General features: G+C 69.1%; 54 protein-coding genes (1 of these 54 cut by a window edge). 23 read left to right on the forward strand and 31 right to left on the reverse strand.

The features are described from left to right. The 3 genes in view from AC07PA_RS02565 to AC07PA_RS02575 are tightly spaced (at most 26 nt apart) and all read left to right on the forward strand, a layout consistent with a single transcriptional unit that may run on beyond the window. Positions 1–653 carry the final stretch of a MacB family efflux pump subunit gene (locus AC07PA_RS02565; protein ID WP_494603418.1) on the forward strand. Its footprint begins 1339 nt before the window's first position, so 653 of the gene's 1992 nt are visible here — the last part of the coding sequence; its start codon lies beyond the left edge, outside the window; it ends in the stop codon at positions 651–653. Between the two features lie 26 nt (positions 654–679). After that, positions 680–2080 carry an efflux transporter outer membrane subunit gene (locus AC07PA_RS02570; RefSeq protein WP_494603416.1) on the forward strand — a complete coding sequence of 467 codons (1401 nt, stop codon included), beginning with the start codon at positions 680–682 and terminating at the stop codon, positions 2078–2080. Continuing rightward, positions 2077–2550, forward strand: a complete 474-nt coding sequence (locus AC07PA_RS02575) for a transcriptional repressor (RefSeq protein ID WP_186457736.1) — start codon at positions 2077–2079, stop codon at positions 2548–2550. The genes AC07PA_RS02570 and AC07PA_RS02575 overlap by 4 nt, the downstream gene beginning before the upstream one ends. A 53-nt stretch (positions 2551–2603) precedes the next feature. On the opposite strand, the gene AC07PA_RS02580 is transcribed toward AC07PA_RS02575, so the two are convergent. Beyond that, complete coding sequence (locus tag AC07PA_RS02580) at positions 2604–3611, reverse strand: LacI family DNA-binding transcriptional regulator (protein ID WP_494603414.1); 1008 nt, start codon at positions 3609–3611, stop codon at positions 2604–2606. Between the two features lie 293 nt (positions 3612–3904). Between AC07PA_RS02580 and AC07PA_RS02585 the strand changes: the two genes are divergently transcribed. The 4 genes from AC07PA_RS02585 (at position 3905) to AC07PA_RS02600 (ending at position 7465) form a co-directional block, all read left to right on the forward strand. Then, positions 3905–4912, forward strand: a complete 1008-nt coding sequence (locus tag AC07PA_RS02585) for a sugar ABC transporter substrate-binding protein (RefSeq protein ID WP_494603412.1) — start codon at positions 3905–3907, stop codon at positions 4910–4912. Positions 4913–5063: 151 nt separating this feature from the next. Next, a complete protein-coding gene (locus tag AC07PA_RS02590; protein ID WP_494603410.1) occupies positions 5064–6014 on the forward strand; it encodes an ABC transporter permease in 951 nt (316 codons plus the stop codon). Further along, positions 6014–6808: an ATP-binding cassette domain-containing protein gene (locus tag AC07PA_RS02595; protein WP_494603408.1), complete on the forward strand. Its 795-nt coding sequence runs from the start codon at positions 6014–6016 to the stop codon at positions 6806–6808. Before AC07PA_RS02590 ends, AC07PA_RS02595 begins: the two co-directional genes overlap by 1 nt. A gap of 15 nt (positions 6809–6823) precedes the next feature. Beyond that, positions 6824–7465, forward strand: coding sequence for a nucleoside/nucleotide kinase family protein (locus tag AC07PA_RS02600; protein WP_494603406.1), 642 nt, complete (start codon positions 6824–6826; stop codon positions 7463–7465). 23 nt (positions 7466–7488) lie between these two features. Here AC07PA_RS02600 and AC07PA_RS02605 read toward each other — a convergent pair whose 3' ends face one another. Then, complete coding sequence (locus tag AC07PA_RS02605) at positions 7489–8409, reverse strand: LysR substrate-binding domain-containing protein (protein WP_494603404.1); 921 nt, start codon at positions 8407–8409, stop codon at positions 7489–7491. A gap of 140 nt (positions 8410–8549) precedes the next feature. Here AC07PA_RS02605 and AC07PA_RS02610 point away from each other — a divergent pair, with 140 nt between their 5' ends. Further along, positions 8550–8957, forward strand: a complete 408-nt coding sequence (locus AC07PA_RS02610; RefSeq protein WP_007856728.1) for a tautomerase family protein — start codon at positions 8550–8552, stop codon at positions 8955–8957. Between the two features lie 15 nt (positions 8958–8972). Further along, positions 8973–9410 carry a hypothetical protein gene (locus AC07PA_RS02615; RefSeq protein WP_494603402.1) on the forward strand — a complete coding sequence of 146 codons (438 nt, stop codon included), beginning with the start codon at positions 8973–8975 and terminating at the stop codon, positions 9408–9410. Positions 9411–9441: 31 nt separating this feature from the next. Here AC07PA_RS02615 and AC07PA_RS02620 read toward each other — a convergent pair whose 3' ends face one another. Continuing rightward, on the reverse strand, positions 9442–10035 hold the full coding sequence (locus AC07PA_RS02620; protein ID WP_494603400.1) for a DUF4124 domain-containing protein: 594 nt from the start codon (positions 10033–10035) through the stop codon (positions 9442–9444). Between the two features lie 107 nt (positions 10036–10142). After that, a complete protein-coding gene (locus AC07PA_RS02625) occupies positions 10143–10982 on the reverse strand; it encodes an AraC family transcriptional regulator (RefSeq protein ID WP_494603398.1) in 840 nt (279 codons plus the stop codon). A gap of 100 nt (positions 10983–11082) precedes the next feature. Here AC07PA_RS02625 and AC07PA_RS02630 point away from each other — a divergent pair, with 100 nt between their 5' ends. After that, positions 11083–12333, forward strand: a complete 1251-nt coding sequence (locus AC07PA_RS02630) for an MFS transporter (protein ID WP_494603396.1) — start codon at positions 11083–11085, stop codon at positions 12331–12333. A gap of 34 nt (positions 12334–12367) precedes the next feature. Here AC07PA_RS02630 and AC07PA_RS02635 read toward each other — a convergent pair whose 3' ends face one another. The 5 genes from AC07PA_RS02635 to AC07PA_RS02655 all read right to left on the reverse strand — a co-directional run bounded on the left by AC07PA_RS02635 (position 12368) and on the right by AC07PA_RS02655 (position 17729). Beyond that, positions 12368–13246 carry a sugar phosphate isomerase/epimerase family protein gene (locus tag AC07PA_RS02635; protein WP_494603394.1) on the reverse strand — a complete coding sequence of 293 codons (879 nt, stop codon included), beginning with the start codon at positions 13244–13246 and terminating at the stop codon, positions 12368–12370. A gap of 5 nt (positions 13247–13251) precedes the next feature. Beyond that, the gene (locus tag AC07PA_RS02640; protein ID WP_494603392.1) at positions 13252–14463 is read right to left on the reverse strand and encodes a dihydrodipicolinate synthase family protein; all 1212 of its coding nucleotides are present in this window, start codon (positions 14461–14463) and stop codon (positions 13252–13254) included. Between the two features lie 37 nt (positions 14464–14500). Further along, positions 14501–15664: a Gfo/Idh/MocA family protein gene (locus AC07PA_RS02645; protein WP_494603390.1), complete on the reverse strand. Its 1164-nt coding sequence runs from the start codon at positions 15662–15664 to the stop codon at positions 14501–14503. 105 nt (positions 15665–15769) lie between these two features. Next, positions 15770–16762 (reverse strand): tripartite tricarboxylate transporter substrate binding protein, encoded by a 993-nt coding sequence (locus AC07PA_RS02650; protein ID WP_494603388.1) that lies wholly within the window; start codon positions 16760–16762, stop codon positions 15770–15772. Positions 16763–17081: 319 nt separating this feature from the next. After that, positions 17082–17729, reverse strand: coding sequence for a TetR/AcrR family transcriptional regulator (locus AC07PA_RS02655; RefSeq protein WP_494603386.1), 648 nt, complete (start codon positions 17727–17729; stop codon positions 17082–17084). Between the two features lie 327 nt (positions 17730–18056). Between AC07PA_RS02655 and AC07PA_RS02660 the strand changes: the two genes are divergently transcribed. After that, on the forward strand, positions 18057–19430 hold the full coding sequence (locus tag AC07PA_RS02660; protein WP_494603384.1) for a hypothetical protein: 1374 nt from the start codon (positions 18057–18059) through the stop codon (positions 19428–19430). A gap of 243 nt (positions 19431–19673) precedes the next feature. Here AC07PA_RS02660 and AC07PA_RS02665 read toward each other — a convergent pair whose 3' ends face one another. The 6 genes from AC07PA_RS02665 to AC07PA_RS02690 form a co-directional block, all read right to left on the reverse strand. Further along, a complete protein-coding gene (locus AC07PA_RS02665; RefSeq protein ID WP_007860196.1) occupies positions 19674–21908 on the reverse strand; it encodes an NADP-dependent isocitrate dehydrogenase in 2235 nt (744 codons plus the stop codon). A gap of 295 nt (positions 21909–22203) precedes the next feature. After that, a complete protein-coding gene (locus AC07PA_RS02670; protein ID WP_494603382.1) occupies positions 22204–22755 on the reverse strand; it encodes a tetratricopeptide repeat protein in 552 nt (183 codons plus the stop codon). A gap of 30 nt (positions 22756–22785) precedes the next feature. Then, on the reverse strand, positions 22786–23493 hold the full coding sequence (gene pdeM, locus AC07PA_RS02675; RefSeq protein WP_494603380.1) for a ligase-associated DNA damage response endonuclease PdeM: 708 nt from the start codon (positions 23491–23493) through the stop codon (positions 22786–22788). A 17-nt stretch (positions 23494–23510) separates the two neighbouring features. Further along, on the reverse strand, positions 23511–26228 hold the full coding sequence (locus AC07PA_RS02680) for a ligase-associated DNA damage response DEXH box helicase (protein ID WP_494603378.1): 2718 nt from the start codon (positions 26226–26228) through the stop codon (positions 23511–23513). Continuing rightward, a complete protein-coding gene (locus tag AC07PA_RS02685) occupies positions 26225–27934 on the reverse strand; it encodes an ATP-dependent DNA ligase (protein ID WP_494603376.1) in 1710 nt (569 codons plus the stop codon). Before AC07PA_RS02685 ends, AC07PA_RS02680 begins: the two co-directional genes overlap by 4 nt. Next, complete coding sequence (locus AC07PA_RS02690) at positions 27931–28998, reverse strand: ligase-associated DNA damage response exonuclease (RefSeq protein ID WP_494603374.1); 1068 nt, start codon at positions 28996–28998, stop codon at positions 27931–27933. Before AC07PA_RS02690 ends, AC07PA_RS02685 begins: the two co-directional genes overlap by 4 nt. Positions 28999–29161: 163 nt before the next feature. Between AC07PA_RS02690 and AC07PA_RS02695 the strand changes: the two genes are divergently transcribed. Together AC07PA_RS02695 and AC07PA_RS02700 are read left to right on the forward strand one after the other, a co-directional pair. Then, the gene (locus tag AC07PA_RS02695) at positions 29162–29671 is read left to right on the forward strand and encodes a BON domain-containing protein (protein WP_007853975.1); all 510 of its coding nucleotides are present in this window, start codon (positions 29162–29164) and stop codon (positions 29669–29671) included. Positions 29672–29829: 158 nt separating this feature from the next. Then, positions 29830–31416, forward strand: a complete 1587-nt coding sequence (locus tag AC07PA_RS02700; RefSeq protein WP_494603372.1) for an ABC transporter substrate-binding protein — start codon at positions 29830–29832, stop codon at positions 31414–31416. A gap of 255 nt (positions 31417–31671) precedes the next feature. On the opposite strand, the gene AC07PA_RS02705 is transcribed toward AC07PA_RS02700, so the two are convergent. The 7 genes from AC07PA_RS02705 to AC07PA_RS02735 all read right to left on the reverse strand — a co-directional run bounded on the left by AC07PA_RS02705 (position 31672) and on the right by AC07PA_RS02735 (position 39057). After that, the gene (locus AC07PA_RS02705; RefSeq protein ID WP_494603370.1) at positions 31672–33141 is read right to left on the reverse strand and encodes a M81 family metallopeptidase; all 1470 of its coding nucleotides are present in this window, start codon (positions 33139–33141) and stop codon (positions 31672–31674) included. Next, on the reverse strand, positions 33138–34397 hold the full coding sequence (locus tag AC07PA_RS02710; protein ID WP_494603368.1) for a Zn-dependent hydrolase: 1260 nt from the start codon (positions 34395–34397) through the stop codon (positions 33138–33140). Before AC07PA_RS02710 ends, AC07PA_RS02705 begins: the two co-directional genes overlap by 4 nt. Positions 34398–34422: 25 nt before the next feature. Further along, a complete protein-coding gene (locus AC07PA_RS02715) occupies positions 34423–35127 on the reverse strand; it encodes an ABC transporter ATP-binding protein (RefSeq protein ID WP_007853979.1) in 705 nt (234 codons plus the stop codon). Further along, positions 35124–35909 (reverse strand): ABC transporter ATP-binding protein, encoded by a 786-nt coding sequence (locus tag AC07PA_RS02720; RefSeq protein ID WP_007853982.1) that lies wholly within the window; start codon positions 35907–35909, stop codon positions 35124–35126. The genes AC07PA_RS02715 and AC07PA_RS02720 overlap by 4 nt, the downstream gene beginning before the upstream one ends. Then, a complete protein-coding gene (locus AC07PA_RS02725; RefSeq protein WP_494604122.1) occupies positions 35906–36904 on the reverse strand; it encodes a branched-chain amino acid ABC transporter permease in 999 nt (332 codons plus the stop codon). The genes AC07PA_RS02720 and AC07PA_RS02725 overlap by 4 nt, the downstream gene beginning before the upstream one ends. An 11-nt stretch (positions 36905–36915) precedes the next feature. Continuing rightward, a complete protein-coding gene (locus tag AC07PA_RS02730) occupies positions 36916–37776 on the reverse strand; it encodes a branched-chain amino acid ABC transporter permease (RefSeq protein ID WP_007853985.1) in 861 nt (286 codons plus the stop codon). Positions 37777–37851: 75 nt separating this feature from the next. Continuing rightward, a complete protein-coding gene (locus tag AC07PA_RS02735; RefSeq protein ID WP_494603365.1) occupies positions 37852–39057 on the reverse strand; it encodes an ABC transporter substrate-binding protein in 1206 nt (401 codons plus the stop codon). A gap of 249 nt (positions 39058–39306) precedes the next feature. Here AC07PA_RS02735 and AC07PA_RS02740 point away from each other — a divergent pair, with 249 nt between their 5' ends. After that, a complete protein-coding gene (locus tag AC07PA_RS02740; protein WP_494603363.1) occupies positions 39307–40152 on the forward strand; it encodes a FadR/GntR family transcriptional regulator in 846 nt (281 codons plus the stop codon). A 4-nt stretch (positions 40153–40156) separates the two neighbouring features. Here AC07PA_RS02740 and AC07PA_RS02745 read toward each other — a convergent pair whose 3' ends face one another. Next, positions 40157–40480: a YnfA family protein gene (locus AC07PA_RS02745; protein WP_494603361.1), complete on the reverse strand. Its 324-nt coding sequence runs from the start codon at positions 40478–40480 to the stop codon at positions 40157–40159. A 118-nt stretch (positions 40481–40598) separates the two neighbouring features. Between AC07PA_RS02745 and AC07PA_RS02750 the strand changes: the two genes are divergently transcribed. Both AC07PA_RS02750 and AC07PA_RS02755 read left to right on the forward strand, forming a co-directional pair. Continuing rightward, entirely contained in the window at positions 40599–40943 is a 345-nt protein-coding gene (locus AC07PA_RS02750; RefSeq protein ID WP_494603359.1) for an NIPSNAP family protein, read from the forward strand. Further along, entirely contained in the window at positions 40940–41284 is a 345-nt protein-coding gene (locus AC07PA_RS02755; protein WP_007862342.1) for an antibiotic biosynthesis monooxygenase family protein, read from the forward strand. Before AC07PA_RS02750 ends, AC07PA_RS02755 begins: the two co-directional genes overlap by 4 nt. 168 nt (positions 41285–41452) lie before the next feature. On the opposite strand, the gene AC07PA_RS02760 is transcribed toward AC07PA_RS02755, so the two are convergent. The 3 genes from AC07PA_RS02760 to AC07PA_RS02770 form a co-directional block, all read right to left on the reverse strand. Next, entirely contained in the window at positions 41453–42193 is a 741-nt protein-coding gene (locus tag AC07PA_RS02760; protein ID WP_494603357.1) for a metallophosphoesterase family protein, read from the reverse strand. 31 nt (positions 42194–42224) lie between these two features. Then, on the reverse strand, positions 42225–42974 hold the full coding sequence (locus tag AC07PA_RS02765) for a hypothetical protein (protein WP_494603355.1): 750 nt from the start codon (positions 42972–42974) through the stop codon (positions 42225–42227). Positions 42975–43109: 135 nt separating this feature from the next. Beyond that, positions 43110–44534: an FAD-binding oxidoreductase gene (locus AC07PA_RS02770; RefSeq protein WP_494603353.1), complete on the reverse strand. Its 1425-nt coding sequence runs from the start codon at positions 44532–44534 to the stop codon at positions 43110–43112. Between the two features lie 197 nt (positions 44535–44731). On the opposite strand from AC07PA_RS02770, the gene AC07PA_RS02775 reads away from it, so the two are divergent. The 5 genes from AC07PA_RS02775 (at position 44732) to AC07PA_RS02795 (ending at position 48535) form a co-directional block, all read left to right on the forward strand. Then, complete coding sequence (locus AC07PA_RS02775) at positions 44732–45532, forward strand: GntR family transcriptional regulator (protein ID WP_494603351.1); 801 nt, start codon at positions 44732–44734, stop codon at positions 45530–45532. Next, positions 45529–46341, forward strand: coding sequence for a transporter substrate-binding domain-containing protein (locus AC07PA_RS02780; RefSeq protein WP_494603349.1), 813 nt, complete (start codon positions 45529–45531; stop codon positions 46339–46341). Before AC07PA_RS02775 ends, AC07PA_RS02780 begins: the two co-directional genes overlap by 4 nt. 84 nt (positions 46342–46425) lie before the next feature. Then, complete coding sequence (locus AC07PA_RS02785) at positions 46426–47100, forward strand: amino acid ABC transporter permease (protein ID WP_145694237.1); 675 nt, start codon at positions 46426–46428, stop codon at positions 47098–47100. 6 nt (positions 47101–47106) lie between these two features. After that, the gene (locus AC07PA_RS02790; protein ID WP_145694238.1) at positions 47107–47760 is read left to right on the forward strand and encodes an amino acid ABC transporter permease; all 654 of its coding nucleotides are present in this window, start codon (positions 47107–47109) and stop codon (positions 47758–47760) included. Then, positions 47744–48535 (forward strand): amino acid ABC transporter ATP-binding protein, encoded by a 792-nt coding sequence (locus tag AC07PA_RS02795; RefSeq protein WP_007856628.1) that lies wholly within the window; start codon positions 47744–47746, stop codon positions 48533–48535. Before AC07PA_RS02790 ends, AC07PA_RS02795 begins: the two co-directional genes overlap by 17 nt. Before the next feature lie 68 nt (positions 48536–48603). Here the strand turns inward: AC07PA_RS02795 and AC07PA_RS02800 are convergent, their stop codons facing one another. Further along, positions 48604–49065 (reverse strand): hypothetical protein, encoded by a 462-nt coding sequence (locus AC07PA_RS02800; protein ID WP_494603346.1) that lies wholly within the window; start codon positions 49063–49065, stop codon positions 48604–48606. A gap of 271 nt (positions 49066–49336) precedes the next feature. On the opposite strand from AC07PA_RS02800, the gene AC07PA_RS02805 reads away from it, so the two are divergent. Both AC07PA_RS02805 and AC07PA_RS02810 read left to right on the forward strand, forming a co-directional pair. Continuing rightward, positions 49337–49783, forward strand: a complete 447-nt coding sequence (locus tag AC07PA_RS02805) for a hypothetical protein (RefSeq protein WP_007856625.1) — start codon at positions 49337–49339, stop codon at positions 49781–49783. A gap of 344 nt (positions 49784–50127) precedes the next feature. Further along, positions 50128–50700, forward strand: coding sequence for a cob(I)yrinic acid a,c-diamide adenosyltransferase (locus AC07PA_RS02810; protein ID WP_494603344.1), 573 nt, complete (start codon positions 50128–50130; stop codon positions 50698–50700). Positions 50701–50708: 8 nt separating this feature from the next. On the opposite strand, the gene AC07PA_RS02815 is transcribed toward AC07PA_RS02810, so the two are convergent. The 4 genes from AC07PA_RS02815 to AC07PA_RS02830 all read right to left on the reverse strand — a co-directional run bounded on the left by AC07PA_RS02815 (position 50709) and on the right by AC07PA_RS02830 (position 54189). Then, positions 50709–51518 carry a GntR family transcriptional regulator gene (locus AC07PA_RS02815; RefSeq protein WP_494603342.1) on the reverse strand — a complete coding sequence of 270 codons (810 nt, stop codon included), beginning with the start codon at positions 51516–51518 and terminating at the stop codon, positions 50709–50711. 73 nt (positions 51519–51591) lie between these two features. Continuing rightward, a complete protein-coding gene (locus AC07PA_RS02820; RefSeq protein WP_494603340.1) occupies positions 51592–52815 on the reverse strand; it encodes an amidase in 1224 nt (407 codons plus the stop codon). A gap of 10 nt (positions 52816–52825) precedes the next feature. Then, positions 52826–53740, reverse strand: a complete 915-nt coding sequence (locus tag AC07PA_RS02825) for a polysaccharide deacetylase family protein (RefSeq protein WP_494603338.1) — start codon at positions 53738–53740, stop codon at positions 52826–52828. Beyond that, positions 53737–54189, reverse strand: coding sequence for a nuclear transport factor 2 family protein (locus AC07PA_RS02830; RefSeq protein WP_494603336.1), 453 nt, complete (start codon positions 54187–54189; stop codon positions 53737–53739). Before AC07PA_RS02830 ends, AC07PA_RS02825 begins: the two co-directional genes overlap by 4 nt. Positions 54190–54397 lie beyond the last annotated feature (208 nt).

Raw genomic sequence — 54397 nt, forward strand, 5'->3', positions numbered from 1 at the left:
AGGTGATCGGCGTGATGGCCGAGCGCGGCGCCGACTCGGGTGCGCAGAACTACGACGACATGGTCTTCATCCCCTACCAGGCGGGCCGGGCGCGCGTGTACCGCGTGCAGACCCAGCCCGACTACACGGTGATCTCGGCCGCGTCGGTGGAGCAGGTGACCGCGGCCGAGAAGGCCATGCACGCCCTGCTGCTGGCACGCCATGGGCGCGAGGACTTCCGCATCGGCAATGCCGCCGCCAAGCTGCAGGCCGAGGCGCAGACGCGCAACGCCATGACCATGATGCTCGGCCTGATCGCGGCCGTGTCGCTGGTGGTGGGCGGCATCGGCGTGATGAACGTGATGCTGATGACGGTGCGCGAGCGCACGCGCGAGATCGGCATCCGCATCGCCACCGGCGCACGCCAGCGCGACATCCTGCGCCAGTTCCTGACCGAGGCGGTGCTGGTCACGCTGGTGGGCGGGCTGGCGGGCCTGTCCATCGGCCTGGCCGTGGGGGCGGTGCTCATCGCCTCGGGCGTGCCGGTCATCTTCTCGCTCACGGCCATGGGCGGCGCCTTCGCCTGCTCGGTGGCCACGGGCCTGGTCTTCGGCTACATGCCGGCGCGCCGCGCATCGGGGCTCGACCCCGTGGTGGCCCTGGCTTCGGAATGACATCGACCCCTTCTCTCCCACACGCCATGCGCCTTTCCCTGACCCTGCTGGCCGCCGCGCTGCTGTGTGCCTGCGCCACGACCCCGCCCCCGCAGGCGGCAACCGCCCCCGCACTGCCCGCGCAGTGGGGCACCCCTGGCGCTGCCGGCGGCGCCGCAGGCACCATCTCGCCCGACTGGTGGCGCAGCCTGGGCAGCGCAGAGCTCGATGGGCTGGTGCAGGCCGCCCAGGCCCAGAGCCTGGACGCCGCTGCCGCCGCCGCGCGCCTGCGCCAGGCCGAGGCGGCAGCCCGCCAGGCCGGCGCCGCACTGCTGCCTGCCGTGAGCGCCAGCGTGGACGCGGGCCGCCAGGCCCGCTTCTCGGGCGGCAGCAGCACCGATGGCACGGCGGCCAACCGCTATGCGGCCGGCTTTGCCGCCAGCTACGAGATCGACTTCTGGGGCCGCCAGCGCGCGGGCCACGATGCCGCGCTGGCGCTCCTGCAGGCCAGCGCTTTCGACCAGGGCACCGTGGGCCTCACGCTCACGGCCGCCGTGGCCGATGCCTGGCTGCGCCTGGTGGGCGGGCGCGAGCGCCTGGCGATTGCCGGCCTGAACCTGCAGGGTGCGGAGCGCGTGCTGGCGCTCGTCGATGCGCGCGCCCGCGCGGGCGCTGCCACGCCGCTGGAGCGGGCCCAGCAGCGCGGCCTGGTGGCCACCCAGCGCCAGGCCATCGAGGCGCTGCGCCAGCAGGTGCAGGGCCAGCACACGGCCCTGGCCGTGCTGTTGGGGCAGGCCACGCCGCCGCCGGTGCAGGCCGACACGCTGGCCGGGCTGCAACCCCCGCCCATCGGCGCCGGCCTGCCGGCCGAGCTGCTGGTGCGCCGCCCCGACGTGGCGCGCGCCGAGGCGCAGCTGGCCGCTGCCCATGCCGACCTGCGGGCCGCCCGCGCCGCGCTGCTGCCGCGCATCACGCTGGGCGCCGGCCTGGGCGTGGGCGCCGACCGCCTGGGCCGCACCTTCGACCACCCGCTGTACAGCCTGGCAGCGGGGCTCACCGCCCCGATCTTCGACGGCGGGCGGCTGGCCGCGGGTGCCGACATCCAGGAGGCGCGGCGCGACGAGCTGCTGGCCCAGTATCGGGCGGCCATCGTCGCCGCCGTGGGCGATGCCGAGGTGGCCCTGCAGGCCGTGGCCGGCACCGATGCGCAGACCACCGCGCAGGCCCAGGTGCTGGAGCAGGCACAGCAGGCCCACGCGCTGGCGCAGGTGCGCTACCGTGCGGGGGCCGACACCCTGCTCACCCTGCTCGACGCGCAGCGCACGCTGTATGCCGCGCAGGACAACGCGGCCCTGCTGCGCCAGGCGCGGCTCATGGCCAGCGTGGCGCTGTACAAGGCGCTGGGCGGGGGCTGGCAGCCCACGGGCGTGGGCATGGGACGCCCGTGAGCGACTGCCCGACCCTGCTGCAGCGCCTGCGCGATGCGGGCCTGCGGCCGACCACGGCGCGCATCGGCATCCTGCAGGTCATCCAGGCCGCCGGGGCCTGCGGCGTGGCCGCCGACGACGTGTTCCGCCAGATGCTGCTGCGCGGCACGCGCGTGAGCGTGAGCACGGTGTACCGCGCCATCCACCAACTGGAGTTCCTGGGCGTGCTGCTGCAGGGCCGCAGTGACCACAGCCTGCGCACCACCTACCGCCTGGGCCCGGTGGCGCAGCAGCCGGTGGAGGTGCGCATGGCCTGCCGGGGCTGTGCGCGCTCGGTGGCCCTGCCGGGCGCCCAGCTGCGCAGCGAGGTGGAGCGCCGCGCCGCCGAGCAGGGCATGCAGCCCGCGATGGGTGAACTGGTGTTCCAGGTCGATTGCCTGGCGCCGCAGACCTGCCGCGCGGGTGCATCGGTCGGAAGGCTGGTCAGCTGAATGCCAACCCGCCGGGCCAGGACCTGCCAAGTTCCAGCGGAGCTTCGCCGGACTCACCTGGATCCGGGCACCCCTGCGGAATCGCGCAGTCGCAGCGTGGGCGCGAGCCGCACGGTCTGGCGGCGCGCGCCGGGGTCCGCAATGCGCCGGGCCAACAGGCGGACAGCCCGGGTGCCGAGCTCCTCCACCGGCTGCGCCATGACCGTCAGGCGCGGAGAAAAGACGTCGGCCCAGTCGAAATCGTCAAAGCCAACCAGCGAGATGTCGTCGGGAACGCGCAGCCCCGCTGAGCGCAAGGCCTGCATGGCGCCAATCGTCATCAGGTTGTTGCCGGTCATCAGGGCAGTGGGGCGTTCGTCCAGTGACAGCAGGTGGTGGACCGCTGCGCAGGCCGGCTCGGACCGCGACTCGCCGCTCTGGACCAGGGCCGGGTCAAAGTCGATACCTGCCGCCGCCAGGGCGCGGCAGTAACCTTCGAGCCGTTCCGTCGTCGTGGACAGCCCCTCTGCCCCCGACACCAATGCAATGCGCCGGTGGCCCAATCCGATGAGGTGCTCCACCAGGGTCTGGGCTGCATCGCGGCTCTCCACGCCGATCTGGTCGAACGTGGTCCCCACAAACCGGTCCACCAGGACCGTGGGCACACCCTTGTCGCGCAGGTAGTCCAGCGCACGGTGCTGCGGCTCGGCGGAGGGCGCAATCACGATGCCGTCGACACGCCTCTCATGCAAGGCCTGCACCACCTTCAACTCGTAGTCCGCATTCTCGTGGGTGTCGGCCAGCAGCATCATCAGGCCCCGCTTTGCGCACTCTGCTTCGATGGCACGCACCACGGCGGCGAAGTAGTGGTTCGACAGCACCGAAATGGCGACACCGACCGTCCTGGTCGGCGCACCTGCCAGGGCACGCGCCAGGTGATTGGGCGAGTAGCCGACCCGGTCGATGGCGTCCAGCACGGCCCGCTCGGTATCGGGGTGGACCTTGCGCGTCTTGTTGATGACGTGCGAGACCGTTGAAGTCGATACCCCTGCAGCCGCCGCGACAGTTTCCATCGTAATCATCATTTCTCCGTTGAGCTCCAACTTCCATGGCCCGTATTGCCACCCCGTGCCGTGGGACGCACGGGTGGTGGACAGGCATGGGGATTCTTCATCGTATCGCACCCATCCCGGGAATTTATGCACGGAAGTGCCCGGTGTCCTGGTCACCGGAGGCCCCCCGATGCTATGGATTTCCCTAATTAGCAAGCGCTTGCGCAAGCGCTTGCGCGTTACGATAATCGCACACGGCATGTGTCCAGGCAAGGGCTTGCACATCGCTGCGTCTGGACCCGAACACACCCTGGAGACATCCGATGAACTTGAAGCACGCCACCCTGATCGCAACCCTGCTGGCCGCCTGCGGTACGGCGATGGCCGATACGCCGGTCATCGGGCTGATCACCAAGACCGAGACCAACCCCTTCTTCGTGAAGATGAAGGAGGGTGCCGCCGAGGTCGCCAAGGCCAAGGGGGCCAAGCTGCTGAGCGGCGCCGGCAAGGCCGATGGCGACAATGCCGGCCAGATCACCGCGATGGAGAACATGATCGGCGCGGGTGCCAAGACCATATTGATCACGCCCAACGACTCCAAGGCCATCCTTCCCGCGATCAAGAAGGCGCGCGACAAGGGGGTGATGGTGATCGCGCTGGACAGCCCGACCGATCCTGCCGATGGCACCGACGCACTCTTCGCCACCGACAACTACAAGGCCGGCGTGTTGATTGGCCAGTACGCCAAGGCCGCCCTGGCCGCCAGTGCGCAGGGCAAGCCGGTGAAGATCGCAACGCTCGATCTCTTGCCTGGCCATCCGGTGGGTGCGCAGCGGCACAACGGCTTCCTGCAGGGCTTCGGCCTGGCCAGCTACGACGCGAAGAACAACGAGTTGGCCAGGCCTGCAGAGGTGGTGTGCATGGCCGACAGCTTTGGTGACCGCAGCAAGGCCCAGACAGCGATGGAGAACTGCCTGCAGAAGAACCCCGACATCAACCTGGTCTACACCATCAACGAGCCGGCAGCCGCCGGCGCGTTCAATGCGCTGCAGAAGGCCGGCAAGGAAAAGGGCGTGATGATCGTCTCCGTGGATGGTGGCTGCGACGGCATCAGGGATGTGGCGGCCGGCAAGATCGCCGCCACCTCGCAGCAGTACCCGCTGAAAATGGCGGCCATGGGGGTGGAGGCCGGCATCGAGTACGCCAAGAGCGGCAAGAAGGTCAGCGGCTACACCGACACCGGCGTGACCCTGATTGCTGGCAAGGCCATCGCAGGCGTCGACAGCAAGGACGTGAAGACCGGCACCGACCTGTGCTGGGGCAAGAAGTAACCATCCGCGCACCAGGCGGCTGCGTGGGGCCGGGTCCCGCGGCAGTGCCTGGCATGCTGTGGCACGGCCGCGCCGGTGGTCGCTGCTGCCGCGTTCGGGTTGAGGGCTGCCGTGTGTCTGCCTTCAGCCCTCTCTCCGGAGGACCATCCCGTTGAAAGACAAACTGCCCCCCCTCGGCCAGCTCGGGCCCTTCATCGCGTTGCTGATTGCCTGCAGCATCTTCGGCGCCACCACCGACCGCTTCCTCAGTGCCGACAACTTTTCGCTGATCCTGCAGCAGGTCATGGTCGTCGGCGTCATTGCCATAGGCCAGACCCTGATCATCCTGACCGCCGGCATCGACCTGTCGTGCGGCATGATCATGGCGCTGGGCAGCATCGTGATGACCAAGGTGGCCGCCGATTTCGGGCTACCACCGTTTCTGGCCGTGCTGGCCGGCATCGCCGTGACGACCCTGTTCGCCCTGCTCAACGGCTTGCTGGTCACGCGCCTGAAGCTGCCGCCGTTCATCGTCACACTGGGCGTCTTCAACATCGCCTTTGCGATCACGCAGCTGTATTCGGGGGCGCAGACGGTCACCGAGGTGCCTGGGGCCATGACCTGGCTGGGCAGTACCTTCGCCATCGGCGGCACCAACATTGCGTACGGCACGGTGTTGATGGTGCTGCTGTACCTGGGCGTATGGTTCTGGCTGCGCGAGACGGCCTCGGGCCGGCATGTCTACGCGGTGGGCAACAACCCGGAGGCGACGCGGCTGGTCGGCATTCCGCCCGAGCGCATCATCCTGGGCGTGTATGCCCTGTCCGGGGTGTTCTATGGCATCGCTTCGCTGTTGGCCGTGGCCCGCACCGGCGTGGGCGATCCGAACGCCGGGCAGACCGAGGCGCTGGATGCGATCACCGCCGTCGTGCTGGGCGGCACCAGCCTGTTCGGCGGCCGCGGCGTGGTGCTTGGTTCGCTGATCGGGGCGGTGGTGGTGGGGGTGCTGCGCAACGGCCTGACGCTGATGGGCGTGTCGTCGGTGTACCAGATGCTGATCACCGGCATCCTCGTGATCCTGGCGGTCACGGTCGATCAACTGTCGCGCAAAGGAGGCCGCTGATGGCTGCGCAATCCCCCGTCGTTGTCATGCGGGCCACGGGCCTGGTCAAGCGCTACGGCCAGGTCACGGCACTCGATGGCGCCGACTTCGAGCTGCGCGCCGGCGAAATCCTCGCCCTGATCGGCGACAACGGTGCTGGCAAATCCTCTTTGATCAAGTGCCTGTCGGGCGCGACCATCCCCGATGCCGGCGTGATCGAGCTCGACGGCAAGCCGGTGCAGTTCAAGGGCCCGGTCGATGCGCGCCGCGAAGGCATCGAAACCGTGTACCAGGACCTGGCCGTTGCTCCCGCGATGACGATTGCCGAGAACCTGTTCCTGGGCCGCGAACTTCGCCGCGCGGGCTTCCTGGGCAATGTGCTGCGCATGCTCGACAAGAAGCGGATGCTCGAAGAAAGCATTGCGCGCATGAACGACCTGAAGGTCGGCATCCGCTCGATGACGCAGGCGGTCGAAACCCTGTCTGGCGGGCAGCGGCAATGCGTGGCCGTGGCGCGCGCAGCGGCATTTGCCGAGCATGTGGTGATCCTCGACGAGCCGACGGCGGCGCTGGGCGTCAAGGAAGGCAACATGGTGCTGGAGCTGATCCGCCGCGTGCGCGACAGGGGCCTGGCCGTGGTGCTGATCTCGCACAACATGCCCCATGTTTTCGAGATCGCCGACCGCATCCACGTCGCGCGCCTGGGCAGGCGCGGTGCCGTGCTCGACCCGAAGGCGGTGACCATGAGCGACACGGTCTCGGTCATGACCGGTGCCTTGCCTGCGGAAAAGATCCCGGCCGAATGGCGGGCTTGAAGAGTCCATGAACGCATGACGACGTCCCCCCTTCCTTCTGTCCCGCCTTGCCACCTGGCGCGTGTGCATCAGCTCCTCCAGGACGGCCAACGCAAGCTGCTCGGGCTGGTCGGGCCCCCAGGCGCCGGCAAGTCCCTGCTGGCCCTGACCTTGCAGCAGGCTTTCGCCGATGTCTCGCAGGTGGTTCCCATGGATGGCTACCACCTGGCCCATGTGGAACTTGAGCGGCTGGGCCGCGCGGATCGCAAGGGCGCTCCCGACACCTTCGACAGCGCAGGCTATGCCGCCATGCTGCGGCGCCTGCGGGCGCAACGGCCCGGCGAAACCGTCTATGCCCCGGAGTTCCGGCGCGAGATCGAAGAGCCGGTCGCAGGCGCCATCGCCGTGGAGCCCCAGACCCGGCTCGTCATCACCGAAGGCAACTACCTGCTGCTCGACAGCGGCCATTGGGCAGGCGTTGCCGGGCTGCTGGACGAAGTCTGGTACGTCGATGTAGACGACGGCCTGCGCACCCGCCGCCTGACCCGGCGCCACGAAGAGTACGGCCGCAGCCGCGAGGATGCGCTGGCGTGGGTGAGCCGCACCGATGAGCCCAACGCGCGCCTGATCGAGGCCACCAGGCCACGCGCCCACATGCTGTTCCGCTGGGATGACTGAGGCCTGGGCCCCCAGCGTCGCCCTCAGGCCTGCATGGTGAGGGGCGGGGCCATCGCGCGCGCCTGTGCCACCAGCCAGGCGCAGAACACATCGAGGCGCGGGTGCGCTGCCCCCGTGCGCCGCAGCGCCAGGTAGTCGTAGCCCGACGCGGCGAAGCCCAGCGGCGCCAGCAGCCGGCCGGCCTGCACGTCGTCCATCACCAGGTGCCAGGGGGCCACGGCGATGCCCAGGCCGCGCACCGCGGCCTCCAGCGTGAAGTAGTAGTGCTCGTAGACCGGGCCCGTGGCGGTGGCCGCGGCGGGCAGCGCCATGCCCGCCGATGCGGCCCACATGGCCCAGGCGTTGCGCCGCGTGCGCGTGTGCAGCAGGGGCTGGCCGGCCAGGTCGGCAGGCGTGCGCAGCATGCTGGCGCTGCGTGCGGCCAGCGCGGGGGCCAGCACCGGCCCCAGGCGCTCGGCGAACAGGGGCAGGGTGGTGGCGCCATCGCGGGGCGTGGCGGCGTCCTCGGCGGTGATCAGCAGGTCGCAGCCTTCGCGCGCGGCGTCGGTGCCCGTGTCGGTGGTGCGCAGGCGCACCTCGATGCCCGGGTGCTGCGCATGGAAGTCGAACAGCCGCGGGATCAGCCACTTGACCGTGAAGGTGCTGAAGCAGGCCACGTCCAGGGGGCCGTGGTGGGCATCGCCCAAAGCGCGCACCGTGTCCTCGATCTGCTGGAAGGCCGTGGTCAGCACCGGCTGCAGCGTGCGCGCCGCCGCCGTCAGGGTGGGGCGTGCCTTGCTGCCGTCGAACAGCGGCAGGCCCAGGTGGTCTTCGAGCTGGCGCACCTGGCGGCTGATGGCGCCGGGCGATACCGAGAGCTCGTCGGCCGCAGCCGTCATGCGGCCCAGGCGGGCAGCGGCTTCGAAGGCGCGCAGGGCAGCGAGCGGGGGCAGGCGGTGTTTCATGGCTATGTGATCCAAATGCACATAGGTCCGGAGCTTAAATCGCTTTTCCGCGAAGGCATCGGCCGCAAAAATTGGGGCTCTTCCGGCGCGGGACGCCATCGCGCGCCGGGTTCATCTTTGATTGTCAGGAACATACCAGCATGCCCTTCATCCACACCCATGTGCCCGAAGCCACCCCTGCCGCAACGCGCGAAGCCGTCGTGCAGGCCATCCACCAGGCCTTGGTCGAGGGCATTGGCATGCCCGAGGACGAGCTGTTCAACATGGTCACCGGCTATGCGCCAGGGCAGTTCGCCTTCAGCCGCAGCTTCAACGGCGTGGCGCGGTCGGACGCCGTGGTCGTCGTCGAGATCACCCTGCGCCGCGGGCGCAGCGATGCGATGAAGCGCGCGCTGTATGCTGCGATCGCGCACAAGCTGCAGGCCATGGCGCACGTGGCCCCGGCCGACGTGTTCATCTTCATGCACGAGAACGACTATTCGGACTGGTCCGTGGGCCACGGGCGCTTTGCCATGGCGCTGGTGCAGCAGGTGGGCGCGCCGGGGTGAACACAAAGGGATTTTTTGAACAAGACAAACTACCGCTGGCTGGTCGTCGCTTCCGTGGTGCTTCCCGTACTGGCCGAGGTTGCCGAGCGGTTCCTGCTGCCTGAACTGGTGCCGCGGGGCCTGAGAGATGCTTTCCAGAGCTACCTGGAGGAAGACCAGGAGCCGGCCATCACGCTGGCGCTGGTGTCGGGGATGGTGACGGCCGTGGTCGCCACGCTGGCCAGCATCTATGGCCTGCTGCGGTTTCGCCCCTGGGCGCCCGGCTTCGCGCTGTGGTCGGGCCTGGCGATGTGTGTCCTGCTGGTGTTCGGTGGGCCCACGGTGCTGTCGGGCCTGGCGAATGGATTCTTGGCGCTGGGGAGTGCCCTGTGGGGCGCGGTGATCGCCGTGCCGTACTGTGCGCCGGACATCCGGGCGGCCTTCTGGCCCGGGGGACAGGCTGCCCAGCGATAGACAGGCCGTGGCGCTGGCCAGTGCGCCGAACTTACTTCTTGCTCAGCTCCCGGAGCTCTTTCTCCAGGGCGTCCACGTTGGCCTGCAGCTCGCGCGAACGCAGTTCGCAGGCCGCGGCTGCGGCCTGCATTTCGGACGCGATGGCCTGCTCGGACGTCGCCACGGCGGTGCCGGTGCGGGCCTGGGTGCGGCGGGCGGCCCGGTCGCGCTGATCGGCCGCGCAGCGCTGCTGGTGGGCCTGCAGCGCGCCGCGCGCTTCGCGGACCAGGCGCTGCTCCAGGTCGGTCTTGCGGCGCCAGGTCTCGCCAAAGGCGCCTTCCTTGCGGGCGGCTGGTGGCGTGGCGGCAGCCGGTGCGGCAGGGGTGGATGCGGCACCCGCTGCGGGCGCCGCGGCCGATGCACCCGAGGCCGGTGTGGCGGCAGCCGGCGCGGCCGCGGCAGGCGCCGCGGTACCGATGCCGCTGCTCGACAGCCGCACCTCGACCTTCTCGCCCTTGCCGCTGCCCGCGCAAGGCGCGTCCTGGAAGGACACCTTGCCGTCCGCACCCGTGCACTTGTTGATGGCCCACGCCGGGGCAGCCAGGGCCAGGCAGGCGGCCGTGCCAAGGAACCACTGTCGAATCATGCTTTCCCTCTCCCCTGAAACCTTGTGTTGCGGCTTCCCAGTATCGCCGCATCGGGCGGGCAGGAAACCCCTTGTCGTCCAGGCGGTTGCCGAAAGCGCACTGGCGGTCACGCGGAAGGCGGCCCATGGGCATCGTTCCTGCCGCTGAACCAGCTCGGCGGCTGCCCCATGGCCGCCTTGAACATGGCCGAGAACGCGCTTTCGCTCGCGTAGCCGCTGGCGGTGGCCACCTGGCCTACCGATTCACCGCGTGCCAGGCGGGGCAGGGCATGGGCCAGCACCGCCTGCCTGCGCCATTGCGCAAAGCCCATGCCGAACTGTGCGTGGAACAGCCGGGCCAGGGTGCGTTCGCTGGCGCCGCTGTCGGTGGCCCAGTCCTGCAGCGTGGCATGGCGGCCGGGCGCGTCCAGCACGGCCTGGCACAGGGCGCGCAGGCGCTTGTCGCTGTCCGTACCGGGCAGCGGCACGCCCAGGGCCAGGCGTTCGGCCTGGCCGATCTCGTCGAGCACCAGCGCGGTCAGGGCCGCTTCGCGCGCGGGGCCGGGTGGCGTGCCGCCGACGGGGTCCAGCGCGGACACCAGCTCGCGCAGCAGTGGCGTCACGGCCATCACGCGGCAGACGGCGCCGTCTGCGGGCACCACGCTGGGGTCGATGTAGAGCGTGCGAAAGGCCGCCGCCTCCAGCACGGCGATGGCATGCAGCGCGCCGGGCGCGATCCACACCGCGCGCGAGGGCGGCACGATGTAGGCCGTGGGCGCGACCGGGGCCACCACGCTGACCTGGATCACGCCGCTGGCGCAGTAGGCCAGCTGCCCCCAGGCATGGCGGTGCGGCTCGAAGTGCGTGTCGGCCGGCATGTTGCGCGCGCGCACCCGCACCGGGTGTGCGGGGTTGGGGGCAAAGGGGTCCATGTCCCCGAGCGGGGCGACCTGGCTGGTGCGTGCCATGGGATGGGGGTGCCGTGTGGGTACGCTGTTGGCGCAAATTCGCTGAAAGCTGTCTTTCCGTCGCATTCCAGAAATCCAGGCGCAATACTACGATGCCGCCATGACCTCTGCAAACCCCGCCGCCAGCCCCGCCGCTGCCGTGCCCCTGCGCGCCGACGCCGGGGTGATCGGCCTCGTGGGCATCGCCCACCTCATCAGCCACTACAGCCAGCTGCTGCTGGCGCCGCTGTTCCCGTGGCTCAAGGATGCCTTCCAGGTCGGGTACACCGAGTTGGGCTTCCTCATGACCATCTTCTTCGTGGTCTCGTGCGCCGTGCAGGCGGGCTCGGGCTTCGTGGTTGACCGCTTCGGGCCGCGCCCCATCCTGTTCGGCGGCCTGGCGCTGCTGGGCCTGGCGGCGTTCGGCTTTGCGGCCAGCACCAGCTACGGCATGCTGGCGGCGTTCTCGGTGCTTGCGGGCATCGGCAACGGCGTGTTCCACCCCGTGGACTACACCCTGCTCAACCGGCGAGTGAGCGCGCCGCGCCTGGGCCATGCCTACAGCGTGCACGGCATCACCGGCAGCCTGGGCTGGGCGCTGGCGCCCGCCATGCTGGTGCCGCTGGCGATCGCCTTCTCGTGGCGCGTGGCCCTGGTCTGCGCCGGCGTGCTGGCCTTCGCCGTGCTTTTGCTGCTGCTGTTCAACCGCCGCGTGCTGGACCTGCCACCGGTACCCGCGGTGGCCGCCGCCAAGGGCGGCGCGGCCGGGCAGCAGGGCAACTTCGCCTTCTTGCGCATCCCCGCCGTGTGGATGTGTTTCGCGTTCTTCTTCTTTTATGCCGTGTCGCTCAACGTGGTGCAGGCCTTCGCCCCAGAGGCGGCACGCCAGCTGCATGCGGTGCCCGTGGCGCTGGCGGCCATGTGCCTCACGGTCTACATGGTGGCCAGCGCAGGCGGCATGGTGCTGGGTGGCTTTCTTGCGGCCGACCCGAGCCGCTGCGAGCGCATCGTGGGCGTGGGCTTCGGCCTGGCGGCGTGCGTGGCGGTGGCCCTGGCCCTGGCGCACCCGCCCGGCGCCCTGGTGCCCGTGATGTTCGGCGTGATGGGGTTCTGCGCCGGCATCGCCGGCCCCTCGCGCGACCTGCTGGTCAAGCGCTCCACGCCCGAGGGCTCCACGGGCCGCGTCTACGGCATCGTGTACTCGGGCCTGGACATCGGCCAGGCGCTGTCGCCGCTGCTGTTCGGCGTACTGCTCGACCAGGGCCGCTTCACGGCCGTGCTGCTGGGCCTGGCCGTGGTGCAGGGCGTGCTCATCGCCAGTGCCTTCAATGTGCGCCGCGTGCGGCGCACGGTGGCGCCAGTCCCCGCCTGATTGACGCAGAACGTGCCGGGCAGCGCCCGGCACATCAGACCACGGCGCAATGCCGTGCGATGCAGGTATCGAGCGTCTCCTCGCCGGTGCGCTGCCACCAGTCCAGCGCCGAGAAGATCTCCACCTCGGCATAGCCGCCAAAGCCCGCGGCTTCCACCCACTGGCGGATCTTCTTCAGTTCGATCACGCCGTCGCCCATCATGCCGCGGTCGCTGAGCAGGTCGCGCGTGGGCAGGCGCCAGTCGCACACATGGTAGGCCAGCAGGCGCTCCTTGCCGGCACGGGCGATCTGTTGTTCCAGCTTGGGGTCCCACCACACGTGGTACACATCCAGCGCCACGCCGAGCGCACCGGTCTTGCGCGCATCGAGCGCGTCGCAGATGTCCAGCGCCTGCTCCAGCGTGTTGATGCAGGCGCGGTCGGCCGCCTGCATGGGGTGCAGCGGCTCGATGGCCAGCGGCATGCCCACCTGGCGCGCGTACTCCAGCGACGCGGCGATGCCGTCGAAGACTTCGCCGCGCGCGCGGGCAAGGTCGGTGTAGTGCGGCGTGCCCTCCAGCGCGCCGGGCAGGGCGCCCACCACCAGCACCAGGCAGGTGGCGTCGAGCGTCTTGGCCTCGTCGATGGCGCGGTGGTTGTCGTCGAGCGCGGCGCGCAGCCCGGCCGCATCGGCCGCCGGGAAAAAGCCGCCGCGGCAGTAGCCCGACAGCGCGATGCCGTGGGCGCGCAGCTGGCGCGCGGTGGCGTCCAGGCCGGCTGCGGCCACCTGGTCGCGCCAGGGGCTGATGGCGCGGATGCCGCGCTCGGCGCACTGGTCGATGATGCGCGCCAAGGGCACCTCGGCCCCCTGCTGCTTGCGCACGGTGGCGGTGTTGATCGACAGCCAGCGGTGGTCTTGCGAGAAATCACGCATGGCGGTCAGGCGCTCACGCCGTGCAGTGCCAGCAGGTGGCCCATGCGCTGCACGGCCAGTTCGGGCTGCTCCAGCAGGTCGGCCTGGTCGGCCAGGCGCAAGAGCTCGGCGAAGTGCACCAGCGAGCGCGTGCTCTGCTGCCCGCCCACCATGGTGAAGTGGCTTTGGTGCCCGTTGAGCCAGGCCATGAAGACCACGCCCGTCTTGTAAAAGCGCGTGGGCGTTGAAAAGATGTGGCGCGACAGCGGCACCGTGGGCCCCAGGATGGCGTGGAAGCGCGCCGTATCGCCCGTGGCCAGGGCCGCCAGTGCGGCACTCGCGGCCGGTGCAATGGCGTCGAAGATGCCCAGCAGCGCATCGCTCTGGCCCTGGCGCGGCGTGACGCCGGCGCCGTCGCCCGCGATAAGCTCGGCGTAATTGAAGTCGTCGCCCGTGTACATGCGCACGCCCTGGCCCTCGGTGCCGCCCGTGGCGGGCAGGCGCCGGCGCATGGCGACCTCCTTGTCCTTGTCGAGCAGCGAGATCTTGATGCCGTCGACCTTGTCCGGGTGCGCGGCGATCACGGCCAGGGCCGTGTCCATGGCCGCCTCCACGTCGCGCGAACCCCAGTAGCCCGCCAGCGCCGGGTCGAACATGTCGCCCAGCCAGTGCAGCACCACGGGCTGGCGCGCTTGCGACAGGATGCGGTCGTACACGCGCTCGTAGTCGGCGGGGCTCTTGGCCACCCGGGCCAGTGCGCGGCTGGCCATCACGATGAGCTTGCCGCCGAGCTTCTCGATGGCCTCCATCTGCTCTTCATAGCCACGGATGACGTCGTCGACCGACTTCACCTCGTCCAGCACCAGGTGGTCCGTGCCGCAGCCCGAGGCCACGAGCGCGCCCGGGCCGAAGTCGCGCGCCGCGTCGAGCGAGCGGCGGATCAGCTCCAGCGAGGTCGGCCAGTCCAGCCCCATGCCGCGCTGCGCGGTGTCCATGGCTTCGGCCACACCCAGGCCCAGCGACCACAGGCGCTGGCGGTAGGCGATGGTCGCATCCCAGTCCACCGCGCATTGCAGCCACGGGTCGATGGCCGCCAGCGGGTCGGCCACCACGTGGGCGGCCGAGTAGGCGATGCGGTTGAACACCGCACCCTGCTGCGGCACGACCGGCGTGCGGCCTTGCAGGGTGTAGGGGGAGATGCGGCCATCGGCCGTGGGCAGTGGGAGGCGAAGGGCCATGGTGGACTCGGAGAATGGAGTGAAATGGATCAGGCGGTCAGGCTTGCAGCGGAGTTACGTCCACCCAGCGGCGTTCCTTCCAGCTTTCCAGGGCGGCTTCCACCAGCTGCACGCCCTTGGCGCCCTCGGGCAGGGTCCATTGGTAGGGGGCGTCTTCCACCACGTGGCGGATGAAGTGCTCCCACTGGATCTTGAAGCCGTTGTCGTAGACCTGCGAGTCGGGGATCTCCTGCCACTGGTCGAAGAAGTTCATGCTTTGCTTCTCATCGGGGTTCCACACCGGGCGCGGCGTGGCCACGCGGCTTTGCGCACGGCAGCTCGACAGGCCGGCCACGGCCGAGCCGTCGGTGCCGTCCACGTGGAAGGTGACCAGGTCGTCGCGGCGCACGCGCGTGGCCCAGCTCATGTTGAGCTGCGCGATGACCGGCTCGCCGTTGTGGCCGGTGAGTTCGCAGGTGGCATAGGCGGCATCGTCGGCCGTGGCCTTGTACGGTTGGCCGGCCTCGTCCCAGCGCTGGGGGATGTGGGTGGCGCCGATGCACGAGACCGATTTGACCTCGCCGAACAGGTTGTCTAGCACGTAGCGCCAGTGGCACATCATGTCCAGAATCATGCCGCCGCCGTCTTCGCTGCGGTAGTTCCAGCTCGGGCGCTGGATGGGCTGCAGGTCGCCCTCGAAGACCCAGTAGCCGAACTCCAGGCGCACGCTGAGCATGCGGCCGAAGAAGCCCGCGCGGCGCAGCATGTCGAGCTTGCGCAGGCCGGGCAGGAACAGTTTGTCCTGCACCGCACCGTGCTTGAGGCCCGAGCCCGAGGCCAGGCGCGCGATCTCCACCGCCTCGTTGAGGTTGGTGGCGATGGGCTTTTCGCAGTACACATGCTTGCCCGCGCGGATCGCCTTGGCGAGCAGGGTGGGGCGCATCTGTGTGGTGCCGGCGTCGAAGAACACGGTGTCCTCGGGGTTGGCGAGCGCGGCGTCGAGGTCCGTGCCCCAGCGCGCGATGCCATGCGCCTTGGCCAGCGCCTCCATCTTCTCGGCGTTGCGGCCGATCAGGATGGGGTCGGGCATCACGCGGTTGCCGTTGGAAAGCACCACGCCGCCCTGCGCGCGGATGGCGCAGATGGAGCGGATCAGATGCTGGTTCATGCCCATGCGGCCGGTGACGCCGTGCATGATGAGTCCGAGTCGTTGGGTGGCCATGGTGTCGGTCCGTTTCAGTTCTAAAGTTGCAAAAAAGAATGGGGCAAAGGCGCGGCCTGGCCACCCCATGGCAGGGGCGGGTGGTGCGTTGCGGCGCGCAGGGAATTACTGGGTGGGCTGGAGACCGGCCGCCTTGACGAGTGCGGCGTTGTTCTTGATCTCGTCCTTGATGTAGGCGTCGAACTGCTCGGGCTTGAGCGTCCAGGCATCGGCGCCGAGCTTGAGGAAGCGCTCCTTCACCTCGGGCGTGGCCAGGGCCTTGACCACCTCGTCGTGCAGGCGGTTGACGATGTCGCGCGGCGTCTTGGCCGGCACCATCATCCCGATCCAGAAGTTGAACTCCGAGCCCGGCACGCCGGCCTCGGCCGTGGTGGGCACGTCGGGCAGGGCGGCGGCGCGCTTGGGCGAGCCCACGGCCAGCGCCAGCAACTGGCCGTCCTTGATCTGGCCGATGACGGGCGCGATGGGCGAGAAGTAGTAGTCCACGCGGCCCGACAGCACCTCGGTCACGGCCTCGGCCGAGCCCTTGAAGGGGATGTTGGTCGCATCGATCTTGGCGGCCAGCTTGAACTTCTCGGCGTTCAGGTGCGTGGCGCTGCCCTGGCCGGCCGAGGCGAAGTTCACCGTGCCGGGCTTGGCCTTGGCCGAAGCCACCAGGTCCTGCAGCGTCTTGATGCCCTTGGCGGGCGAGATCACCAGCGCATTGGGCAGCGAGGAGATCGGCGTCACGCCCGCGAAGTCGCCCGTGGTGTCGAAAGGCAGCTTGGCGAAGGTCAGCGGGCTCACCGTGTGCGAGGAGGAATGGATCATCACCGTGTAGCCGTCGGGCGCGGCCGTGGCCACCGCCTGCTGGCCGATGGTGCCGCTGGCGCCGCCGCGGTTGTCCACCACCAGCGACTGGCCCATGCTCTGGCCCATCTTGTCGGCGATGGCGCGCGCAATGATGTCGGTGGTGCTGCCCGCGGCGAAGGGCACGATCACGCGGATGGGCTTGGTGGGGTAGCCGCCCTGCGCGAGGGCGCTGAACGACAGCGACGTGAGCGCGGCCGCCGCCAGGGCGGTGGCCGCAGCGCGGCGGGTGGTGCGGATGAAAGGCATGGATTTGTCTCCGTTGGCAGGCTTGGACTTGCTCTTTAATTCACTGATTGGTGAATAGAGCAGATTTTTAGGCATTGCTGCGCCTGCGTCAACGCGGTTCCGCAGGCCGGAATTAGGGGTTTACCCGGAAGGGTGGGCAGCGAGCGCTTCTGCATCGCCGCAGGCTGGTGCAACTGGCGCGGTCCAGACCAGCGCCCCCGTGCAAGGGCCGCCAAGCCGCGCAGGCGGCGCTTCGCTTGCGTGCACTGGGGGCCTCTCCCCCCGGCTCGCGCAGCGAGTCGAGAGAGGGGTGAAGGCGCGAAGCGCCTCTGGGGGTGTCTTACTTCAGCACATAGCCCAGGATCACATCGCACATGTGGGTCAGCCGCTCGTTGCGGGCCTTGGGGGTCATCAGGTCGCGCCCGAAGATGGCCGACAGGGTGTGGTTGTTCGACAGGTAGAAGTACGACAGCCCTGCGATCGAGACATACAGCTGCAGCGGGTCCACCCCGCCGCGAAAGCTGCCCTCGCGCCGGCCGCGCTCCAGCACCTCGCCCAGCATGGCGATCAGCGGCGAGTTCATCTCGCGCGCGCGCTGCGACTCCTGCAGGTGGCGCGCCCTGTGCAGGTTGGCGCTGTTGAGCAGGGTCAGGAACTGCGGGTTCTCCAGGTAATACACCCAGGTGAACTCCACCAGCCGGCGGATCGCGGTGGCGGGCTCCAGCTCCACCAGGTTGAGCTTGCGCTCCTCCTCTCGGATGTGCCGGTAGGCCTGCTCGAGCACGGCCTGGAAGAGCTTTTCCTTGTCCTCGAAGTAGTAGTAGATCAGCCGCTTGTTCAGGCCGGCGCGCTCGGCGATGCGGTCCATGCGGGCACCGCCCAGGCCGTGCTCGGCGAATTCGCCGCGCGCCGCTACCAGGATCTCGCCCTGGGAACGGTCGGCGTCCCGCTGGCGCTCCTTCGAAGTGGTCTCGGTGTCTTTGCTCATGCCTGAATAATTCACTAAATGGTTAACAAAATCCAGTCCTGCAGCGACCAGGGGCAGGTTTTGTGGCGGCGGTGCACGGTGCGGCGAAGGCTTCCCGCGGGAACGGGGGACTATAGCGAGCGCGCGGCCAAGCCCTGGCTGGCGCAGTTCCATATGCGCAGCGTATGGAGCTGCCCTGTGCGGGCTATTTGACGGGGGCCAAGGGGCTTTCTACGATGCGCGATGGCCCCCTTGCCCGCCCCTGCCTCCCCCGAGAGCCGCACAACACACGCCGGAGACGAACCGCCCATGTACCCCCTTCGCACCCTTTGTAGCCTTCGCGCGCCCATGGCGCTGCGCCTGTCCCTGCTGGGCCTGGCGGCCGGCTTGCTGGCGGCCTGCGCGCCGATGAAGACACCGCCGGCCGCCGGCGTGGGCACTGCCGTGCCGGCCAGCAAGGAGGCAGCGCCCGTCGCCACGGCCTGCCCCAAGGACATCGAGGCCATTGCGCGCTGCCTGTCGGGCCAGGACTCGGCCGGGGCCTACTACCTCATCGCCATGCCCAACGCCTGGAACCAGGTGCTGGTGATGCATTCGCACGGCGGCCCCACGCTGGGCGCACCCAAGGCCGAGCGCGCGGTGGAGGACCTGGAGCGCTGGTCCATCATGGTCCGTGCCGGCTATGCCTGGGCCGGCAGCACCTTCCGCCAGGGCGGGGTGGCCGTGCGCGCCGCGGCCGAGGACACCGAGCGCCTGCGCCGCATCTTCGTGGCCCAGGTGACCCAGCCGCGCCGCACCATCCTGCACGGCCAGTCCTGGGGGGCCGGCGTGGCCGCCATGGGCGCCGACATGTTCGGCCACGGCGCGGTCAGCCCCCGGCCCTACGATGCCGTGCTGCTCACCAGCGGCCTGCTGGCCGGCGGCAGCCGCTCGTACGACTTCCGCACCGACCTGCGCGTGGTCTACCAGCACCTGTGCCACAACCACCCGCTGCCCGGCGAGGCGCAGTACCCGCTGAACATCGGCCTGCCGGCCGGTGCCAAGCTGACCGGTGCCGAGCTCACGGCCAGGGTCAACGACTGCCTGGGCCTGGACAAGCCCGCCGCCCAGCGCACGCCCGAGCAGCAGCGCAAGGTCAAGACGATTGTCGACGTGATCCGCATCCCGGCCAGCTCCATCCAGAGCCACCTGAACTGGGGCACCTTCCACTACCGCGACGTGGTGCACCTGCGCACGGGCGATGCCAGCCCCTTCGGCAACACCGGCGCGCGCTACACCGGCTCGCCCGACGATGCAGCGCTCAATGCCGCCGTGCTGCGCTACCAGGCCGATCCACAGGCCCTGGCACGCTTCGCCCAGGACACCGACCCCACGGGCCGCATCGACGTGCCGGTGCTCACCACCAAGGGGGTGGACGACCCGACCGCCTTCGTCGAGCTCGATGCCTTCTTCAAGGGCACGGTGGAGCGCGCAGGCAGCGGCGCGCGCCTGGTGCAGACCTTCACCCAGCACAACACCCACAGCTACCTGAGCGACCCGACCTACCCCACGCTGATGACGGCGCTGCTGCGCTGGGTGGACGAGGGCGTGAAGCCCACGCCCGAGGGCATTGCCCAGCAGTGCCCGGCCAACGAAGCGAGGTTCGGCAAAGGCTGTGCCTTCCTGCCGGCCTATGTGCCCAAGCCCCTGAACAGCCGCGTGGTGGACCGCGACAGACCGTAAGACCTTTTTAACGCCGCAATGAAAAAGGCCCCGCATTGCGGGGCCTTTGCTTTAGGACAATTGAACAGGTATCAGTTGTCCACGGTGCTGCTCGCCACCCACGACGGACCGAACTGGCGCGGCCCAAGCCAGCGCCCCCGTGCAAGGGCCGCCCCGCCGCACTGGGGGCGTCCCCCTCCCAGATTGCGAAGCAATATGAGAGAGGGGGAAGGCGCGAAGCGACTCACGGGGTGCTTCACTTCATCAGGCCGCAGCAGCGAGCGCCTTGTTCAGCGTTTCGCTCGGGCGCATCACCTTGTCGAGCTTGGCCACGTCGGGCTGGTAGTAGCCGCCGATGTCGGCGGGCTGGCCCTGCACGGCAGCCAGTTCGGCCACGATGGTCTCTTCCTTGGCCGTCAGTTCCTGGGCCAGCGAGGCGAAGCGCGTGGCCAGTTCCTTGTCGTCCGTCTGCGCGGCCAGTTCCTGGGCCCAGTACAGGGCCAGGTAGAACTGGCTGCCGCGGTTGTCCAGCTGGCCGGTCTTGGGCGAGGGGTTCTTGTTGTTGTCCAGGAGCTTGCCCGTGGCGGCGTCCAGCGTCTTGGCCAGGATCTTGGCCTTGGCGTTGCCGGTCTTGATGCCCAGGTCCTCGAACGACACGGCCAGCGCCAGGAACTCGCCCAGCGAATCCCAGCGCAGGTGGTTCTCTTCCACCAGCTGCTGCACGTGCTTGGGGGCCGAGCCGCCGGCACCCGTTTCATACATGCCGCCACCAGCCATCAGCGGCACGATGGACAGCATCTTGGCCGAGGTGCCCAGTTCCATGATGGGGAACAGGTCGGTCAGGTAGTCGCGCAGGATGTTGCCGGTGGCGCTGATGGTGTCCAGGCCGCGGATCACGCGCTCCAGGGTGTAGCGCATGGCACGCACCTGGCTCATGATCTGGATGTCCAGGCCGGTGGTGTTGTGCTCGTGCAGGTACATCTTGACCTTGGTGATCAGCTGCGCCTCGTGCGGGCGGTACGAGTCGAGCCAGAACACCACGGGCATGCCGGAGTTGCGGGCGCGGTTGACGGCCAGCTTCACCCAGTCGCGGATCGCGGCGTCCTTGACCTGGCACATGCGCCAGATGTCGCCTGCTTCCACGTCCTGCGACAGCAGCACTTCGCCGGTCACCAGGTCGGTGATGTTGGCCACGCCGTCTTCGGCGATCTCGAACGTCTTGTCGTGCGAGCCGTATTCTTCGGCCTGCTGGGCCATCAGGCCCACGTTGGGCACCGTGCCCATGGTCTTGGGGTCGAACGCGCCGTGCCATTTGCAGAAGTTGATGATCTCCTGGTAGATGCGGGCGAAGGTCGACTCGGGCATCACGGCCTTCACGTCCTTCAGGCGGCCGTTGGCGTCCCACATCTTGCCGCTGTTGCGGATCATCGCGGGCATGGACGCGTCCACGATGATGTCGTTGGGCGAGTGGAAGTTGGTAATGCCCTTGGCCGAGTCGACCATGGCCAGCTCGGGGCGGTTCTCGTGGCAGGCGTGCAGGTCGCGCTTGATCTCGTCGCGCTGGCTTTGGGGCAGCGTCTCGATCTTGGCGTACAGGTCGACCATGCCGTTGTTCACGTTCACGCCCAGCTCGTCGAACGTCTTGGCGTGCTTGGCGAACGCGTCCTTGTAGAAGATGCGCACGCAGTGGCCGAACACGATGGGGTGGGACACCTTCATCATCGTGGCCTTCACGTGCAGCGAGAACATCACGCCGGTCTTGCGCGCGTCTTCGATTTCCTTCTCGTAGAACTCCAGCAGCGCCTTCTTGCTCATGAACATGCTGTCGATCACCTCGCGGTCGAGCAGCGCGACCTTGGGCTTCAAGACAATGGTCTTGCCGCTCTTGGTGATCAGCTCCATCTTCACTTCACGGGCGCGGTCCAGCGTCATGGACTTTTCGCCATGGTAGAAGTCGCCGTGGTGCATGTGCGAGACGTGGCTGCGCGATGCCTGGCTCCATTCACCCATCGAATGGGGGTTCTTGCGCGCGTAGTTCTTCACGGCGGCGGGCGCGCGGCGGTCGGAGTTGCCTTCGCGCAGCACGGGGTTCACAGCAGAGCCGATGCACTTGCCGTAGCGCGCCTTGATCTCTTTTTCCTTGTCGTCCTTGGGCTGGTCCGGGTAGTCGGGCAGTGCGTAGCCCTTGCCCTGCAGCTCGGCGATGGCCGCCTTGAGCTGCGACACCGAGGCACTGATGTTGGGCAGCTTGATGATGTTGGCGTCGGGCTGCAGCGTCTTCTTGCCCAGCTCGGCCAGGGTGTTCGGAGCGCGTTGCTCTTCCTTCAGGAACTCGGGGAACTCGCCCAGCACGCGGGCGGCCACGGAGATGTCGGACTCCGCCACGTTGATGCCGGCCGGTGCGGCAAAGGCACGGATGATGGGCAGGAAGGAAGCCGTGGCCAGGCGAGGTGCCTCGTCGGTCAGGGTGTAGATGATGGTCGGTTGCTGGGTCGTCATGGCTTGTCTCACGAAACGAGTGTGTAAATGCCCTTTGCCGGGGTATGGCAGGGGCCAAACGCGAATGCTCTCGCATTCTCGTCTTTTGGCGCTTTATCGGGCCCCGGTTTTTGCAATCGAATTCCACAATGCAAAATTTACCGACGGGTAGGCGAAAATTTTTAATGCGTTGCCTATAGCGGAAGTGGTTTCGCACCGAAATCGGGCGGCGCCAAACCCGAAAAGCCTCATTGCCGCAAGGGCCAACGGGCAAGGGAATCCAGTGCATGCCGCGGCCGTGACCGCCTGCCTGACCTCAGGGTCGCCGGTAGCTCAAACTCTGCAGGACGCCCTGTGCGCGCAGCAGGGATTGCGCCTCTTCGCGCCCCGCTGGGGTGATGAAACGGGAGCGGATCGCTCGCCTCAGGCAATCCCGGGCGCGGGCCTCGCAGATCGGCGTTCCTTGGCCCTGCAGGTGGCACTTCGCCAACTTGACCCAGGCATCGCCGTCGCCATCGAGCGCAGCCTTGCGGAACCAATGGAACGCGCCGCGGTGGAAATGCCGTTCCTGGAACAGGATGGCCAGATTGTTGGCGCCTACGAAATCCCCTGCGTGGCGGGCCTTGCGATACCAGATCCGTGCCAGATACTTGCTGGAACGAGTGCCCAGGCCTTCGTCGTAGAAATATCCCACATCCAGCATTGCGCCCCTGGCCCCCTGGTGTGCACAAGCCAGAAAGAGTTGAAAGGCTCGCGGCAGGTCATTTGCGTCCCAGGCCTCATGGGCTCGGCTTTCCATTTCATCCAGCTCGGTCATCCAGCGCCTTTCATCGACCCCATGATGCGGCCAGTGGGTCGGGGCATCCATGGTAGCGGTCTGATCTACGCACGCTGATGCTCAACTGGAAGATCGAACCTCCACCACCCGATCCCCCACCACCGCAAACCGCCGTGCCTGTGGCGCAATCGACTGGCTCGATGTCCCCGTGAACGCACCAAACGCCGGCAACACCAGCAACCCTGGCGTGGAGGCGAAGCAGGGCAGGCGCGCGGCGTCGCGCGCCAGGCCGTAGAGGGTCACTGTGGGGTGCAGATGGCCTGCGAGCACGGTGCTCCCTTCCACCCCCAGCGGGTGGTGGCAGGCCAGCACCTCCGCCCCTTCCTCCGGCGGCCAGGGTTCGTCGGCCAGGGCGATGTTGAGTGCCGCCGGCGGATCGCCCGCATGCATGTCGTGGTTGCCGCGCACCAGGGTCATGCGGATGCCGGCGTGGCGCTCGCGCCAAGGCAGCAGCTGGGCCCATAGGGCGCCATCGGCACCGCTGCGCGCGTGCAAAAAGTCGCCCAGGAAGACCAGGTGCTCTGCGCCCGTCACGGCCAGCACCGCGTCGAGCCGGGCCAGGTTGTCGGCCGTGGTGCCGTGCGGCACGGGCTGGCCGGCGCGGCGGAAGGTGGCGGCCTTGCCGAAATGCACGTCGGCCACGAAGGCCATGCGCGCGGCGGGCCAGACCACCGCGCGCTGGGGTAGCAGCCACAGGACCGTGCCGCCAAGCAGGGTGATGGCATGGGCGCCTGGGGGCGCGGTGGTGGGGGCGGCGTCGTTCAGCAAGGGCGGGGCGGCTGGGCTCAGAGTCCGTGGCGTCTGCGGGGGCGGCGGGGTGTGTCCGGGGCGGCGTTGCCGCGGCGTGCGCGCCGGGGCGATGCGGTGGCCCCGTCGGGCGTGTCCCAGGCCATGTCGGCCGGGTCCACCGGATTATCGGCTTCGTGGGTGCCGGTGGTCTCGTCGGCGGCCTGTTCCAGCGCCTGCACCATGCGCGCCAGCCGGTCGGCCAGGGTCTCGGTGCTCAGGCGCTCGCGAAAGCGCTCCACCATCAAGGGCAGGGCAAAGGGAGTGGGGCGCGTGAGCGCATGGATGGACAGGGTCTGTGCCTGCATGCCGCGCAAGGTGCGTGCCAGGCGCTCCATGTCCAGCTCGTTGGCCAGCAGCTCGGCGCGGGCCTGGGCCAGCAGCAGGTTGTCGGGGTCGTACTGGGCGAACACGTCGTAGTACAGCGAGGACGAGGCCTGCAGCTGGCGGCTGCTGCGCTGCTCGCCTGGGTGGCTCTGGAAGATGAGGCCGGCGATGCGCGCGATCTCGCGAAAGCGCCGGCGCGCCATCTCGGTGGCGTTGAGGCTGGCCAGCACCTCCTCTTCGAGCCCGCTGCCGAGGGTGGTGGGCGTGCCCTCGCCCAGGATGCGCGGCAGCAGCGTGGCCCAGGCGATGGGCTTGGCCGAGAGCAGCTCCAGCCCGTAGTCGTTGACCGCGATGGAGAAGGTGTTGGCCACCTGCTGCGACGCGCGCCAGGCCAGCAGCCCGGCCAGGCCCAGGTGCACCAGGCGGCCCGCCAGCGGGTACAGGTACAGGTGCCAGCCCTCGCGCGTGTGCAGAGTCTCGGCCACCAGGCGGCTGGGGGTGGGCAGGGCCGACCAGGCGTGCTGCAGCGCCAGCAGGGGCCGGGCGGACTGCATCTCGGGCGATGCGTACACGCCGCGCTCGGCCTGCTCCAGCATCTCCAGCATGGCGTCTGCCAGGGTGTTCGACAGCGGCATGCGTCCGCCGTTCCAGCGCGGCAGCGCGGCACTGCCCTTGGGGGCAATGCGCACGTAGGCCGTCATCTGCTGGGTGCGCACCAGCTCCAGCAGGCGGCCCGCGAACATGAACACATCGCCCTTGCGCAGGCGCGCGATGAAGCTCTCTTCCACCGAACCCAGGCGCCCGCCGCTCACGAACTGCACCTGCATGCTGGCATCGCTCACGATGGTGCCGATGTTGCTGCGGTGGCGGCGCGCCAGCCGTGCATCGGGCACGCGCCACACCCCTTCCTCGTCGGGCACGGCGCGCTGGAAATCGGGGTAGCTGGCCAGCGAGGCCCCGCCCTGGCGCACGAACTGCAGGGCCCATTGCCAGTCGGCATCGGCCAGCGTGGCATAGGCCGGGGCGCGGCGCACCTCGGCCAGCAGCTCCGCGGGCACGAAGCCGCCGCCCAGTGCGATGGTGACCAGGTGCTGCACCAGCACGTCCAGCGGCGCGTGCGGCGTGTGCCGCTCTTCGATGCGGCCCAGCGCCAGCGCATGGCGCGCGGCGGCGGCCTCCACCAGCTCCAGGCTGTGCGTGGGCACCAGGGTGATGCTGGACGTGCGCCCGGGCGCATGGCCCGAGCGGCCCGCGCGCTGCACCAGCCGCCCCACGCCCTTGGCCGAGCCGATCTGCAGCACCTGCTCCACGGGCAGAAAGTCCACGCCCAGGTCCAGGCTCGATGTGCAGACCACGGCCTTGAGCTGACCGGCCTTGAGCCCGTTCTCCACCCAGGCGCGCACCTCCTGGCCCAGCGAGCCATGGTGCAATGCCAGCGTGCCGGCCCAGTCGGGCCGGGCCTCCAGCAGCGCCTGGTACCAGCGCTCGGCCTGCGAACGCGTGTTGGTGAAGACCAGGGTGGACGCACAGGCCTCGATGGACTGCACCACCTGCGGCAGCAGCGCCAGGCCCATGTGGCCGGCCCAGGCAAAGCGGTCCACCTTGGCCGGCAGCATCACGTCGACCTGCAGCGCCTTGTCGATGCGGCCCTGCACCAGCACGGCGGGCGGCACTGCGGGTGCGCCCGGCACCGGCCGGGGCAGCAGCGTATCCAGCGCCTCCTGCAGGTTGCCCAGCGTGGCCGACATGCCCCAGACCTGCAGGGCCGGGTTCCAGCCCGACAGGCGCGCCAGCGCCAGCTGCGCCTGCACGCCGCGCTTGTTGCCCACCAGCTCGTGCCATTCGTCCACCACCACCAGGCGCACCTTCTCCAGGCGCTCGCGTGCATCGGCGCGTGCCAGCAGCAGCGACACGCTTTCGGGCGTGGTCACCAGCAGCGTGGGCAGGCGCCGGTCCTGTGCGGCGCGCTCGCCGCTGGCGGTGTCGCCGGTGCGCAGGCCGCTGGTCCAGTCCGGCGCCAGATCGGGCAGGGGCGCGACCAGCGCACGCAGCGTATCGGCCGCCAGGGCGCGCATGGGGGTGATCCACAACACCGTGAGCGGCGGCGCTGCCGCGCGGCGCGTGCGCAGGGCCGTGCGCGCACTGGCGTCTGCAGTGGGTGCCACGGGCTCGCCTGCCAGCGCCAGGTGCTGCAGCGCGCCCAGCCACACGGCATAGGTTTTGCCCGCGCCGGTGGTTGCATGCAGCAGCCCTGAGCGGCCTTCGCCCAGGGCGCGCCACACCTCCTGCTGGAAGCCGAAGGGCTGCCAGCCGCGCGTGGCCATCCAGCCAGCAGCCGCGCTCGCGGCCACCGTGGGCAGCGGCTTGCGCGGGCGGCGCGCCGTGCTCATGCGGCGGCGTCCTGCCCCGGCAACAGGGCCACCAGGGTCTGCAGGGTATCGGCCTCGGCCACGGTCTTGTCCTGGCGCCAGCGCAGCATGCGCGGAAAGCGCACGGCGATGCCGCTCTTGTGGCGCGGGCTCCTGCCGATGCCCTCGAAGCCGAGCTCGAAGACCATGGTTGCATCCACGCTGCGCACGGGGCCGAAGCTCTCGCGCGTGGTCTTGCGGATGATGGCGTCCACCTGCCCGATCTCCACGTCCGTCAGGCCCGAATAGGCCTTGGCGAACGGCACGAGCTGCCGGTCGGGGTCGCCCTGCGGCCCGTTCCACACGGCAAAGGTGTAGTCGCTGTACAAGCTGGCGCGGCGGCCGTGGCCGCGCTGGGCGTAGATGAGCACCGCGTCCACGCTCATGGGGTCGATCTTCCACTTCCACCACACGCCCACGTCCTTGGTGCGGCCCACGCCGTAGTGCGCCTGGCGGTGCTTGAGCATGAAACCCTCGGTGCCCATGCCGCGCGCGGCTTCGCGCTGGCGCGCCAGGTCCGGCCAGTCGGCGCCCTGCAGCAGCGTGCTCAGGCGCAGGCCCGGTTGCGCGGCGGGAGCGATCGCCGCCGGGTCGGGCTGCAGCGTGGCCTCCAGCAGAGCGCGGCGTGCCTCTTGGGGCTGCTGGCGCAGGTCCTGCCCCGCATGTTCGAGCAGGTCGTAGGTGACCAGCACCACGGGCAGCTCGCGCAGCAACTTGGGTCCCAGGGTCTTGCGGCCCAGGCGCTTTTGCAGGTCGGCGAAGGGGCGGGGCTGGGGCTCATCGGGCAGCCACACCAGGATCTCGCCGTCCACGACCGTGCCATCGGGCAGGGCCGCCATCGCGGCCTCGGCCAACTCGGGAAAGCGGTCGGTCACCAGCTCCTCGCCGCGCGACCAGACCCACACCGCGCCCGCACGCCGCACGATCTGCGCGCGGATGCCGTCCCACTTCCACTCCACCAGCCAGTCGCCCGGCGTGCCCAGCAGCGCAGGCATCTCGGCCACGGGTTGGTTGAACGGGTGGGCCAGGAAGAAGGGGTAGGGCTGGCCCGCCATGCCGGCATCCACGGTGGCGCCCGCGTCGCCATCCGCGGCCTCCTGCACGGGCGCCACCAGCGCCTCGTAGTCGTCCGCCCGGGGCTGCCGGCCGATCTGCGTGTAGCCCATGAGCCGGTGGGCGATGCGCTTGGGGTCCAGCGCGCTCACCGTGGCCAGCGCCTGGGTCACCTGCAGGCGCGACACCCCTACGCGAAAATTGCCGGTGATGAGCTTGAAGTACACAAAGCGCTGCTCCGGCGCCAGCATGTCCCACTGCGAGCGCAGGCGGGCGTCGGCCTCCTCGGGCGGCAGGGCGCGCAGGGGCAGCAGCTGGGCCATCCACTCGGCCAGCGGCAGGTCCACAGGCTGCACCGGGGGCGGCAACAGCAGGGCCAGTGTTTCGGCCAGGTCGCCCACGGCCTGGTAGCTTTCTTCGAACAGCCATTCGGGCAGGCCCGCGGCCTCCTGCGCCAGGGTCTTCAGGCGCTTGGTGGGCACCATCTGGCGCGGCTTGCCGCCGGCCAAAAAGTAGGTGGCCCAGGCCGCATCGGCGGGCGGCGCCACGCGCAGGTAGGCCACCAGCGCCGCGAGCTTGGCCGATTGGGCGGTGGTGGCATCCAGTGCCTGGAACAGCGTGGCAAAGGCCCTCATTGCGCCGCCTTTGCCACCTCGCTGGCGTCCGGTGCCGTTGGAGGGGGTGCAGCGCCAGCATCATCCTCGTTGTCGTCGGCGCCGTATTCGGTCACGAACACCTGGGCATCCAGCCCCTGCTCGCACAGCCAGCGCACCATCACCTCGGTGCTGCCATGGGTCACGATGATGCGCTCGGCACCCGTCGCGGCGATGGCCTTCTGCAGGCTGGGCCAGTCCGCGTGGTCGCTCATCACGAAGCCCCGGTCCACGCCACGGCGCCGGCGCGCACCGCGCACCAGCATCCAGCCGCTGGCAAAGGCATCGGAATGCTCGCCAAAGCGCTTGAGCCAGGGCGTGCCCGCGGCCGAGGGCGGCGCCAGCACCAGCGCGCGGCGCAACTCGGCCTTGGTGACGCCCGGGTCCGTCACGCGCAGGGTGGGCGGCAGCGCCACACCCGCCGCGCGGTACACGGCATTGAGCGGGTCCACTGCGCCATGCACGACGATGGGGCCGATGCCCGCATCCACCCCATGCAGCAGGCGCTGCGCCTTGCCGAAGGCGTAGGCATACAGCACGCTGGCCTTGCCGGCGGCCGCATTTGCGGCCCACCAGGCATTGATGTCGGCGAACAGCGCGGGCTGCGAGGGCCAGCGGTAGATTGGCAGGCCGAAGGTCGATTCGGTGATGAAGGTATGGCAGCGCACCGGCTCGAACGGCGGGCAGGTGCCGTCGTCCTCGAGCTTGTAGTCGCCCGAGGCCACCCACACCTGGCCGCCATGCTCCACCCGCACCTGGGCCGATCCCAGCACATGCCCGGCCGGGTGCAGCGACAGGCGCACGCCGTGGTGGTCGATGGTGTCGCCATAGGCCAGCGTCTGCAGGTCGATGTCCGCGCCCAGCCGGTTGCGCAGCGTGCCTTCGCTGTCGGTGTGCGCCAGGTAATGCGCCGAGCCCATGCGCGCGTGGTCCGAGTGCGCGTGCGTGATCACGGCCCGCTCCACCGGCCGCCAGGGGTCGATGTAGAAATTGCCGGCCGGGCAGTACAGGCCTTCGGGGCGGTGGACGATGAGGTCGCTGGGCATGGGCGCGGTGGGTGGGCTGTCCATCCTAAGCGCTGGTGCGGCCGGTTGGCAGTGCACGCCGCAAATCGCAGCCATGTCCTACACGCTGCCTGGTGGGTGGCGACGCGCTTGGTGGGGCGACAAGTCCTCACTAAGATGGTTATAGAAATCCGACGAGGTGCCCATGCCCCTTTTGCCGACCCCGATGAAGGCCTGCGCCCTGGCGCTCGCAGGCCTCCTGGCGTCCACCGTGCCCGCCCATGCGCAGGAGGCCCGCACCAACGCCTTCAACGACCCTTTCCTCCAGGTCACCGCCGCCATCCCCGGCTGCCCCGTGCCCGAGGGCCCGCTGTACACCGAGGCCGAGGTGCGCGAGCTGGCCCATGTGCGTTCGCAGCATGGCGGCAGCTGCCACCGCGTGGGGCGCTGCCGGCTGCCCAACTCCTACCTGTACGACGCCGAGATCATCCCGCGCGTGCAGCGCTACGTCCGCGAGGAGGGGCGCTTCGATGACACCAGCGTTTGGGTGCTGGGCGAGCGGCGCCTGGTCACGCTGATGGGCTGCGTGCAGTCGGCCGAGCAGGCGCGGGCGCTGGAAAAGGCCGTGGAGCTGGTGGACGACGTGATGGGCGTCATCAACCTGCTGCAGGTGGGAACCGAGCGGCGCGCGGCGCGGTACCCCCTTGCCAAGTAGGTACTGGTAGATACCGCAGTTGCGGCATTTGCGCAATCCGCCATGACGCGCAATTGCGCGGCGGAACCACACTGCCTGGACGGGGGCTTTTGCGCGCGCCCGTCCTGCTGCATATTGCCGATTCCTCCGAACACTCCTGTCTTGCAAAGGAAACCCCCATGCACTTCAAGCACTCCCTGCTCGCGGCCGCTACCCTGGCCCTGGCAGCCATCGCCCCCACCGTGTCGGCAAAACCGTTCAAGTGGGCCGGGTCCACCGACATCCAGACCATGGACATCCACTCGCAGAACAGCGCCCTGGGCAACGGCATCCACGCCGCGGTGTACGAGTCGCTGGTGATGTTCAACAGCCGCACGCTCAAGGTCGAGCCGCTGCTGGCCACCTCGTGGCAGCAGGTCAGCCCCACGCAGCTGCGCGTGAAGCTGCGCCAGGGCGTGAAGTTCAGCGACGGCTCGGCCATGACCGCGGACGACGTGGTGTTCTCGCTGCAGCGCGCCATGAGCAAGAGTTCCACCTACGCCATCTACACCCAGGGCATGGACCGCATCGCCAAGGTGGATGGCGAGACCATCGACATCTTCCTGAAAAACCCCAACCCGGTGCTGCTCAACCAGCTGACCGAGCTGCGCGTGATGAGCAAGGCCTGGTCCGAGAAGAACAACGCCGTGGAGCCCAAGGACATCAAGTCCAAGGACGAGACCTTCTCGCACCGCAACGCCATGGGCACCGGGCCCTTCGTGCTCAAGGAGTGGGTGCCCGACCAGAAGCTGGTGTTCGCCGCCAACCCGCAGTGGTGGAACGCCGGCAAGACCGAGGGCAACGTGACCGAGATCGTCTACACGCCCATCAAGTCCGAGGCCACGCGCATCGCGGCCCTGCTCTCGGGCGAGGTCGACATGGTGCGCGAAGCCAATCTGCAGGACCTGGAGCGGCTCAAGGCCAACCCCAACATCAAGGTCATGGAGATGGTCGAGAACCGCACCGTCTACCTGGCCCTGGACCAGTTTCGCGACGAGCTGCAGGGCAGCAGCGTGAAGGGCAAGAACCCGCTCAAGGACCTGCGCGTGCGCAAGGCCCTGTACCAGGCCATCGACGTGGCTACTCTGCAGCGCGTGACCATGCGCGGCATGTCCAAGCCCACGGGCGCCATGGTCTCGCCCCTGGTCAACGGCTGGACCGAGGCGGTGGACAAGCGCCTGCCCTACGACGTCAATGCCGCCCGGGCGTTGCTGGCCGAGGCAGGTTACAAGGACGGTTTCGAGGTCGACTTTGCCTGCAGCAACAACTCCATCATCCAGGACGAGAACCTGTGCCAGGCCATCACCTCGATGTGGGCGCGCGTGGGCATCAAGGCCAAGCTGCGCACCATGCCCTCCGTCACCTACTACCCCATGGCCCAGCGGCACGAGGCCAGCATCGCGCTGCTCAGCTGGGGCGTGCCGACCTTCGATGCGCTGTACACCCTGCAGTCGCTCACGCGCACCAAGACCACGGGCGGCGACGGCAACTACAACCTGGGCCGCTACAGCAACGAGCGCATGGACTACGTCGTGGACCGCGTGAAGACCGAGATCGACCAGCCCGTGCGCAACCGCCTGCTGACCGAAGGCCTGCAGCTGCAGAACGACACCGTGGCCAATATCCCCCTGCACAACCAGATGCTGGCCTGGGCCATGAAGAAGAACGTCGAACTCGTCCAGCGCCCCGACAACCGCATCGACTGGCGCCTGATAAAGGTGAATTAACCCCATGAGTCGCTTCGCGCCTCGGTGTGCCCGCTAGAGGCGGCCACTCTTCGTGCCGTCCAGACCTGCGCAGGCAGGTCTGGAGCCGCGGCACCCAGCCCCTTTCTCTCAAATCGCTGCGCGATTTGGGAAGGGGGACGCCCCCAGCGCGGCGGGGCGGCCCTTGCGCGGGGGCACTGGCGTCGGGCGCGCCAGTTGCGCCGGCTTGCGCTTGCTGTTGATGCGGGTTCTGGGGGCCCCCTGCGCGATGGAAGGTCAGACAGCGTCGAGCGGGAACACCGGCCGGCGCACGTTCTTGAAAGGGAACAGTGCGTAGTTGGAGCTGGTCACGCCCGTGGGGCTGTCGCATTCGACCAGCGCGTGCGACAGCGGCACGAACACCGGGCGGCAGTACATGCGCGACTTGAGCAGCACGAAGCGGTGCGCCGTGGGGTCCACCCCCACGCACGAGAACACGCCCAGGTCCCAGGGCTCGTGGGTCTTCTCGGTCACCACGATGAGGGCGCTGCCGGTGTCGAACAGCGCGGTGCGCCCCATCGCGCAGCGCTGCCCGGTGTAGATGGGCCCGGTCACGGTGTACTCGCCGTCGCTGATGGCGCGCACCGTGCCGCTGAGCGCCACGGGCTCCTTGGACACCCCCAGTTGGGTGAGCGGCACCTTGTTGCCCAGGCGCACGATGCACTGCGCGCCCACGCCGGCCGCCACGAGCTCGGCCACCGCCGCGGGGTCGCACAGCGGGCCCACGGCGATGTCCGACAGGCCCTCGGTGACGGCGGCCTGCAGCACGTCCATGGAATCGCAGGTGCCGCCGGACATGCAGTTGTCGCTGTGGTCCAGCAGCAGCACCGGGCGCTCGGCGCCTTGCGCCAGGGTCTGCGCGCGCTGCAGCGACTGCGCCAGGGGCTCGCTGTCGTAGACGAACTCGGCGCGCTCCTGCCAGATGGTGGCCGCGATGCGGTCGGCCACGGCCTGGGCTGCTTCGGGCGCATCGGCAAGGCCGGTGACCACCACGCTCATGAACGGCGCCTCGATGTCGGCCAGCGAGAACCCCGCGAACACCGAGACGGCGGGCACGCCATCGGCCTCGGCAGCGCGGGCGGCGTCCACCGCACGCAGCATGGCGCCCTGCAGCGTGGTGCTGCGCAGGGTGTGGCCCATCATGGGCAACTGGTGCCAGCGCACGCCGTAGCGCGCCTGGCCCTGCAGCATGGCCAGCAGCAGGCGCCCGGCATGCTCGCCCGTCTCGTACATGTCGATGTGCGGGTAGGTCTTGAAGCCCACCATGACGTCGGCGTTGGCGACCATCTTCGGTGTGATGTTGCCGTGCAGGTCCAGCGCCACGCCGATGGGCACGCCGGGCGCCGCGGCGCGCACGCGCGCGAGCAGGTCGCCTTCGCCATCGGGGCTGTTCTCGGCCACCATGGCGCCGTGCAGATCGAGCAGGATGGCGTCGCAGCCCGGGGCGGCCTCCACGATGCGGCGGGTCAGTTCGTCGTAGGCCGCGGCATGCACCGGGCCGCTGGGGTTGGAGGTGGCCGACACCGGCGTGACCAGGGTGGCGCCCAGGCCCCGGGCGAGGTCGATGAAGGCCGCCATGGCCGTGCGCATGCCCAGGTTGTCGCGCAAGGCGTCCTCGCCGTAGGTGGGCGCGAACGCCGCAAGCGGCGTGGGCACGGGCGAGAAGGTGTTGGTCTCGTGGTTCAGGCGGGCGATGAGGATCTTCATGCGGCGACCACCTGGGCGCTGCGCAGCATGGCCTGCAGCAATACGTTGCAGCCGGCCTCCAGGTGCTCGGGCTCGGCGTCCTCGATCTCGTTGTGGCTGATGCCGTCGGCGCAGGGCACGAAGACCATGGCGGTGGGCGCCAGGCGCGCCAGGTACACGGCATCGTGCCCGGCACCGCTGACCACGTCCATCGCGGTATAGCCCAGGGCCTGGGCATCGGCGCGCACGCCTTCGACCAGCGCGGGCGCAAACGGCTGTGGCGGGAAGTACACCACCTGCTCCACCGCGATGGGCGTGCGGCCGGCCGTGCCGATGCGCTCGCAGGCGGCGCGCAACGCGGCATCCATCTGCAGCAGCACGGCATCGTCGGCGGCGCGCAGGTCCACCGTCATGCGCACGCTGCCGGGGATCACGTTGCGCGAACTCGGGAACACGTCCAGCACGCCCACTGTGCCGCGGGCGTGCGGCGCATGGGCCAGGGCGATGCGGTTGACCTCGGCCACCAGGCCGCTGGCGGCCAGCAGCGCATCGCGGCGCAATTCCATGGGCGTGGGGCCGGCATGGGCCTCCATGCCTTGCACGCTCACGTCGTACCAGCGCTGGCCCAGGGCACCCTGCACCACGCCGATCACGCAGCCGTTGGCCTCCAGCACCGGGCCCTGCTCGATGTGCGCCTCGAAATACGCGCCCACGGGCGGCGTGGGGCCTGCGGTGCCCGCATAGCCGATGGCGGCCAGTGCCTCGGCCACGCTGGTGCCCTGCGCATCGCGCTGGGCCAGCGCATGCTCCAGCGTGAAGGCGCCGGCGAACACGCCCGAGCCCATCATCACCGGCACGAAGCGCGAGCCTTCCTCATTGGTCCACACCGCCACCTCGATCGGGGCTTCGGTCACGATGCCCAGGTCGTTCAGCGTGCGCACCACCTCGATGCCGGCCAGCACGCCATAGTTGCCGTCGAACTTGCCGCCCGTGGGCTGGGTGTCGATGTGGCTGCCGGTCATCACCGGGGGCAGGGCATCGTTGCGCCCGGCGCGGCGCGCGAAGATGTTGCCGATGGCGTCGGTGCGCACGCTGCAGCCGGCCTCGCGCGCCCAGCGCACGAACAGGTCGCGGCCTTCGCCGTCGAGCGCGGTGAGGGCCAGGCGGCACACGCCGCCCTTGGGCGTGGCGCCGATCCGGGCCAGGTCCATCAGCGATTGCCACAGGCGCGCGCCGTTCACGCGCGCTTGCAGGGCAGGGGAGGGGGTCGTCGTCATGTCCACAGTCGGATTCCTGAAAAATCTATGCCAGGCCCACGCCCAGATAGCGGTCCTTGATGGCGTCGTCGGCGAGGAAGGCGGCGTTGTCCGCCTCGTGCACGATGGCGCCCTGTTCGATCACGTAGTGCCGGTCGGCCAGCTGGGTGCAGACCTCCAGGTTCTGCTCCACCAGCAGGATGGCCACGCCCGCGGCCTTGATGGTCTTGAGCTGCGCCACGATCTCTTCCACGATCACCGGCGCCAGCCCTTCCACGGGCTCGTCCAGCATCAGGAGGCGCGGCGCATTCATCAGCGCACGGCCGATGGCCAGCATCTGCTGCTCGCCGCCCGACAGCTGACCGCCGCCGTTGCCGCGCCGCTCCTTGAGGCGCGGAAAGATGCGGTAGATGTCCGGCAGCTGCCAGGGCGAGCGCTTGCGCTGGCCCAGCAGCAGGTTCTCCTCCACCGTGAGCAGCTTGAAGATGCCGCGGTGCTCGGGCACCAGGCACACGCCGCGCTGGGCGATGGCGTGCGTGGCCAGGCCTTGCACCTCGTCGCCTGCAAAGCGCACACGGCCCTGGGTGGGCGGTACCACGCCGCAGATGCTCTTGAGCGTGGTGGTCTTGCCCGCGCCGTTGCGCCCGAGCAGGGTGACCAGCTCGCCGTCGCCCACGCGCAGGTCCACGCCCTGCAGCACATGGCTCTTGCCGTAGTGGGCATGCAGCCCCTGGATGTCGAGGATCGTCATGCCGCCTTGCCCCCCGTGATCATGTTGCCCAGGTAGGCGCTGCGCACCCGGTCGTCGCTGCGGATGGCGTGCGGGTGCCCTTCGGCCAGCACGCGGCCCTGCTGCATCACCGTCACGGTGTCGGAGATGTCCATCACGATGTTCATGTTGTGCTCGATGAGTACCACGGTGTGCTCGTCCTTGAGGCCCTGGATCAGCCGCTTCATGTCGTCGAGGTCGTCGATGCCCATGCCCGAGGTGGGCTCGTCCAGGAAGATCGCCTTGGGCCGCGCGGCCAGCGCCATGCCCACCTCCAGCCGGCGCTGCTGGCCGTGCGAGAGGTTGCCCACCGGCGTGTCGGCATGGCGCTCCAGGCCCAGGCGCGCCAGCACGCTGGCCACCACCTCGGCCTGCGAGCGTGCGCCTTGCGGCGCATGCCAGCAGTTGAGCGCATGGCGCGGCGCCGTGCCCTGGGCGGCCAGGCGCAGGTTCTCGCGCACGGGCAGGGTGAGGAACAGGCTCGTCACCTGGAAGGAGCGCGCCATGCCGCGCTGCACCCGGCGGTGGTCAGGCTCGTGCGTCACGTCGTGTCCGTCGAACACGATGCGCCCGCCGCTCACCGCCTTGGTGCCCGTGAGCATGTGGAACAGCGTGGTCTTGCCCGCGCCGTTGGGGCCGATGACCGAATGGACCGTGTTGGCGCGCACCTTGAGGTCCACGCCCGCCAGCGCGGCGAACTTGTCGTAGCGCTTTTCCACGCCCACGGCTTCGAGCAGGATGGGAGAGGCGGTGGCGGTGCTCATGCGTGGCCTCCTTGCGCAGCGGCGGCGTCGGCCTTGCCGGCGCGGCCCTTGCCGCGCAGCAGGTTCCAGGCCGACTCGCCCAGGCCCCACAGGCCGCGCTGCAGCCCCAGGCTGACCACCATCAGCACCACGCCCAGGATCAGCAGCCAGCGCGGCCACAGGGCGGACAGCCAGTCGCCCACCAGCAGGTAGAAGGCCGAGCCGAGCAGCGAGGCCAGCAGGTTGCCCGTTCCGCCGATGACGGTCATGACCAGGATCATCTCGCTGGTGTGGTACTCGGCGCTCGCGAGCGGGGCGATGCCCGTCATCATGGCGTGCAGCGCACCGGCCAGGCCGGTCACCGCGCCCGAGATCACGAAGGCCTGCAGCTTGAGCAGCTGGAGGTTGTAGCCGATGGCGCCCGCGCGCTCTTCGTTGTCGCGCACGGCCAGCAGCGTGCGCCCGAAGACCGAGGCCGACACCTTCTGCAGCAGCCAAAAGGCCACCAGGAACACCGTGGCCACGAAGCCGTAGTACTGCCAGGGCGAGGCCAGCGGCCACAGCGTGAAGCCGCCCACGGCCAGCGAGGGGCGCGGGATGTCCATTAGCCCGTTGTCGCCGCCCGTGATGCCCGGCATGGAGTAGGCGAGAAAGTAGAACATCTGCGCGAAGGCCAGGGTCAGCATCACGAAGTAGGTGCCGCGCTGGCGGATGGCCACCCAGCCCACGATGGCTGCGCCCAGCGCCCCCATCACCACGGCGAGCGCCAGGGCCAGCGGCATGGGCAGGGGCCAGCGCGTGAGCGTGAGGGCGATGGTGTAGCTGCCCAGCCCGAAGAAGATGCCCTGTCCGAAGGACAGCAGCCCGGTGTGGCCCAGCAGCAGGTTGCAGCCCATGGCGGCCAGGCCATAGATCAGCACCTCGCTGGCCAGCGAGCCCGATTGCATGGTCAGCGGCATCACCAGCACCACGGCCAGCGCCAGCAGCAGGTGGGAATTTTTGCGCAAGATTGTCATCATGGTGGTGTTCATCCTTTGCGGCCCAGCAGGCCATGCGGGCGCAGCAGCAGCACGGCGGCCATGGCGATGTAGATCATGAGCCGGGCCCCTTCGGGCCACACGGTACTCATCACGCTTTGCACGATGCCGATCAGCAGGCCGCCGATCAGCGCTCCGGCAAAGCTGCCCATGCCACCGACCACCACCACGATGAAGGCCACGCCCAGCGCCTCGATGCCCATGAAGGGCTCGGCCCCGCGCATGGGGGCGGCCAGCACGCCGGCAATCGCCGCGGTGGCCGCACCCAGCGCGAACACCAGGCTGAAGATGCGGAACACGTTGATGCCGAGCAGCGAAACCATCTCGGTCGATTCGCTGCCCGCGCGCACCGCGCTGCCCAGGCGCGTGCCTTCGAGCACGTACCACAGGCCCACGGCCAGCACGGCGGTGAAACCGATCACGAACAGCCGGTACTTGGGGTAGACGATGCCGCCCCACATGACCACGCCCTGCAGCAGGTCGGGCACCGGTACGCTGTCACCGAGCGGCCCCCATTGCAGGATCACCAGCTCCTGGATGGCCAGGGCCAGGCCCACGGTGACGAGGATGTGGAACTCGTGCGGCTTGGCGTACACATGGCGCAGCACCAGCTTTTCGGTGAGCCAGCCCAGGGCGCCCACGACCAGGGGCACCACGGCCAGCGCCAGCCAGAAGCTCAGCCCCCAGCGCGTCATCTGGAAGCAGAAGTAGGCGCCCAGCAGGTAGAACGCCCCGTGCGCGAAGTTCACGAAGCGCAGCAGGCCGAACACGATGGACAGGCCGACCGCCAGCAGGAAGTACAGCATGCCGATGCCGATCCCGTTGATGGCCTGTAGCAGGTAGATGTTCATGGGCAAGGGACGAAGGAGGGGACACACGGCCCGTGCTTGGGCCGTGGAAGGAAATGGGGCCGGGCCGCGCGGCGCTCAGGCGATCTTGCAGCCGGTCTGCTCGAGGGGCAGGAACGACTTGCCCGAACTGACCACGTCCACGTAGTCGTCCTTGTTGGCCATCTTCGCCTTGGCCTTGCCCTTGAGCAGGTAGTAGTTCTTGAGCACCTGGTGGTCGCCCTTGCGGATCTCTTCGTCGCCCGTGAGGCCCTGGTACTTCATGCCTTCCATGGCGGCGATTACGGCCTTGGGCTCCACCGTGCCGGCCTTGATGATGCCGTCGATCATGAGCTTGGTGCAGATGTACGAGCCCGCCAGGCTGTAGTTGGGGTTGGACTTGAACTTGTCGTTGCTGCGCTTCACCAGGTCGAGGTTGAGCGGCGCATTGGCCGTGTGCCAGTACTGCGCACCGAAGTAGATGCCCTCGCACAGGTCGGCGCCCAGCGACTCGAACTGCTCCAGCCCCGAGGCCCAGGCCACCAGGATGGTCATGTTCTTGTGCATGCCGAAGCTCACGGCCTGGCGCAGCGCGTCGGACGACTGCGAGCCGAAGTTGAGCAGCAGCAGCACGTCGGGCTTGGCGGCCATGGCATTGGTCAGGTAGCCGCTGAACTCCTTTTCGGTCAGCGAGTGGTAGCTGTTGCCCACGTGCTCCAGGTTCTTTTCCTTGAAGATGTTCTTGGCCGCCGACAGCAGGCCGTCGCCGAACACGTACTGCGGCGTGATGGTGTACCAGCGCTTGGCCTTGGGCAGGGCCTCGGCCAGGGGACGCACCGTCTGCTCGATGGCGCCGAAGGTGGGCACCGACCAGCGGAAGGTGGCGGCATTGCAGTCCTTGCCCGTGATCTCGTCGGCGCCGGCGGTGGTGATGAAGATGCCGCCGGCCTTCTCGGCCTCCTTGCCCATGGCCAGTGATTCGGACGACAGGATGCCGCCCGCGAAGAAGCGCGTGCCCTGCTGCTGCGAGGACTCCTGCACCTTGCGCACGGCCGTTGCGGGCTTGCCCTCGGTGTCCAGCACCGTGTAGGCCAGGGGACGCTTGAGGGCCGTGCCGTACTGCTCGATGGCCAGCTTCATGCCCAGGTCGGCGAACTTGCCGTTGGCCGCGAACGCGCCCGACATGGGCACCGGGCAGCCGAACTGGATGGCACCGCTGGACTGTGCCCAGGCGCTCTGGGCCAGGCCCAGCGATGCGGGCAGTGCGCCCAGGGCGGAGAGTTGCAAGAGTTGACGACGGTGCATGGGGCGAGCTCCTTGGGAGGGGTTGGGGCCGGTCGGCCGATGGCGGTATGGCAGTTGCAAAGCACACTGCGTGCCACCGCTACAGAGCGTCGTTTGCGCTCATTTCTTCTATTTATAGTGATAAATAGGATAAACACCGTGCGTAAAAACCCTGCATTCCGCCCGCTGCCCCCTTGCGGTGCATACACTGCACCATCGATGGCACTGCCGGAGACTGCCCGCAGATGCTGAGCAACGACAATCCCGACCATGGCAACTACAACGTCCACCAACAAGCCGCTCAAGGCCCTCAAGCGCTCCGACCTGGTGGCGCAGGAGGTCAAGCGCCTGATCACCGAGAAGAACCTGAGCCCGGGCGACCGCCTGCCGCGCGAGAGCGAGCTGCAGGCGCAGTTCGAGGTGAGCAAGGGCACCATCCGCGAGGCCCTGAAATCGCTGGAGGTGCAGGGCCTGGTGACCATCTCCACCGGCCCTTCGGGCGGGGGCACCATCGCCGAGGTGCCGCTGGACCGCACCCTGCAGTTCATGCAGAACTACCTGTTCTTCCAGGAAGTGACCATCGACAACATCTATGCCGTGCGCCAGTTCCTGGAGCCGGAGCTGGCCGCCTGCGCCGTGCCCCACCTGACGGAGGCCGACTTCGAGGCGCTGGAGCATTCCATCGCCTGCTGCGACCCGGCGTCGAGCAGCGAGGACATGCTGAGCCAGCGCCGCGAGGACGTGAACTTCCACGACATCCTGGCGGCGGCCTGCCCGAATCCGTTCCTGCGCTTCAACTGCGAGCTGATCAACGAGATGCTGCGCCAGCTCATCGTCTACGGCAACCGCACGCCCAAGGCCGAGCACCGGCGCTTCGGCGAGGTCAACGCCGACTTCCACCGCGAGATCGTGCAGGCCGCGCGTGCGCGCGACGTGGAAAAGGTGCGCAGCCTGATGGTCCGCCACATGCAGGATGCGGCCAGCAGCGTCAAGCGCATGAAGGGCCGCCTGCAGGGCCGGCTGATCCTGGACGCCGAAACCCTGCGCAGCCCGCGCGCGGCCCATGTGCGGCCGAAGGCCGCGGCCAAGGTGGCCAAGCCGAAAGCTGGCGAGTAGGAATTCAGCGCGCGGGCTGGAACATGATGATGGCCATGCCGCACAACGCCACTGTGACTCCCGCCAGGTCCCAAACGGTGGGCCGGATCTGGTCCACCGCCCAGAGCCAGGCCAGCGCCACGCCGATATAGACGCCGCCGTAGGCGGCATACACGCGGCCTGCGGCCGCCGTGTCGTGCAGGGTCAGCAGCCAGGCGAACAGCGCGAGGCTGGCGGCGGCCGGCAGCAGCAGCCACACGGGCTTGCCCTGCTTGAGCCACAGGTAGGGCAGGTAGCAGCCCACGATCTCGGCCAGCGCGGTGGCGATGAACAGCAGCAGGGTCTTCATGCGGAGGGCCGGGGCGGCAGGGCGATCTTGATCACGACGCTTCGATGGTGGGCGAAGCATACGGGGCGGTCAAGCGCCTATCGTGAAGCCTGTTTCCACCACAGGATTTGCCTCCATCATGATCACCTGTTTCATCCGCTACGAGATCGACCCCTTCCAGCGCGACACCTTTGCCGAGTATGCGCGGCGCTGGGGCCAGATCATCCCCCGCTGCGGCGGCCACCTGCTGGGCTACTTCCTGCCGCACGAGGGTAGCAACTACGAGGCCTGGGGCCTGATCGGCTTCGATTCGCTGGCCGCCTACGAGGCCTACCGCGCGCGCCTGCGCAGCGATGCCGAGGGCCGTGCCAACTTCGCCTTCGCGCAGGAAAAGCGCTTCATCCTGCGCGAGGAGCGCACGTTCACGCAGGGCGTGCAGGGCACGCTGGGCCTGCCGGCCCATGCGCAGGAGCCCACGCCATGATGGCCGTGATCTTCGAGGTGACGCCCGCACCCGGCCAGCGCGGCGCCTACCTGGATGCGGCGGCTGCGCTCAAGCCGCTGCTCGCACAGATCGACGGCTTTGTCTCCATCGAGCGCTTCGAAAGCCTGGCCACGCCGGGCAAGCTGCTGTCCCTGTCCTTCTGGCGCGACGAGGAGGCCGTGGCGCGCTGGCGCCGGCAGGAGGCGCACCGCAGCACCCAGGCCGCAGGGCGCGAGCATGTGTTTGCCGACTACCGGCTGCGCGTGGCAGCCGTGGTGCGCGACTATGGGATGAATGACCGGGCGCAGGCGCCTGATGACTCACGTGCCGTCCACGGGTGATGCGCCCTCGCTACAGAAGTCCAGCAAGAATCTATTGCGTTTGAAACTGGCGCGGCCAGGGCCAGTGCCCCCGTGCAAGGGCCGCCCCGCCGCACTGGGGGCGTCCCCCTCCCAGATTGCGAAGCAATATGAGAGAGGGGGAAGGCGCGAAGCGCCTCAGGGGGTGCTTCATTCCGGCATGGTTCCCTTGCGCAGTGCGTGCGCCCACCCGGGTCGGCCGTTCCGATCGGCCAGCACGGCCATGGATTCATGGTCGTAGGGCACCAGGTGGTGCTCCACCGCCCAGCCCCGCTCAGTCCACTCCGCGATGGCGTAGCGTGCGTCAGGCGTGCCGTTCTCCACCTTGTGGGCCACGGGATGGTCATCGTCGTAGGCCTGCAGGCCCACGCTGCCAGGGTTGAGCAGCAGCACACCGGCACCCAGGCGCACCTGGCGCGGCACATGCGTGTGGCCGCTGGCGATCAGCGGGGCGTACTGGCCCGCCAGGCGCTCGTCGATCTCGGTCGGGGTGGCGGCGCGCACCGTGGAGCCGTCCAGCGTTTCGAGCAGGTATTCGTGGTCGCTGCGCGGCGAGCCATGGCACAGCAGCACGTTCTCGTCCAGGCGCAGGGTGTGGGTGAGGCTGCGCATCCAGGCGAACTCCGCGTCGGTGAGCTGCGCATGTGCGTACTGGTCCGATGCGCCGCCGTGGCCCGGGCGCAATTGCAGCACCTGGCGCTCATGGTTGCCGGCCAGCGACAGCCAGTCCGAGGCCATCAGCCACTGCGCCGTCTCGCGCGGCAGCAGGGGGCCTGAAAGGTTGTCGCCCAGGTTCACCACGCGGTCGGCACCGCGGCGGGCTATGTCCGCCGCCACGGCTTCGAGGGCCGCGAGGTTGCCGTGGATGTCGGAGACAAAAGCGATGCGCATGAATGGGGAGCGTGGGGTGGCGGTTGGGCTGTCAGCAGGGGGACACGCTGCCACCCGCGCTGCTGAGCAGGTGGGCAGTCACCTGCGCGCGGTTGAACAGCAGGTCGCACAGCCATGCATAGACCAGCGCAATATAGCCCAGCAGCGCCCAGCCCACATAGTCGCCAAAGACGATGGTGTGCAGCCAGTTCTGGCCGAACAGGTAGAGCCCGCTGGCGGCGATGGTGGCCAGCAGCAGCGTGGCCGCCGCAGGCAGCAGCTGCAGCCGGGCTGCGGGGCGCCTGAGAGCGGCCACGCCCAGCAGGGCGAAGGCCAGGGCATTGGCGCCGCTGAAGATGCGCAGCTCGCGCAGCAGCTTGCCGGCCGTCTCCAGGTACTGCGTGCGGATCAGGTCCGAGAGCTGCGCCTGCATCTGCTGCAGGGTGCCGAGCTTGAGCGCCATGCCCTCGGTGGTGCGCCGGCGGCATTCGCATTCAGGGATGCCCATCTCGGCGGCGATGGCGGCAATGCGTGCGGGCAGGCCGTCGGTGAGTGCCCTGCGCACGGCGGCGATCTCGCGTTCGTGCTCCTGCAGCAGAACACGGGCCTTGCCATCGAGGAAGCGCGCGTCCAGCGCCGCGACCTTCTCGCCGGTCCTCTGCTCGATCTGCGCCCGGATCATCGTGCGGGCGGTCTGTTCCACCCAGGCCGGCTGGGCGATGGATACCGCCAGCAGGCCGCCAAAGAACAGGCTGCCTGCGAGGGCGATGAGCAGGACCAGGGGACGGACGAGGGCGTGCATGGCAGGCGGATGGACAGGCCGGAAATCGGCCACGATACGCCAGACCGGGCGCAGTGCACCGCACCGCCCTGCGGGAAAGTGTGACTTATGCCCGCAAACCAGGCTGCGCTCGGGGCAACGGCCTCGCGGCCGCCTTCACAGCGCGAAGATCTTGCCCGGGTTCAGGATGTTCTTCGGGTCCAGCGCGCGCTTGATGGCGCGCATCATGTCCACCGCGCCGGCGCCCGTCTCGTCGAGCAGGAAGCCCATCTTGTGCAGGCCCACGCCATGCTCGCCGGTGCAGGTGCCGCCCAGGGCCAGGGCGCGCGCCACGAGCTTGTGGTTCAGGTCCTCGGCGGTCACGCGCTCTTCGGGGATGTTCGGGTCCAGCAGGTAGCCGAAGTGGAAGTTGCCGTCGCCCACATGGCCCACGAGGAAGTAGGGGATGCCGCTGGCGTCGGCCTCGGCCACCGAGTCGAGCAGGCAGTCCGCCAGGCGGCTGATGGGCACGCAGGTGTCGGTGCTGATGGCGCGGCAACCCGGGCGGCTCTGCACGGCGGCGAAGTAGGCGTTGTGCCGCGCGGTCCACAGGCGCGTGCGTTCCTCGGGTGTGCTGGCCCATTCGAAGGCATTGCCGCCGAACTCGCTGGCGATCTCCTGCACGGTCTCGGCCTGCTCCTTCACGCTCGAGGGCGAGCCGTGGAACTCCATGAGCAGCATCGGCTCTTCGCGCAGGCCGAGCTTGCTGTGCGCGTTGACCATGCGCACGGTGTTGTGGTCGATCAGCTCCACGCGCGCGATCGGCACGCCGAGCTGGATGGTCTGGATGGTGGTGCGCACGGCCGCCTCGATGCTCGGGAACGAGCAGATCGCGGCCGACACGGCTTCGGGCAGGGGGTACAGGCGCACGGTGATTTGGGTCATGACGCCCAGGGTGCCCTCGCTGCCCACCATCAGGCGCGTGAGGTCGTAGCCGGCGCTGCTCTTCTTGGCGCGCGTGCCGGTGCGGATGACCTCGCCGCTGGCGGTCACCACCTCCAGCGCCAGCACGTTCTCGCGCATGGTGCCGTAGCGCACAGCGTTGGTGCCGCTGGCGCGCGTGGCGCACATGCCGCCGATGCTGGCGTCGGCACCAGGGTCGATGGGGAAGAACAGGCCCGTGTCCTTGATCGCGTCGTTGAGCGCCTTGCGCGTGATGCCGGGCTGCACCGTCACGGTGAGGTCCTCGGCATCGATGCTGAGCACCTGGTTCATGCGGCTGACGTCGATGCTGATGCCGCCCTGCACGGCCAGCAGGTGGCCTTCGAGCGAGGAGCCCGCGCCGTAGGGGATCACCGGCACCGCGTACTGGCCGGCCAGCTTCACGGCATCGGCCACGTCCTGCGTGCTTTCGGCAAACACCACGGCCGAGGGCGGCGGCGCCTGCAGCGAGCCCTCATCGCGCCCGTGCTGCTCGCGCACGGCCTGGGCCAGGGAGCACCGGGCACCGAAACGGGCCTGCAGCGCATCGATCAGCGCCTGGGGCACCTCGCGCAGGTGGATTTCGGGTAGCAGGTGCGAGGCGGCGGTGGGGGCGTTCATGGCGTGTCTCCGGGCGTAATCTGGTGTGGGATTCATTTTAGGGCGGTGTGCCCAAACGCGGGGCGGGCCAAGCAGAACCCGACTGCCGTGTGCGCCGCCGTAGTGCGGCGAGCGCTGCCTGCGCATCCCATTGGTGCGCCAAGCTGGTGCATTGTGCTTGTATACCAGTTGGCACGAAAGCTGCAAAGGTGGTGTCAATGACTTCCGCCACCGACATCAGCAACCGCATCATCGAAGCCGTGATGGCCCAGAAGCTGGCCCCGGGCTCGCGCCTGGGCGAGCAGCAGCTGGCCATGCTGTTCGACTGCAGCCGCACCATCGTGCGCGAGGCGCTCACGCGGCTGTCCACGCGCGGCATCGTTACCGTGAGCGCGCGCCGCGGCTGGTACGTGATCGAACCCTCCGAGGACGAGGCGCGCGAGGCCTTCGAGGCCCGGCGCGTGATCGAACTCGGCCTGCTGCACCAGCTCAAGTCTGTGGACAAGGCGGCCGTGCGCCAGCTCAAGAACCACCTGCAGCGCGAGAAGGCGGCCCTGGCCGGCAGCGACGTGGGTGCGCGCAGCTTCCTGCTGGGCGACTTCCACGTCTGCCTGGCCGAGTGCCTGGGCAACAGCCTGCTGGCCGACACGCTGCGCGACTTCACGGCGCGCACCACGCTGATCGCCATGCTCTACCAGTCCTCGCACGACGCAGCCCAGTCCTGCGCCGACCACGTGCGCATCGTCGAGGCGCTGGAGGCCGGCGACATCGCCCGCGCCGAGGCCCTGATGTCCGAACACATCGGCACCGTGCAGGACGCGCTGCGCCTGCAGGCAGCCCACGACCCGCTGGCCGAGCTGCGCGACGCGCTGGCGCCGGTGCGCAAGAGCGCTGCCGTGCCCGAGGCGGCAGCCCCTGCTACCCCTGCCAAGGGCCGCGCCCCGCGCAAGGCGGCCGCCAAAAAATCCGTTCCCCCACCGTCCGACGACGCATCCACCTACCTAGGAGCCCTGCTATGACCCCCCGTGCCACCACCCGCCGTTCCACCCTGGGCCTGCTGGCCGCCGCCGGCCTGTCGGCCGCAGCGCTGCTGTCCCCTGCCGCGCATGCGCAGAACGCGCTGGACAACATCCTCAAGGCCAAGGAAATCAAGATCGCCATCCCCACCGACTACCCGCCCTATGGCTTCGTCGGCACCGACCTCAAGCCCCAGGGCCTGGACGTGGAGATGGCCGGCTACATCGCCACCAAGCTGGGCGTGAAGGTCGAGCTGATCCCCGTGACCAGTGCCAACCGCATCCCCTACCTGCAGACGCAGAAGGCCGACCTGGTGATCTCCACCCTGGGCAAGAACCCCGAGCGCGAGAAGGTGATCGACTTCACCGCGGCCTACGCGCCGTTCTTCCAGGCCGTGTTCGCGAGCAAGAGCCTGTCGATCAAGAGCTTTGCCGACCTGGCTGGCAAGTCGGTGGCCGTGACGCGCGGCGCCATGGAAGACCAGGAACTGGCCAAGGTCGCGCCCCCCGGCGTGGACGTCAAGCGCTTCGAGGACCATGCGGGCAGCATCTCGGCCTTCGTCTCGGGCCAGACGCAGGCCATTGCCACCAGCGCTTCGACGGCCGGCACCATCATGGTCAAGAACCCGAATCTGGCCACCGAGTACAAGCTGCTGCTCAAGGACAGCCCCAACTTCATCGGCGTGGCCAAGGGCGAGGACAAGCTGCGCCTGCGCGTGAACGAGATCATTGCCGAGGCGAAGAAGTCCGGCGACATCGACAAGATGTCGAGCAAGTGGCTGGGCCGCCCTGCAGGCGATCTGCCGCAATAAGCCCCACGCTGCCTGAGGCCCGCGCGCACCCTACCCACCTTGCACAGGCCCGCCGCGTGACGAGCGCGGCGGGGCAACCGCACCATGCTGATCCAACTGGATTTCTCTGCCGTGTTCTCGCAGTGGCCCCTGCTGCTGCGCGGCGTGGCCTGGACGATAGGGCTCACCATCGTGGGCACGGTGCTGGGGCTGGTGCTGGGCACGGCCTGTGCCTGGGCCCGGGCGCGCAACCTGGGCCCGCGCCCGGCGGCGCTGCGCTGGGCCGTGGCCGCGTACGTGGAGCTGGTGCGCAACACGCCGTTCATCGTGCAGCTCTTCTTCATCTTCTTCGGGCTGCCGGCGCTGGGGCTCAAGCTCTCGCCCGAGCTCGCTTCGGTGCTGGCCATGGTGATCAACCTCGGCGCCTACTCGTCCGAGATCATCCGCGCCGGCATCGAGGCCACGCCACGCGGCCAGGTGGAGGCCGCTGCCAGCCTGGCCCTCACGCCCGGCCAGACCTTCCGCCGCGTGGTGCTGCCGCCTGCACTGCAGAAGGTGTGGCCCTCGATGGTGGGCCAGATCATCATCGTCATGCTCGGTTCGGCGGTGTGCGGCCAGATCTCCACGCCCGAGCTGAGCTATGCGGCCAACCTGATCTCGAGCAACACCTTCCGCGCGTTCGAGGCCTTCATCGTGGCCACCATCGTGTACCTGGCGCTGTCCATGCTCACCCGGCGCCTGCTGGTCTGGGTGGGTGCGCGTTTCCTCGTAGGAAGGTAATTCGACATGGTTGAGTTCAGCATCTGGGACATCCTGCGCAACCTGCTCGGTGCCGCGCGCTGGACGGTGAGCCTGTCGCTCATCGCCTTTATCGGCGGCGGCCTCGTGGGCCTGGCGCTGCTGGTGCTGCGCCTGTCCAAACTGCGCGGCGCGCAGCGCGCCATCAGTGCCTATGTGCAGGTCTTTCAGGGCACGCCGCTGCTGATGCAGCTGTTCCTGGCCTATTTCGGCATCGCCCTGTTCGGCATCAAGACCTCGCCGTGGACGGCCGCGGCCTTTGCGCTCACGCTCTACACCAGCGCCTACCTCACCGAGATCTGGCGCGGCTGTGTGGAGTCCATTCCCAAGGGGCAGTGGGAGGCCGCGCAAAGCCTGGCGCTCAACTTCCGCGAGCAGCTGCGCCACGTGGTGCTACCGCAGGCGCTGCGCATCGCCGTGCCGCCCACGGTGGGCTTCCTGGTGCAGGTCATCAAGGGCACGGCGCTGGCCTCGGTGATCGGCTTCGTGGAGCTGACCAAGGCCGGCAGCATGATCTCCAACGCCACCTACAAGCCCTTCCTGGTCTACGCCTGCGTGGCCCTCCTGTACTTTGCCCTGTGCTTCCCGGTGAGCCTGGTGGCGCAATCCCTCGAAAGGAAACTCCATGGCAACCGGCACTGAAACGATCGATGCTGTCGCGGCCGCCGCACCCGTGCCGGGCCGCCCCATCGTGGACATCACTGCGCTGCGCAAGTCCTACGGCACGAACGAGGTGCTCAAGGGCATCGACCTCAAGGTGCAGCGCGGCGAGGTGATCGCCATCATCGGCAAGAGCGGCTCGGGCAAGAGCACGCTGCTGCGCTGCGTGAACGGCCTGGAGGTGTTCCAGGAGGGCGCGCTCAGCGTCAACGGCCAGAAGCTCCTGCACGAAAGCCCTGCCGCCATGCGCACGCTGCGCCAGCAGGTGGGCATGATCTTCCAGAACTTCAACCTGTTCCCGCACCTCTCCGTGGGCCGCAACATCATGCTGGCACCCACGCTGGTCAAGGCGCGCGACGCCAAGGCCGCGGCCGAGCAGGCGCGCCAGCTGCTCGAACGCGTGGGCCTGGCCGAGAAGTTCGACGCCATGCCCGACCAGCTCTCGGGCGGCCAGCAGCAGCGCGTGGCCATCGCGCGCGCGCTGGCCATGGAGCCGCAGGTGCTGCTGTGCGACGAGATCACCTCGGCGCTGGACCCCGAGCTCGTGGGCGAGGTGCTGCGCGTGGTGGAGTCGCTCGCGCTCGAAGGCATGACGCTGATGATGGTCACGCACGAGATGGCGTTCGCGCGCAAGGTCAGCGACCGCGTGGTCTTCATGCACCAGGGCCGCGTGCACGAGACCGGTACACCTGCCGAACTCTTCGGCAGCCCGAAGACGCCCGAGCTGCAGCAGTTCCTCTCGTCGCTGCACGACTGAAGGCACGGGCAGGGTACAAAAAAAGGCACGCCGCAGCGTGCCTTGGGATGGATGAAGGGAGGGCCCGGTCAGGACTTGGTGGCCAGGGCAAACTCTTCGAGCGACAGGAACTTGTCCTTGTTGCGGTCCAGCGCCTCGAACTTCTCGCTGATGGCGGGCAGCATCACGGCCTCCTGCGGGCTCAACTGGCCATCGCGGTTGGCATCGGCGCGCGCAAAGGCGACGCCGGCCTGCGAGTTCTGCACCTGCTGGGTGGTGCCGGCCGTACCGCCGAGCTGTGGCGCCAGGGCGGGCGATGGGGTGGTGGCGCTGTGGGGGATGGGCGGGGTCACTCCCAGGCTGGGTGCTGCAGGCCGCGTGGCGTTGGCCGGGGCGGTCAGCGGCGGGTTGTTGGTGGCGCTCTGCGCATGGGCGGAGGGCGCGGCTGTGATGGCACTGATGGACAGCACGGCGAACAGCAGGGCGCTGCTGGCATCGAAGGGGTGGGCGGCCTTGAGCGGTTTGGTGTTCAGGGTCGTTGGGGTCTTCATGGGTGGTGTGCTCCGAAGTTGACAGGCTGCCATTGCACCGCAGATGGCATCGGGCATCCAGTCATTTTGCCTGCTGTTGCGCGCGCCTACATTTGCCTGCCCGGTGTAACTCTTGGTGTAGGACGCCTGGCCGACTGCGCCCAAGCAGGCCCGAGACAGGGCGCCCGGAGTCCCACGCCAGTCCCTGCGCAAGTCCTACAGCCCCGCCCACTGCAGGCCTGAACAATGGACCCAGAGCAATCAACGCTCTTCTTTTGACAAGGACTCTCCCATGACTACCAAGCACACCCTCATCGCTTCCCTGGCTGTTCTCGCCTGCAGTGCCGCATTGGCACAGGCCCCCGCTGGAGTGGGCAAGACCCCCGCCGAAGTGAGCCCGTCCGCATCGGGTGGCGCAGCCGCCACTTCCGCACAGAACAAGGTCGACAACAAGAAGGCCAATTCGTCGGTCGCCGTGGCCAACCCCGCTGCGGGCATGGGCAAGGGCGCTCCGGCCCCTGAAATCGATGCCACCGCTGCAGGCGGCAAGGCCGCTGCCAATGCTGAAAAGAAGACCAACGCCCGCCTGATGGATGCCAACGGCGACGGCATGGTGTCGCGTGCCGAATGGGACCGCTACCATGCCGACGCCTGGGCCGGCATGCAGTCCAGCGCCAAGAACGGCCTGGTCTCCACCGCCGAGATCGACGCCGCCAACCGCCGCGCCACGGTCCAGTGATCGCCGCCATGGCGATCGATGAATCCGATGGGGCTGGCATCCGCCCTGGGGCGGGTGCCGCCCACCGGCGCCGCCCGGCGGGTGGCGCAATGCCCGCACCCCATTTCGCGATGCAGTGAAGTGACACCTGCCTTTCAGGGGCAAGGTGGCGCTCACTGCATTTGCCTTTTCAATGGCGCTTTGCTGCCTGTTCCCCTGCCCTCCTGTGTGCGCCCCGTGTGCGGCGATGGATGACAATACCGCCCATGCCTGCCGAGGAGGGTGCCGTGCACCTGCGTCGGCATTCCGCCATTCACGAACCAGCGTTGCCGAACTCCTGCAGGCGCTGCGCACAGGAGACTTCCATGGGCAATCGACTCAGCGCCATCACCACCCGCACGGGCGACGCCGGTACCACCGGCCTGGGCAACGACCAGCGCGTGTCCAAGAACAGCACGCGCGTGCATGCCATGGGCGACGTGGACGAGCTCAACTCCCACATCGGCCTGCTGCTGTGCGAGCCCCTGCCCGACGACGTGCGCAGCCTGTTGGTGCAGGTGCAGCACCAGCTGTTCAACCTGGGCGGCGAGTTGTCCATCCCGGGCTACGAACTGCTCAAGCCCGAGGCCGTGCTGCAGCTCGACGAGGCGCTGGCGCACTACAACGCATCGCTGCCCAGGCTGGCGGAGTTCATCCTGCCGGCCGGCACGCGCGCCGCTTCGCAGGCCCATGTGTGCCGTACCGTGGCCCGGCGCGCCGAGCGCGTGGTCGTGGGCCTGGGCAGTGAAGAGACCCTGAACGACGCGCCGCGCCAGTACCTGAACCGCCTGTCGGACCTGATGTTCGTGCTGGCCCGCGTGCTCAACCGCATGGATGGCGGCGACGACGTGTACTGGCAGAGCGAGCGCCTGGCTCGCTCACAGGCCACCGAGGGCTGAGAAAAGAGCTAGGCCATCCCGAGCATGCGCGCCAGGTTGTTGTCGCTGCGCTCCTGCTGCAGCGTGATGCTGTGCTCCAGCGCCAGCAGGTGGGCTTCCATCTCGCGCGCGGCGCCGTCGGCGTCGCCCTGGGCGATGAGGTCGACCACGCGCGCGTGCTCCTCGTGTTCGCACGAGGCCTTGCCGGGCGGCTCGTAGAGCGCCACGATCAGCGAGCAGCGCGAGACCAGCTCCATCAGGTAGCGCTGCAGCACCGGGTTGCGTGACAGCTCGGCCAGCCGCAGGTGGAAGGCGCTGGCCAGCCGTGCCCAGGCGGGCTGGGTGAAGCGGTGCATGGCATGGTGCTCCTCCTCCAGCTGCTGGCGCAGCGAGGCGATGTCCTCGGGGGTGGCATGCCGCGTGGCCAGGCGCACGATGGCGCCTTCGAGCGCGCGGCGCGCCTCGAACACCTGGCGCGTCTCCTCGGGCGTGGGCTCGGCCACGATGGCGCCGCGGTTCGGGCGCAGCTCCACGATGTGGTCGTGCGCCAGCGCCTGAAGCACCTTGCGCACGGTGGCGCGGCGCACGTCGAACAGCTCGCACAGCGAGGCCTCGGGCAGTTTGGTGCCTGGCGTGAGGCGCTGGGTCATCACGCTCTCGTACACCGTGTTGTAGATGCGTGTCTCCACGTCGTCGCCCGTGCGCAGGCCCGGCAGACCGGGCAGGTCGCTTTCCTGCAGCGGCGTGGCCGCCTTGAGCGGCACGACCGCAGGAGCGGTGGTCGAGGGGGTGGCCCGCGGCGACCTGGCGCCGGCGCGGGGAGTTGTCTTGGTGGCCATGGTGTTCGCCCGGGGCGCTTGCTGTCTGTCGTCGCGCGGTCCGGCGGATGTTGTTGCCCCCATTGTCGCGCCTTCAGCGTGCGCCGTCCTGCAGCGCCTGCCAGACCTGTATCGCCAGGCGCACCAGGGCCAGGTCGCTGCCGGCCGGGCCGATCAGCGACACCCCTGCCGGCAGGCCGCCGGCCGTGGCCAGCGGCAGGCTCACCTGCGGCAGCCCGGCCAGCCCGGCAATGCAGCAGATGCGCAGGGTGCGCGCGCGGATGGCGTCGATCTCCGCACCTTCTGCGCTGCGCAGCGGCGCCACGCTGGCCGCCGAGGGCAGGACCAGCACCGTGCCGCTGCCGACGAGTGCGCGCACCTGGGCGCGCGCCGCCAGGCCTGCGGCGCGCGCGGCCCCGGCGGCTTCGGCCGTGACCTCAGATGCGGCCTGCCAGCGTCCCGCAATGGCCGCCTCGAAGCCGGGGGCGTTGGCGCTGATCCATGCGCCGTGGGCCTGCCAGGCCTCATGGGCACCCCAGGCCACATAGTGGCGGCGCCAGTCCTCCAGCGAGCTGCCCTGGGCCGCCGTGGCCGTACCCACCCCTTGGGGCAGGAGCGTGGCGAGCACTTCGCCCACCCGGGGCAGCAGCGCAGCCACCTCGGCATCGGCCTCGGCGGCCGCATCCTGCAGCTGCACTGCGCGCACGGCTGCGAAGGGGGGGGCTGGCAGCAGGGCCTGGGCCACGCGCTCGAAGGTGGCGGGGTCGTGCGCGAACCAGGTCGCGGTGTCGAAACTCTCGTGCAGCGGCACCAGGCCGGCGCGCGATACCAGGCCGTGCGTGGTGCGCAGACCCCACACGCCGCAGTAGCTGGCCGGCACGCGGGTGGAGCCACCGGTATCGGTGCCCAGCGCAAAGTCCACCAGCCGGGCGGCCACGGCCGCGACCGAACCGCTCGACGAGCCGCCCGGGATGCGCTCGGGTGCGGCGCAGTTGAGCGGCATGCCGTAGTGCAGGTTGTGGCCGTGGATGCTGTAGGCCAGCTCATCGGTGACGAGCTTGCCGCACAGGGTGGCGCCGGCGTCGAGCAGCTGCTGCACCAGCGCGCTGTGGCGCGCGGGCACCGGGTGGCTGGCCAGCCAGGCGGGGTTGCCCGCGCCCGTGGGGTGGCCCGCCACGTCGAACACGTCCTTGGCGGCAAAGCGCAGGCCGGCCAGGCGGCCGTGGGCTGCTCCTTCGATCACGAAGTGGCCGTGCGGCACCCAGGCATTGGCGGTGTCGGTGAAGGGCAGGCCGGGGGAAGCGATGGGGCTGTGCATGGGGTGGGGCTCAGGCAGAGGGGAACAAGGCATCCACGTGGTCGCAGAGGGCGCCGGGCGTGGTGAACCAGATGGCGCCGGCGTCGCGTGCGCGGGCCACATGCTCCAGCGCGCGGCGCAGGTGGCGCAGCCGGTAGGGCTGGCCCACCAGGTAGGGGTGCAGGGCGATGCCCATGACCAGCGGCTCCCGCGCCGACTGCTGCAGCATCTCGTCGAAGTTGTCGACAATCATCTGCGCGAAGTCCTTGCCGTCGAGCTGGCGCGCAATGATCATCGGGATGTCGTTGAGCTCCTGCGGGTAGGGAATCGACCACAGCCGGCGGCCGCTGCGCGTGCGCATCGGCACGGGCTGGTCGTCGTGCGCCCAGTTCAGGGTGTAGCGGTAGCCGGCCTCGGCCAGCAGGTCGGGCGTGGTGGGGCTCTCCGAGATCCAGGGCGAGAGCCAGCCCGCAGGCGCGCCGCCGCTGGCCTGTGCGATGCGCTCGCGGCAGGCGGCCAGCAGCGCGGCTTCCTCGGCCTCGGCGAAGTCGCCCTGGCGCTCGGAGTTGGTGTGGCCGTGGCCGATCAGCTCGTCGCCGCGCGCTGCGCAGGCGGCCAGCAGTTCGGGGCAGTGGTCGTACAGCGCGGTGTTCACAATGCAGCCGGCCGGCAGGGCCAGCTGGTCGAACAGTTCCAGGCAGCGCCAGGCGCCCACGCGGTTGCCGTACTCGCGCCAGCTGTAGTTGAGCACGTCGGGCTCGGGCGAGGCCGGGCCGATGCGCGCGCCCAGTCCGCCGCCAAAGGCGAAATGCTCCAGGTTGAAGCCCAGGTAGACCGCCAGGCGCGCGCCGTTCGGCCAGGTGTAGTCGGGGCGGCGGGTAATGGGGCTGTAGCCGAAGCGCCCATGGGTGGGCAGCGGTCCATCGCCATAGATGCTGGTGATCATGCGCCGGCACCCTCGGCAGTCGGCCAGGGCGTGGCCAGGCCGGCGCGCACCAGCAGCCATTCGGCGCTGTCGTTCCACACGTCCATGCGCACGATCAGGCCGCGCTCCAGCACGTAGCGATCCACATAGCGGTTGCCCTCGAACGGCGTGCCATCGGGCCAGGCGCCGTAGAGCGTGCCGGTGTTGTAGACCACGGCCTCTTCGTGGGTGGCACCGGCCACGACGTCGGTGCTCTCGAACTTCTTTTTCACCCAGGCATAGCGCGTGGCGTTGAAGGCGCTGCACTCGGCCGGCTGGCGCATGGGGCGCCCGCCCGTGAAGCGGATGGCCAGGCCGGGTGCGACGAAGCGGCTGGCGGCCACGGGGTCGGGAATCATCACCAGGCGCAGGAACTCTTCGACGATGGCGCCGGCGTCCTGGGAGGGTGGTGTGGGTGCTTGCTGCTGCATGTTGGTGCTCCTGGTTGCACCACCGGGGTGCGAAATGCGACGGCGGTGCTTCGGAATAGGGCGAAACACGGTGAACGCCCCTTGGTTCTTGTTGTCAGCAAAGCATGTGCCAGATTGTCGACAATTACATATCAATGTAGTCGCCAATAAATATAGTCATTTGTTGACACTGGCACGGTGCTTGCTGGTGGAGCCTCCCGAGGCGGAC

The organism is Acidovorax sp. GW821-FHT09B03, from assembly GCF_059418305.1.

Excerpts from the sequence above, each read along its gene's own strand:
- AC07PA_RS02705 (WP_494603370.1), bottom strand. The coding sequence starts at position 33,141 with ATGAAGATCCTCATCGCCCGCCTGAACCACGAGACCAACACCTTCTCG.
- AC07PA_RS02725 (WP_494604122.1), bottom strand. The coding sequence starts at position 36,904 with ATGACAATCTTGCGCAAAAATTCCCACCTGCTGCTGGCGCTGGCCGTG.
- AC07PA_RS02820 (WP_494603340.1), bottom strand. The coding sequence starts at position 52,815 with ATGCACAGCCCCATCGCTTCCCCCGGCCTGCCCTTCACCGACACCGCC.
- AC07PA_RS02810 (WP_494603344.1), top strand. The coding sequence starts at position 50,128 with ATGGGCAATCGACTCAGCGCCATCACCACCCGCACGGGCGACGCCGGT.
- AC07PA_RS02720 (WP_007853982.1), bottom strand. The coding sequence starts at position 35,909 with ATGAGCACCGCCACCGCCTCTCCCATCCTGCTCGAAGCCGTGGGCGTG.
- AC07PA_RS02825 (WP_494603338.1), bottom strand. The coding sequence starts at position 53,740 with ATGATCACCAGCATCTATGGCGATGGACCGCTGCCCACCCATGGGCGC.
- AC07PA_RS02585 (WP_494603412.1), top strand. The coding sequence starts at position 3,905 with ATGAACTTGAAGCACGCCACCCTGATCGCAACCCTGCTGGCCGCCTGC.
- AC07PA_RS02735 (WP_494603365.1), bottom strand. The coding sequence starts at position 39,057 with ATGCACCGTCGTCAACTCTTGCAACTCTCCGCCCTGGGCGCACTGCCC.
- AC07PA_RS02715 (WP_007853979.1), bottom strand. The coding sequence starts at position 35,127 with ATGACGATCCTCGACATCCAGGGGCTGCATGCCCACTACGGCAAGAGC.
- AC07PA_RS02690 (WP_494603374.1), bottom strand. The coding sequence starts at position 28,998 with ATGCCCAGCGACCTCATCGTCCACCGCCCCGAAGGCCTGTACTGCCCG.
- AC07PA_RS02580 (WP_494603414.1), bottom strand. The coding sequence starts at position 3,611 with ATGATTACGATGGAAACTGTCGCGGCGGCTGCAGGGGTATCGACTTCA.
- AC07PA_RS02755 (WP_007862342.1), top strand. The coding sequence starts at position 40,940 with ATGATGGCCGTGATCTTCGAGGTGACGCCCGCACCCGGCCAGCGCGGC.
- AC07PA_RS02775 (WP_494603351.1), top strand. The coding sequence starts at position 44,732 with ATGACTTCCGCCACCGACATCAGCAACCGCATCATCGAAGCCGTGATG.
- AC07PA_RS02650 (WP_494603388.1), bottom strand. The coding sequence starts at position 16,762 with ATGCCTTTCATCCGCACCACCCGCCGCGCTGCGGCCACCGCCCTGGCG.
- AC07PA_RS02600 (WP_494603406.1), top strand. The coding sequence starts at position 6,824 with ATGACGACGTCCCCCCTTCCTTCTGTCCCGCCTTGCCACCTGGCGCGT.
- AC07PA_RS02680 (WP_494603378.1), bottom strand. The coding sequence starts at position 26,228 with ATGAGCACGGCGCGCCGCCCGCGCAAGCCGCTGCCCACGGTGGCCGCG.
- AC07PA_RS02790 (WP_145694238.1), top strand. The coding sequence starts at position 47,107 with ATGGTTGAGTTCAGCATCTGGGACATCCTGCGCAACCTGCTCGGTGCC.
- AC07PA_RS02770 (WP_494603353.1), bottom strand. The coding sequence starts at position 44,534 with ATGAACGCCCCCACCGCCGCCTCGCACCTGCTACCCGAAATCCACCTG.
- AC07PA_RS02640 (WP_494603392.1), bottom strand. The coding sequence starts at position 14,463 with ATGGCCCTTCGCCTCCCACTGCCCACGGCCGATGGCCGCATCTCCCCC.
- AC07PA_RS02815 (WP_494603342.1), bottom strand. The coding sequence starts at position 51,518 with ATGGCCACCAAGACAACTCCCCGCGCCGGCGCCAGGTCGCCGCGGGCC.
- AC07PA_RS02830 (WP_494603336.1), bottom strand. The coding sequence starts at position 54,189 with ATGCAGCAGCAAGCACCCACACCACCCTCCCAGGACGCCGGCGCCATC.
- AC07PA_RS02595 (WP_494603408.1), top strand. The coding sequence starts at position 6,014 with ATGGCTGCGCAATCCCCCGTCGTTGTCATGCGGGCCACGGGCCTGGTC.
- AC07PA_RS02620 (WP_494603400.1), bottom strand. The coding sequence starts at position 10,035 with ATGATTCGACAGTGGTTCCTTGGCACGGCCGCCTGCCTGGCCCTGGCT.
- AC07PA_RS02660 (WP_494603384.1), top strand. The coding sequence starts at position 18,057 with ATGGCGCTGCGCCTGTCCCTGCTGGGCCTGGCGGCCGGCTTGCTGGCG.
- AC07PA_RS02710 (WP_494603368.1), bottom strand. The coding sequence starts at position 34,397 with ATGACGACGACCCCCTCCCCTGCCCTGCAAGCGCGCGTGAACGGCGCG.
- AC07PA_RS02700 (WP_494603372.1), top strand. The coding sequence starts at position 29,830 with ATGCACTTCAAGCACTCCCTGCTCGCGGCCGCTACCCTGGCCCTGGCA.
- AC07PA_RS02730 (WP_007853985.1), bottom strand. The coding sequence starts at position 37,776 with ATGAACATCTACCTGCTACAGGCCATCAACGGGATCGGCATCGGCATG.
- AC07PA_RS02800 (WP_494603346.1), bottom strand. The coding sequence starts at position 49,065 with ATGAAGACCCCAACGACCCTGAACACCAAACCGCTCAAGGCCGCCCAC.
- AC07PA_RS02635 (WP_494603394.1), bottom strand. The coding sequence starts at position 13,246 with ATGCGTGATTTCTCGCAAGACCACCGCTGGCTGTCGATCAACACCGCC.
- AC07PA_RS02760 (WP_494603357.1), bottom strand. The coding sequence starts at position 42,193 with ATGCGCATCGCTTTTGTCTCCGACATCCACGGCAACCTCGCGGCCCTC.
- AC07PA_RS02740 (WP_494603363.1), top strand. The coding sequence starts at position 39,307 with ATGGCAACTACAACGTCCACCAACAAGCCGCTCAAGGCCCTCAAGCGC.
- AC07PA_RS02685 (WP_494603376.1), bottom strand. The coding sequence starts at position 27,934 with ATGAGGGCCTTTGCCACGCTGTTCCAGGCACTGGATGCCACCACCGCC.
- AC07PA_RS02665 (WP_007860196.1), bottom strand. The coding sequence starts at position 21,908 with ATGACGACCCAGCAACCGACCATCATCTACACCCTGACCGACGAGGCA.
- AC07PA_RS02670 (WP_494603382.1), bottom strand. The coding sequence starts at position 22,755 with ATGGATGCCCCGACCCACTGGCCGCATCATGGGGTCGATGAAAGGCGC.
- AC07PA_RS02805 (WP_007856625.1), top strand. The coding sequence starts at position 49,337 with ATGACTACCAAGCACACCCTCATCGCTTCCCTGGCTGTTCTCGCCTGC.
- AC07PA_RS02765 (WP_494603355.1), bottom strand. The coding sequence starts at position 42,974 with ATGCACGCCCTCGTCCGTCCCCTGGTCCTGCTCATCGCCCTCGCAGGC.
- AC07PA_RS02795 (WP_007856628.1), top strand. The coding sequence starts at position 47,744 with ATGGCAACCGGCACTGAAACGATCGATGCTGTCGCGGCCGCCGCACCC.
- AC07PA_RS02695 (WP_007853975.1), top strand. The coding sequence starts at position 29,162 with ATGCCCCTTTTGCCGACCCCGATGAAGGCCTGCGCCCTGGCGCTCGCA.
- AC07PA_RS02625 (WP_494603398.1), bottom strand. The coding sequence starts at position 10,982 with ATGGCACGCACCAGCCAGGTCGCCCCGCTCGGGGACATGGACCCCTTT.
- AC07PA_RS02780 (WP_494603349.1), top strand. The coding sequence starts at position 45,529 with ATGACCCCCCGTGCCACCACCCGCCGTTCCACCCTGGGCCTGCTGGCC.
- AC07PA_RS02745 (WP_494603361.1), bottom strand. The coding sequence starts at position 40,480 with ATGAAGACCCTGCTGCTGTTCATCGCCACCGCGCTGGCCGAGATCGTG.
- AC07PA_RS02610 (WP_007856728.1), top strand. The coding sequence starts at position 8,550 with ATGCCCTTCATCCACACCCATGTGCCCGAAGCCACCCCTGCCGCAACG.
- AC07PA_RS02645 (WP_494603390.1), bottom strand. The coding sequence starts at position 15,664 with ATGGCCACCCAACGACTCGGACTCATCATGCACGGCGTCACCGGCCGC.
- AC07PA_RS02655 (WP_494603386.1), bottom strand. The coding sequence starts at position 17,729 with ATGAGCAAAGACACCGAGACCACTTCGAAGGAGCGCCAGCGGGACGCC.
- AC07PA_RS02785 (WP_145694237.1), top strand. The coding sequence starts at position 46,426 with ATGCTGATCCAACTGGATTTCTCTGCCGTGTTCTCGCAGTGGCCCCTG.
- AC07PA_RS02605 (WP_494603404.1), bottom strand. The coding sequence starts at position 8,409 with ATGAAACACCGCCTGCCCCCGCTCGCTGCCCTGCGCGCCTTCGAAGCC.
- AC07PA_RS02570 (WP_494603416.1), top strand. The coding sequence starts at position 680 with ATGCGCCTTTCCCTGACCCTGCTGGCCGCCGCGCTGCTGTGTGCCTGC.
- AC07PA_RS02750 (WP_494603359.1), top strand. The coding sequence starts at position 40,599 with ATGATCACCTGTTTCATCCGCTACGAGATCGACCCCTTCCAGCGCGAC.
- AC07PA_RS02630 (WP_494603396.1), top strand. The coding sequence starts at position 11,083 with ATGACCTCTGCAAACCCCGCCGCCAGCCCCGCCGCTGCCGTGCCCCTG.